This window comes from Ideonella sp., assembly GCF_041914305.1.
In the GTDB taxonomy this organism is placed as follows: Bacteria; Pseudomonadota; Gammaproteobacteria; order Burkholderiales; family Burkholderiaceae_C; genus Ideonella.
On sequence record NZ_JAYSDQ010000024.1, the window covers coordinates 55,648 to 110,287 of the forward strand.

Below are 54,640 nucleotides of genomic sequence, written 5' to 3' on the forward strand. Positions count from 1 at the left end.
CGCCGATGGCCAGCCGCTGGCGCCGGCCGACCTGCCCTCGCTGGTCACGCTGCGCACCGGCCAGCCGCAGGAAAACCAGCCGATCGGCGTGCGCACGCCCGAGGGGCAACGGCGCTGGCTGCGCGTCAACACCCAGACGCTGATGGGCCTGGACGGCACACCACAGGGCGTGGTCACCTGCTTCCTCGATGAAACCGAGGTGCGCGCCCAGCGCAACCTGCTGCAGACCACGATCGACGGCGCCGGTGTCGGCACCTGGGACTGGGACATGCAGACCGGCCACATCGACTACAACGAACGCTGGGCCCGGATGTTCGGCTTCAACCTCGACGAGGTGCCGCGCACGCTGGACGGCTGGCAGCACCTGGTCCACCCCGAAGACGCCGCGTTGGCCCGGGCCGCGTTGCGCGCCCACCTGGTCGACCCGGACGTGCCTTACCGCACCGAGTTCCGCATGCGCCACCAGTCGGGCGACTGGCGCTGGGTGCTGGCCGCGGGCGCGGTGATCGAGCGCGGGCCCGACGGCCGCGGGCGCCGCATGGCCGGCGTCAACGTCGACATCCACGCCCGCAAGCGGTTGGAGCAGGCGCTGAGCGACGCCGCGCTGACCGACACGCTGACCCAGCTGCCCAACCGCGCCGGCATCCAACAGGCGCTGGCGCGCTGCGTGCAGCGCGTGCATGCCGGCACCGGCGCGGCCTTCGCGGTGCTGTTCATGGACTTCGACCGCTTCAAGCTCGTCAACGACAGCCTGGGCCACGACGCCGGCGACGAGCTGCTGCGCCAGATCGCCGCGCGCGTGAAGCTGACCTTGCGCACCGGTGACGACGTGGCCCGCCTGGCCGAGCTGCCCGACGTGGCGGGCCGCCTGGGCGGCGACGAGTTCGTCGTGCTGCTCGACCGCATCCCCCAGGCCGGCGACGCCACCCGCGTGGCGCAGCGCCTGCTCGAAGCGTTGGCCGCGCCGTACCAACTGGCCGGGCGCGCGGTGCAGTCGAGCGTCAGCATCGGCATCGTCACCAGCGATGTCTCGTCGGCCAGCGTCGAATCGGTGCTGCGCGACGCCGACACCGCGATGTACGAGGCCAAACGCCGCGGCCGCGGCCGCTACGTGGTGTTCGACCCCGAGATGCACCGGCGCATCCGCCATGCGATGGACCTCGAAGCCGACCTGCGCCAGGCCTTGCAGCAGGACCAGCTCTACGTCGTCTACCAGCCGATCGTCGCGCTCGACGACCGGCGGCCGGTGGGGCTGGAGGCGCTGGCGCGCTGGCACCACCCGAAGCGCGGCCTGGTGTCGCCGGCCGAGTTCGTGCCGCTGGCCGAAGAGGCCGGGCTGATCGAACAACTCGGCGAAGGCGTGCTGCGCCGCGCCTGCACCGACCTGGCGGCCTGGCAGCGCCGACTGGGCGACGCGGCCCCACAAACCGTGGCGGTGAACCTCAGCCGCGCCCAGCTGCGCCCCGGCCACCTGGCCGCCGCGGTGCGCGCCGCGCTCGACGACAACGGCCTGCCACCCAGCGCGCTGCGGCTGGAGATCACCGAGACGCTGGCGATGCAGGGCGAATCGGCCCAGGCCGTGCTGGCCGAGCTGCGCGCGATGGGCGTCAGCCTGGCGCTCGACGATTTCGGCACCGGCTACTCGTCGCTCGCGTCACTCGACCAACTGCCGATCGACACGGTCAAGATCGACCGCGCGTTCGTCGCGAAGATGGTCCACAACCCGTACCAGACCGCGCTGGTCAAGTCGACCGTGCAGGTCGCCGACGCGCTGGCGCTGCGGGTGGTGGCCGAAGGCGTCGAGACCGAGGCCCAGGCCGACGCGCTGGCCGCGCTCGGCTGCCACGCGGCGCAGGGCTTTCTGTTCGGCCGGCCGATGGCGGCCGGGGACTTCGCCGACTGGTGGCAGGATTCCGAGCGGCATGCCGCTCAGAATCCTCGCCTTCGGTCGAACATGGGCTCCCCCGAGCCCCCTCCAAGCGGGGGCTCCAGCAAGCAGGACGCTCCCTCCCGACCACCCTCCGAGAGGGAGGCCCAGTCGGTTTGACGAGGGGCCTTAGCTCGGTTTGCGCAGCGTCCACAGCGTGTAGCTGCCGGTGCCGCTGACCTGGTTGATGCGCCAGCGGTACTTGCCGGCGCCGGCGTTGTAGGTGAGCTCTTCGGTCGAGCTGGGGCCGTCGCTGCCGGCCACGCGGTCCCACTGGCCGGTGCTGCTGTTGTAGCGGCCGAGGATCAGGTCGAAGTCGGTGCCGTCCGGCCCGCGCAACCAGGCCGACAAGGTGCCGCCACCGTACTGGAAACCATCGGCGCTCGGGTGCAGGTTGACGTCGTTGGAGCCGCTGAAGCTGCCGCTGTACTTGTCGCAGCCCGTGCCGCTGCAGGGCTCGTCGGGCGGCGGGGTCTTGCCGTGGCCGTAGTTGATCAGGCCCGACTGGCCGGCGTTGACACGCTTGCCGTTGCGCTCGGCGTAGCCGCTGTAGGCCTGGCTGCCTTCGTGCCAGACCCAGCCGCCGATCAGCTTGTTGTCCACCGCCTCGGCGGCACCGCTGTCGCGCCACAGCGTCCAGTGCACGTGGTCGCCGCTGGCGCTGCCGCCGCACGGCAGCTCGACGCCGCTGTTGCCGATGAAGGCGCCTTCGAGCAGCACCTGCCCGTTGCTGATGTTGGCTTGGTTGCGCGTGTGGTAGTAGCCGGTCGACCAGCCGTTCTTGTGCATCAGCTTGATGTAGGGCCAGCGCGAGTTGGTGCAGTACTTGTAGGCGGTGCCCTTGCGTGACGCCAGCACGCGCGCGTCGCCGCCCCAGAAGTCGATCGCGTTGTAGGGCCGGCTCGTGCCGCTGTCGCCGTGCACGCCGGCCGTGCCCCAGACCGAGCCTTCTTTCTTGAACGGCATCCCCAGGCCCACGTCGACCGCGAGCGTCGATTCGCCCGCGGCCTGGCGCGCGCGAATCGCAACCAGCCGCTCGGCGAACAGCCCACGCTCCGCGGCGCTCATCACGCTGGTGGGCGCGCGCTGGGCCAGCGCGTTGAAGCGCTCGCTGTCTTCCAGCGCCACCTCCCAACCGCCCGCGCCGTGGCGGGCGATGAACAGCACCGCCACCGGGCCGGCGTGCACGCCGTCGGGCACCGGGAAATAAACGCCGCCGAAGGCCCAGCGGAAGTCTGCCGACTCGCGCTGCGGCTCGACCACCGGCGTCGTCAGCTGGCCATAGCTGTCGCGGACCTGGGCCCCGTGCAGCGCCAGCACCGCCTCGCGCACGGCCTGGTCGAGCCCGCCATGGTGCGGCACGACCGCGGCCTCGGCATTGCCGCGCAGATCGGCCGGCGCCGGGGCCTCGCTGGACTTGGCGCTGCCTTCGTCGGCGCGCAGCGGGCCGGCGGCCAAGGCGGCCAGCGTCAGGATGGCCAGGGCGGGAATGCGGTGCTTCATCGGGAATCTCCTGTCGTTCGTCTGTCGGGCGGGCAGCCCTCTGCCTCGCGACGCGCACCTTACCGGCCCGCACCGGCGTGGTGCGGTGTCGGTCGGTTCGAATCCGTCTCGATCTGTACCGCCGGCGCTTTCGCCTGGTGACCGCGACCGCGCGGCCACGGTCACCCACAAGCAGATCGTTATGCCCACGTGGCCACCCGGGGCTTCACACCCGGCGCGGCGGCAACGGCACACACTTCGCGCCGCCATGGTGCTGCGGCCGTCGGCCGCCAGCGGCACCCCACACCGAAGGGAGAGCCCATGTTCGATTCACTGCGCACCGACCCCACCTTCCACCCCTCGCCCCGCCTGGCGATGCAGGCCGAACGCGAGCGCATCGCCTACACCGCGCTGCTGTCGCCCGACGGCTCGCGCCCCGACGCGCTGGCGGTGGTCGACCTCGACCCCGGCTCGGCCCGCTACGGCACGGTGCTGCACCGGCTGGACATGCCGTACCGCGGCGACGAGCTGCACCACTTCGGCTGGAACGCCTGCAGCTCGGCGCTGTCGCCGATGTCGGGCCATGCCTTCGTCAAGCGCCGCTACCTGGTCATCCCGGGCCTGCGCTCGTCGCGCCTGTACATCGTCGACACCCAGCCCGACCCGACGCGCCCGACGATCGCCCGCGTGATCGAGCCCGAAGAGGTGATGCGCAAGACCGGCTACTCGCGCCCGCACACCGTGCACTGCGGCCCCGAGGGCATCTACATCAGCACGCTCGGCGGCGGCGGTGCCGACGGCACGCAGGGCCGGCCCGGCGTATTCTTGATGGACTGCGAAAGCTTCGAGTTGCTGGGCCAGTGGGAGATCGACCCCGGCCCGCAGAAGCTGCACTACGACTTCTGGTGGAACCTGCCGCGCGACTACATGGTGTCCAGCGAATGGGGCCTGCCGCCGCAGTTCGAAAACGGCATCGTCGCCGAAGACCTGCTGGCCAACCGCTACGGCCACCGGCTGCATTTCTGGGAGCTGCGCGCGCGCCGCCACGTGCAGACGATCGACCTCGGCGCCAACCACCAGATGGCGCTCGAGATCCGCCCGGCGCACGACCCGACGAAGGAGTACGGCTTTCTCGGCGTGGTGGTCGACACCACCAACCTCGAAGGCTCGATCTGGACCTGGTACCGCGAGGGCGGCCAGTTCCACGCCAGGAAGACCGCGGTGATCCCGGCCGAGCCGGCCGATGCGTCGCAGTTGCCGGCGCTGCTGAAGGGCTTTGGCGCCGTGCCACCGCTGATCAGCGACATCGACCTGTCGCTCGACGACCGTTTTCTCTATGTCGCCTGCTGGGGCACCGGCGAGCTGCGGCAGTACGACGTCACCGACCCGATGAACCCGCGCCTGGCCGGCAGCGTGCGCGTCGGCGGCATCGCCAAGCACACGCCGCACTCGAACGGCTCGGCCTTCGGCGGCGGGCCGCAGATGGTCGAGATCAGCCGCGACGGCCGGCGCGTGTACTTCACCAACTCGCTGTACAGCCGCTGGGACCAGCAGTTCTACCCCGACGGCGTGCCGGGCCGCCAGGTCCTGTGCCACGCCGGCCAGGACGGCGGGCTGAGGCTGGACGACAACTTCGTCGTCGACTTCGGGCCCGACTACTGCGCACACCAGATCCGGCTGCAGGGCGGCGACTGCTCGACCGATTCGTTCTGCTACCCCTCGGCCTGAGCGCACCGCCGCCGTGTCCAACGCCACGCTGTGGGCCGGCGTCGTCGCCATCGGGCTGTACCACGGCCTGAACCCGGCCATGGGCTGGCCACTGGCGGTGGCCAACGGCCTGGGCGAGCGGCGCAGCGCGGCCGTGTTGGGCACCTGGCTGCCGCTGGGCACCGGCCACCTGCTGGCGATGGCGCTGGTGCTGGTGCCGTTCACGCTGCTCAGCTGGCTGCTGCAGTGGAGCCGCGAGATTCGCATCGGCGCCGGCGTGCTGGTCGTGCTGTTCGGCGTGGCACGGCTGCTGTGGCGTCGCCACCCGCGCTGGCTCGCCCGCATCCGGCCCTCGCAGCTCGCGCTGTGGTCGTTCCTGATGGCCACGGCGCATGGCGCCGCGCTGATGCTGCTGCCGATCGTGATGGGCCTGTGCGCACCCGCCGAGCCCGCCGCGCCCGACCACCAAGCCCTGCTGCAGCTGATGGTCAACGGCCCCGGCACCGCGCTCGCGGTGTCGCTGGTGCACACCACCGCCATGATCGGCTCGGGCCTGGGCATGGCATGGATCGTCTACCGCCACCTCGGCCTGCAAGCGCTCCAAGCCACCTGGCTCGACCTGGACCGCATCTGGGCGCTCGGCCTGATCGCCTCAGGCCTCGCCGCCATCACCCTCTCCCCCCACTGAACCGCCCGCCCGGCAGGGGCCGTGGGGGTCAACAGGTCACCCGCAAGAAGCGCCGCAAGTCAGCGCCGAGCCGGGCCAGGTTCAGCGGCTTGGTCCAGTACTCGACCGCGCCGGCCGCCAGCGCCGCGTCCACCGCCTCGGGCATCGCGCTGGCCGACAGCGCCACCACCGGCGTGCCGTTGAGCAGGTCGCCGGTGCGCAGTTGCTGCAGCAGCTCGGTGCCGTGCATGTCGGGCAGCTGCATGTCCAGCAGCACCAGGTCGAAGTGGCTGTCGCGCCCATGCACCTGCGCCAGCTGCGCGATGCCGGCCTCGCCGGTGGCGGCGCTGCTCAGCGCGACCCCCGGCCAGCGCAGCAGGAACTGCTCGACCAGCATCAGGTTTACAGGGTTGTCCTCGATGTAGAGGATCGAGCCCTCGAGCGAGCCCTCGGCCAGCGCCGGCGTGCCGTCGCCAGGGTCGGGCCCCAGGCGGCGCAGTGCGTCGGCCGGGCTCGAGCGCGGCAGCCGCACGCTCATGCGGGTGCCCCGCCCGGCGCTGCTTTGCGCGCTGATCGTGCCGCCCATCTTCAGCACCAGCTGGCGCGTCAGGTGCAGCCCGATGCCGGTGCCTTCGACGGCACCGCGCTCGCGCCCGAGGCGGTTGAAGGGCTCGAACAGGTGGGTCAGCTGGTCGCTGTTCATGCCGATGCCGTTGTCGACCACGTCGATGCGCAAGGCGTCGCCGTCGTCCACCACCTCGACCCACACCTCGCCGCCGGGGCGGTTGTACTTGCAGCCGTTGGACAGCAGGTTCAGCACCACCTGGCGCAGGCGCGTGGCATCGGCCAGCACGGCCAGCCGCGGGTCAGTGCCGGCCGGCCCCGGGCGCAGCCGCACGTTGTGCCGCGCCGCCAGCGTGGCGGCCACCGACAGGGCCGATTCGATCAGCGGCTGCAGCGCCACCGGCTCCAGCCGCATGTCGAGCTCACCGGCCTCGATGCGCGAAACGTCGAGCACGTCGTCGATCAGTGCCAGCAGGTGCCAGCCGGCTTCGCGCATCAGCTCGAGGTGGTGGTGCTGGCGCGTGCTCATCGGCTCGCGCGGGTCGTCGCTGAGCAGTTGCGCGAAGCCCAGCATCGCGTTCAGCGGCGTGCGCAGCTCATGGCTCATGCGCGACAGGAACTCGGTCTTGGCCTGGCTGGCCACCTCGGCCACGATGCGGGCCTCGCGCGCGGCCTCGGCGGCCAGCCGCTCGGTCAGGTCGTGGATCACCGCGGTCATCGTCGTCTGCGGGCCCTGCCCCTGGCGCGACACGGCGGCCTCGAAGGCAAAGCGCTCGCCATCGGCGCGCAGGCCGTAGAGCCGGCGTTCGCTGCCCAGCGTGACCTGCTCGCGGCCGCTGTCGATGAAGGCCTGCAGCCCGCGCCGGTGCCGCTCGGCCAGCTCGGTCGGGATGAAACCGTCCAGCGGCTGGCCCATCACCTGGTCGGCACTGACGCGGAACATCGTGCAGGCGGCGTGGTTGAACATCACCACGCGCTGCGAGGCATCGAGCGTGATGATCGCGTCCATCGCCGAGTCGACGATGCCCGCCAGCTGGCGCTCGCGTGCCTGCAGCGCCTGCTCGGCACGGCGGCGCGCGGTGATGTCGTGGCTGATCGTCAGCACCGCCGGTTCGCCGTCGTAGTCGATCAGCTCGCCGTTGAACAGGATGATGCGTTCGGTGCCGTCGACCCCGTGCACCTTGGCCTCGAAGTCGCGCACCCGGCCGTTGGCCTTCATCATCGCCATCATGCGCTCGTAGTCTTCGGGCGACATGCCCACGCCCAGCTCGCGCAGGTTGTAGCCCAGCAGCTGCTCGCGCGGCCGGCCCACGCGCTGCGCGAAGACCGGGTTCAGGTCGAGCAGGCGACCGTCTTCGAGCGTGCGCACCGCGATGCCGGTCGGCGACGCGTCGAAGATGCTCTTGAAGCGCCGGTGGTCGGTGGCGGCCTGGCGCTGCGCGGCCAGCCGCGCCTGCTCGCGCTGCAGGTTGTCCAGCGCGAAGGCCAGGTCGTCGGTCAGCTGGCGCAGCAGGTCGACCAGCGCATCGTCGAACCAGTCGGTCTCGTCCATGTGCAGCAGCAGCACGCCGACGATGTCGCCCGCGCAGCGCAGCGGGAACACCACCTGCGCGCGCACGCCGGCGGCGTCGGCCCGCCGCTGCCAGTCGCCGGCGCAGGCATCGAGCGCCATGTCGTTGCACACGCCCGGCAGGCCGGCGAACAACGCGCGGCCGGTCAGCGTGTCGGCAAAACCTTCGGCCTGCAGGTCGAGCCGCGTCGGCATCGCGCCAAACAGGCAGTCGGCCGGGCCGGCCCAGGCCACCGCCACCAGCTGGCCGTCGGTGGTCAGCCAGGCGCTCGCGATGCGCGCCTGGCCCGCGTCGACGCAGGCATCGCAGGCCTCGTGCAGCAGCTCGTCGCGCGGGGCGCGGTGGATGATCGCGCGCTGGGTGCGCGACAAGGCGGTGAGAAAACCCGACAGCCGCCGCACCTGCTGCTCGGCGCGGCGCTGGTCGGTCACGTCTTCGCCGATGCTGGCGCGGCCGACCACCAGGCCCCGCTCGTCGCGCAGCACGGTGCTGCTCCAGCGCACCAGGCGGTGCTCGCCGCTGCGGGTCAGCAGCACGGCCTCGTTGTGCGCCGGCAGGTGGCCCTCGCGCAGCGCGGCGTGCCAGGCCTCGTGCTCGCCATGGCTGCCGTGCGGCAGGCAACGCTCGCCGAAGTCGGCGCCGGCCAGCTCGTCCAGCTGCCAGCCGGTGCGCTGCAGGAAGAACTCGTTGCAGTAGGTGATGCGGCCCTCGCGGTCGGCGGCGATCGCGAACAGCTCGACCGTGTCCAGCATCTCGCGAAAGCGCCGCTCCGATTCGGCCAGCCGGGCCTGCGCGCGGTCGCGGCCGTCGAGCATGCGGTTGAACTCGCTGGCGACGGTGCGGAACTCGCCGGGCAGGCCTTCGTCGGCGCGGGCCTGCGGCTCGCCTTCGGCCACCGCGCGGGCGGTCGCGGCCAGGTGGGCCAAGGGCGCCACCAGCCGGTGCGACAGCCGCCAGGCCAGCCACAGCACCAGCGCCGACAGCAGCGCCAGCGCCAGCACCGCCTGGCGCGCCTGGCTGCGCGCCGGCGCGAGCACCGAATCCTCGGGCACGCCGGCCACCACCGTCAGGCCCCAACGGCCGACCGGCACAGCGGCATAGAAGCGGCGCACGCCGTCGACCCCCACCCCCAGGCCCTGCCCTTCTGGCGATGCGCGAAGAAAGGCCTCGAGCCGCGCCGACTCGTCGTGGCCGATCCACTTCTCGGGCTCCGGGTAGCGGCCGATCACGATGCCGGTGCGGTCCTGCAGCACCACCGTGCCGCCGTCGGGCTCGGCATGGCGGCGCCAGCCTTCGGACCAGGCCGTCAGGTCCAGCGTCAACACCAGCAAGCCGACCGGCCGGCCGTCCGGGCCCGGCACGCTGCGCATCAGCGGCAGCACCAGCTTGTCGGCCACCGGGCCCCAGCGCGGCCGGCCGACCACCAGCTCGCTGCTGTCGCGCGCCAGCCCGAACTCGGGCGAGTCGGCCGGGCTGGCCGGCATGCGCGCGCTGTCGACCGAGGCGCACAGCACCTGTCCGTCCAGCCCCACCAGGCCGGCGTTGGCCAGCAGCGGGTCGATGCGCAACAGGCCGGCGAGCAAGGTCTTGCAGCCGGCCACGTCGGCCTGGCGGATCTCGGGCCGGTCGCTCAGAAAATCGAGCAGCTGGCGGTTGCGCTGCAGCGTGCTGTCGACCTCTTCGGCCAACAGCTCCGAGCGCTTGTGGGCACTGTCCATGACCCGCGCCTCGGCCGCCTGCCGGTCCTGGAAGATGTCGAACACCAATGCCAGCAGCCAGGGCAGGGTGACCACCCCGACCAGCAACAACAGTCGGCCTAAGAAGGTGCGCGCGGGTTTCATCGGGCGCCACGGCGGGGGACACCGTAGCCAGCCGAGGGTAGTGCAGGCGGGCACGCGCGACAAGCGCGCGCACCAGACACGCGCATCCGACCCACGCAGCCCGCCCGTTGGGCGCGCGTGCAGGCCGCCCACCACCCACGGCGGGTGGCCGCGCGCCGAACGGCACCCCGCCGCACTGGGCATTCATCCAGTATGCTGGCAGGGTGTCTGCCGTCGTCGCCCCGCCCCGCCCTGCCGCCCCTGGCCGCGTCGACCCGCTGGCCTCGCTGAACGACGACCAGCGCGAAGCCGCCACCCACGGCCACGGCCCGTTGCTGGTGATTGCCGGCGCCGGTGCCGGCAAGACGACCACGCTGGCCGCGCGGGTGGCGCAGCTGGTGCTCGGCGGCGCCGACCCGAACCGCCTGCTGCTGCTGACCTTCTCGCGCCGCGCCGCGCAAGAGATGCAGCAGCGCGTGGCGGCCATGCTGCAGGCCGCGCTCGGCCTGTCGGCCGCCGCGGCGCCACAGCTGCCCTGGGCCGGCACCTTCCACGCGATCGGCGCGCGGCTGCTGCGCGAGCAGGCGGTGCGGCTGGGCCTGTCGGAAGACTTCAGCATCCTCGACCGCGGCGACGCCGAAGACCTGATGGGCTGGGTGCGCGAGGCGCAGGGGCTGGCCCGCGCGGCCGAAAGCGGCGCCATGCGCTTTCCGCTCAAGGGCACCTGCCTGGCGATCTACTCGCGCGTCGTCAACAGCCAGGCGCCGCTGGGCGACGTGTTGCGCGAGGCCTTTGCCTGGTGTGTGGACGCCGAGGCGGGCCTGCGCACGCTGTTTCGCGCCTACGAAGCGGCCAAGCGCGAGCAGCAGGCGCTCGACTACGACGACCTGCTGCTGTGGTGGGCCGAGATGATGCGCGAGCCCGACATCGCCGGCTGGCTGGGCGAGCGCTTCACCCACGTGCTGGTCGACGAATACCAGGACACCAACCGGCTGCAGGCCGCGATCCTGCTGGCGCTCAAGCCTCGGGGCGACGGGCTGACGGTGGTGGGCGACGATGCGCAATCGATCTACGCCTTCCGCGCCGCCGAGGTGCGCAACATCCTGGACTTCCCGGCCGCGTTCACGCCGCCGGCGCGCATCGTCACGCTGGCGCGCAACTACCGCGCGACGCAGCCGCTGCTCGACGCGGCCAACGCGGTGATCGCGCTGGCCCCCGAGCGCTTCACCAAGCAGCTGTGGACCGACCGCCCCGGCGCCGAGCGGCCGCAGCTGGTGGCGGTGGACGACGACTCGGCGCAGGCGCGCTGGGTCGTCGACGGCGTGCTGGCGCGGCGTGAGGGTGGGCTGAAGCTCAAGTCGCAGGCGGTGCTGTTCCGCACGTCGTCGCACAGTGCCGCGCTGGAGCTCGAGCTCGCGCGCCGCAACGTGCCCTACGTCAAGTACGGCGGCCTGAAATTTCTCGAAGCCGCGCATGTGAAAGACGTGCTGTCGCTGCTGCGCTGGGCCAGCAACCCGCGGCACCGGCTGGCGGGCTTTCGCGTCGCGCAGCTGGTGCCGGGCATCGGGCCGGCCACGGCGCGCCGCCTGCTCGATGCGATGGACGCCAGCGCCGACCCGCACGCCGTGCTGCAGGCCTTCGAGCCGCCCGCCACGGCCCGTGGCGAGTGGGCCCCGCTGGCCCGGCTGCTGCGGGGTTTGAGCGAGGCCCCCGATTGGCCGAACGAGCTGGCCGCGGTGGCCGACTGGTACCTGCCGCAGATGGAGCGGCTGCACGACCACCCGGCGCCGCGCCAGGCCGACATCGAGCAGCTGGCCCGGCTGGCCAGCGGCCACGCCAGCCGCGAGCGCTTCCTGACCGAGCTGACGCTGGACCCACCGCAAGCCACCAGCGACGAGGCCGGCGACCCGCACCAGGACGAGGACTACCTGATCCTGTCGACGATCCACGCCGCCAAGGGCCAGGAGTGGGCCTCGGTGACGGTGCTGAACGTGATCGACGGCTGCCTGCCGGGTGACCTGTCGACCGCCACCCGCGTGCAGCTCGAAGAAGAGCGGCGCCTGTTGTACGTGGCGATGACCCGCGCGCGAAATCACCTGGCCCTGATGGTGCCGCAGCGCTTTTACGTCACGCAGCAGCGCCGCTTCGGCGACCGCCACCTGTATGGCGGGCTGTCGCGCTTCATCCCGCCCGAGGTGGCGGCGCATTTCGACAGCACCGGCCCCAGCACCCCGACCTGGGCCAGCGGCCCGCTGACGCCACCGCCGGGCCCCGTGCTGGACCTGGCACGGCGGCTGCGCGAGCGCTGGTGAACAGGGCACCCGGCGCCGGCCGGCTCAGGTGCCCCGCGCCACCAGCCGGCTGTTGGCGATGCCGACCCGCACGGCGCCCCAGTGGCGGCCGTTCAGGTAGATCGGCATCGACAGGTCGTTGATGACCTCGCCGGTGTCGCGCAGGTAGCACTGGAACAGCGTCGGCTTGGTGTTGGCGGCCAGCTTGCGGCCCACCGGGTCGTCGAACAGGCGCTTGTGGCGGGTGTGCGCCAAGTCGTGGTCGTAATGGCCGTTGGGCGGCTCGGAGAAGACCTTGTTGTGCGCCGGCGCGTAGCCCTTGGTGTCGACCGCCAGCGCGTAGGCGCAACCTTCGAGCGTGCGCAGCGTCTCGTCGTACAAGGCCTGCAGATCGGCCTCCACCTGCGCGTCGTAGCCGGTGGTGTAGCGCGGCGGGTTCGAGCCCGCGACCTGCTGGTAGTGCTGGTCGAACACGTTCAGGCCCTTGGCGTGGTGGCGCGCCAGGCAGTTGGTGGTGCGCGCGTGCAGCTCAGCGGTGGCTTCGACCAGATCGTCGAATACGGTCCCGCCGGTGCGGAACGTGGCCAACGAGGCCTGGATCTCTTCGGTGCTGGTGCGCAACTGGTCGACCCGGCCGGCCGAGTCGGCCATCAGCGTGTGGACCTCGCCGGCGGTGGCGGAGACGGCGGCGATGCGGGTGTTCATCTCCCGGTTCACCGCGCCGAGCTCGTCGATCGCGCTGGCGATCTGGCCCACGTTGTGCGCCATCTCGCGAAAGTCGCGCATGAAGGCTTCGAACCGGCTCACCGTGCTGCTCATGCCGGCCACCGAGGTGCTGACGCCTTCGCTGATCTGCCGCGTCCCGGCGGTGGTGGATTCGACCAGGTGCAGCATCGCATCGCTGCGCTCGCTGATTTCCTTGGTCTCGGCGTTGACGCGCGCGGCCAGGCCCCGGACCTCGTTGGCCACCACCGCGAAGCCGCGCCCGGCTTCACCGGCGCGCGCCGCCTCGATCGCGGCGTTCAGGGCCAGCAGGTTGGTCTGCATCGCGATGCCCTGGATCACCGAGCCGATGTCGCCGATCGCCTTCGCGCCCTCGGCCAGCTGGGCCACGGTGCCGGCGAACTGCGCCACGGTCGTCTCCATCCGGGCGATGCGCTGGCGCACCTGCTCCAGCTCGTCCATCGAGGTCACCGCGGCGGCCAGCGAGCGGTCCGACATCTGCGTGATGACCTTGGCCGCCGCCTCGGCATTGGCCGACAGCTGGGTCACACGGGCCGCGTCGGCGGACAGGGCCTGGGCGTCCTTGCGCTGCAGCTCGGCCTTGCTGGCGGTGAGGTCGACCTGCTTTTTCAGGTGGGCCACGTCGAACGCGGTGCGAATGCCGCCGGCGCGCGCCGCGATGATGAGCTCGCGGAAGTCCTGCAAGAACTGGCGCAGCCCGCGCGACAGGCGCGTCCACCCGTTGACGCGGACATCGAGCGCCGCGCTGCCTTCATTGATGCGGGCGATCGCCGACTGGGCGGAGCCCGGGATGCGCAACAGGCCCGCCCAGGCCCGCGGGCGTTTGCCCGCAGCCGGCGGCGGGCCGCCCCCGGGCGCGTGGCCGTCGGCCACGTTCGAAGAGGCCCGGCCCGTGGCCATGCTTCCATTGGGCGACATGATGACGACTCCTGCATGCCGCAGCGCCCCGCCGGGCAGCCCGCGGGCCTGTTCCTGGACGTCGTCATGATCATCCGCGCCCCCGCCGGCCAGGTTGACTCGTGTCAATTCCGTGCGGGCGGCGCCGGCGCCGTGGCGCTATGCGTGCTTTGGTCACGCAAAAACGCCGGCGCAGGTGGCCCGGCGCCGGCGGCGAACATGGCCGCCCCACGCGGCCACGACGTCTCAACAGGAGGCGGCGCTCACCTCAAGGCGTCCACCAGTTGCCCGACACGGTGAGCAACACGTGCATGCGGATCGCGTCGCCAAAGTAATCGACCTTGGTGCCGTAGTTGCCGCCGGTGATCGAGGTCCACAGGCTGTTCAGCCAGCTTTGCGCGCCCGAGCCGCCCATCATCGCGTTGACCGCCATCGGCGCGGTGAACGACAGGTCGTCGTAGTTGACGTAGCTGCTGCCGTTGGTGCCGTTCTTCACGTAGTAGCCGGCGCGGATGCCGGTGGGCTTGCCACTGGTCTTGCCCTTGATCCACGAGGCCATCTTCTGCTGCGGCGCCAGCATGTCGGTCTTGCCGTTGTTCAGCCAGCTCATCGCCAGGCGCCACGGCGTGCGGCACGAGTTGTAGTTGAAGTCACCGTCGTGCTTGCTCTCGAGGTAGGTGCCCGACACCGGCACCCAGTTCGAACCCGAGCGGACCATGAAGTCGGGCATCAGGCCGGTCGAGCCGCTGCCGTGGCCGTACTGGTAGTTCACGGCCTGCGAGATCGTGTTGTAGACGTTGTTCCACTTGCTCGCATTCGCGCTGTCGTACTTGGCGAACGCCAGGATGTGGCCGGTCATGAAGTCCGACGGGCGGGTGTGGTTGGCATCGCCGCCCGACGCCCAGTCGCCCGGGGTCAGGTTCCAGTAGGTGGAGTTGACCTCGTATTTCAGGATGTCGTGCATCACCTCCAGCGCGCGGGCCTGGTAGTTGATGCTGCCCGACGAGCCCCATTGCACGTGGGCCAGCAGCAGCGAGTAGGCGATGTCCAGGTCACCGTCGGTGGCCGAGTCGTTGCCTTCGACGTTCTTCATCACGCCGCCCGAGTACGTCTGCTTCCACGACATCAGGTGCGGGCCGTTGCTGCTGTAGTGCTTGGTGAAGTAGCCGTACATCGAGTCGAAGTTGGTCTTGTCGCCCATGTAGGCGGCCAGCACCATGCCGTAGCCGTGCGCTTCGGAGACGGTCGAGTTGGTGTCGTCGTACTTGACCCAGGTGCCCTGGCCGCCGAGCGTGCGCAGGTAGTTGGTCTTCCAGGCGTTGTAGTGGGTGGTGACCTTGCCGTCCATCGCCGACTGGCTGACGTTGTTGGGCTTGATCGCGCCCGAGGTGTAGGTCACGTGGTACGGGAACGGCCGCGCCGTGGCGGTGACGCTCTCGGCTTGTGCGTCGATCGCGGCGGCCTGCTGGTCGGGGGCGGCGTCGGTCGCGTCGGCGACGTCGGCAGCGTCGGTGCTCTGGGCCTCTTGGGCGCCCGCGCCAGGGCTGCTCGGCCCGTGCTGCACGCGCAGCCCGATGCGCGGCGTGTTCTGCGCGGTTTCGGTCGGCCCGGTGTCGTCTTCGCCACCACCGCCACAGCCGCCCAGCAAGGCGGTCGTCAATGCCGCCAGCGTGAAGCCGGCCAATGCGATCGGTCGTACAGCAATCATCACGCGTCTCTCCTCGTCGTCAGGGGTTGGAATGTGAGCCGCATCTTCGGCCCGCAACCGTCCGACGGAAATCCGGCGGCTTGCTGCATCGACATGGGCGTTCTACCTAGGGGCAAATGCTTCTGGCGCAACAAGGCGTCACCGCCGGCGCAAGCGCCCCCGCGCGCGCCGGGCTGGCGCAGCGCCAATCAGCGATGGTGGAGTTGGTGGCGCGCGCCGAACCACATCATCGACGCACGCGGCAAGGCGCCGCGCGGGCGGTGGCAGCAGAAGGCGTCGATGCCCGTGAGCGGCCCGGGGCGGGCTCGCTCAGGGTGTCAGGCGACGTTCGGCCGTTCGTAGCCGAAGCGGTTGATGATGAACTTCTCGCGCCGCGCGACGATGTCGATGCTCTCGACGTCGTAGTAGTGCGCGAACGGGTGCGGGCGGGTCGACTTGTTGGTCGGCTTGGCCTCGTAGATCTTGGCCCGCTGCTGGTCGGTCAGCACGATCTGGCAGCTGTCCAGCGCGTGCACCAGGTCGTCGGCCAGCGTGTGCTGGCGCACGATGTGCTTGACCGCGACACGATCGGCCTCGAACGCGCGCAGCATCTTCTGCGTGTTGATCGTCGGCGGGATCTCGTCGGCGCCGGGCACGAACAGGCTGAAGTAGCGGAAGGTCATCAAGCCGCCCAGCTTGCCGATCGGCGACTTCGAGAAGCCGTCTTCGACCAGCCGCCGCGCCGCCGGCGAGCAGACCAGCCGCAGCCATTCGCGAAAGGCCTCGGCGTCGGACGGGTCCTTGTAGTAGAAGTTCTTGGCCCGATCGACCCCCAGGCGGTCGGGGATCAGGATCGGCTTCCACTTCTTTTCGCCCGGCTCCAGCGCGATGCCGCGCCCGGCGGCCAGGGCCTTGATCTTTTCCTTCTGCGCCTTGCGGACCTCGGCCAGCTTGGGCTGCACGCGCTCCCAGCGCTTGGCGTTGGTCAGGCGCTGGTAGAGCTTGCCTTGCTGCTGGCAGCCATACGACCACAGCGACAGGTACCAGCCCCAGGGGTCACGCACCGAGCCGAGGAACTCGCGGCCGCTGGCCAGCAGCTCTGCCGACGGCACGTTGTGTTTGCCGTCGTTCTTGCCGCCAACGGTTTCCTTCAGCAGGTTTTTGATGTGGGTCGAGCCGGTCTTCTGCAGCTCGACGAAAACGACTTTGTCGGAGATCAACACGGCAGGCCTCGACAGGTACGGGAAATGAGCGCGGCAAGTGTCTCTTGCCATTGGCGAGAAATGTAACTGCCGTTCTTGGGGGGCAATGTCCCGCACCGGGTTTGCCCCAGGCATTCTTCGCAACGTGATGAAACTATGATTCGAGCATCGTGTAAACGTTTCCATGTTGAAAACGCCGCTCTTCACCTCTTAACTCGATATGGCATCGATCGAATTTCCGCCTGACTTCGTGTGGGGCGCTGCGACAGCTGCTTACCAAGTCGAGGGATCTCCGCTGGCCGACGGGGCCGGCACCAGCAGTTGGCACCGCTTCGTGCGGACCCCCGGCCGGGTGCGCGACGGCGACACCGGCGACGTCGCCTGCGACCACTACCGCCGCTGGCCCGAAGACCTGCAGCTGATGCGCCAGCTCGGGTTGACGAGCTACCGCTTCAGCATTTCGTGGTCGCGCATCCTGCCCGAAGGCCGGGGCCGCGTGAACCCGGCCGGCCTGGCCCACTACGAGCGCAAGGTCGACGCGCTGCTGGCCGCCGGCATCGCCCCCAACATCACGCTCTACCACTGGGACCTGCCGGCCGAGCTGGACGACCGCGGCGGCTGGCTCCACCCCGACAGCGTCGACTGGTTCGGCGACTACGCCGAGGTGCTGTTCAAGGCCCTGGGCGACCGGGTGCCGATGTGGGCCACCTTGAACGAGCCCTGGGTCATCACCGACGGCGGCTACCTGCACGGCACGCTCGCGCCCGGCCACCGCAGCGCCTACGAGGCCGCCATCGCGGCACGCCGGCTGATGTGCGCCCACGGCCGCGCGGTGCAGGCCTTCCGGGCCCAGGTGCCGGCGCGGCCCGACCGGCAGATCGGCCTGGTCGTCAACATCGAGCCCAAGTACCCGGCCAGCCAGAGCACGGCCGACCGCGCCGCCGCCGCGCGCGCCGACGCCTACATGAACCGCCAGTTCCTCGACCCCGCGCTGCGCGGCCAGACGCCGCCCGAGCTGCCCGAGGTCTTCGGCGAAGCCTGGGTCGACTGGACGGCCGACGAGCTGGCGCTGGCCCGGCAGCCGCTGGACTTCGTCGGCATCAACTACTACACCCGCGCCGTCGTGCGCGACGACCCCAGTGTGTGGCTGCTGCGCGCCGCGCCGGTGCGCCAGGCTCATGCCACCCACACCGAGACGGCCTGGGAGGTCTACCCGCCCGGCTTGACTGACACGCTGGTCTGGTTCAAGCAGCACTACGGCGACCTGCCGCTGTACGTGACCGAGAACGGCTCGGCGTTCTACGACCCGCCGACCGTCGACGGCCCGCAGCTCGACGACCCGCTGCGCACCGACTACCTGCGCCGCCACCTGCGCGCGCTGCACGCCGCCCGCGAGGCGGGCGTGAACCTGAAGGGCTACTACGCCTGGTCGCTGCTGGACAACCTCGAATGGGCGCATGGCTATTCCAAGCGCTTCGGCCTGATCCATGTCGACTACGCGACCCAGAAGCGAACACCCAAAGCGACTGCCGCGCTGTATACGAAAGTCATTGCCAGCCAGGGGCGTTGCCTGAACGACACGGCCGCCCCACCCTCCACCGGGCCCGGCCCGGCCCCACGGTAAAAACGCTTGCACCGGGGCTGAGGTGATGGCGTCTAATGCGGCCAACGTTCTTCTCCGAGGCCCCGTGGTCGCCTCGCGGGCCATGGCGTGGCAGGTGGCACGGCCGCCTGTCAACGAGCCGGCGCGTGCGCTGCGGCCTCGCCAACCCCCACGCTCCCCCATGGCCACCACCATCAAAGATGTCGCCCGCGAAGCCGGTGTATCGGTTGCCACCGTGTCGCGCGTGATGAACGGCCACGCCGCCGTCACGCCCGAAACGCGCGAACGCATCCAGCGCATCGCCAAAGAGCTGCGCTTCACGCCGTCCAGCGCGGCGCGCAGCCTGATCACCCGCCGCACCCACACCGTCGGCGCCTTGCTGCCCGATTTGCACGGCGAGTTCTTCTCCGAGCTGATCCGCGGCATCGACGTGGCGGCCCGCGCGCGCGGGCTGCACCTGCTGGTGTCGAGCTCGCACGGCAGCACCGCCGAGGCCTCGGCCGCGCTGCGCGCGATGCATGGCCGCGTCGACGGGCTGCTGCTGATGTCGCCCCACATGGACCCGGCCGTGATCAGCGGCAGCCTGCCGCCCGGCATGCCGGCGGTGATCATGAACTCGGGCGTCGACAACACGCTGCACACCACCTTCCGCGTCGACAACTTCGGCGGCGCCCAGGCCATGGTGCACCACCTGGCCTCGGTCGGCCACCGCAGCATCGCGTTCATCGCCGGCCCCGAAGACAACCACGAAGCACAAGAGCGCCTGCGCGGCTACCGCAGCGCGCTGGCCCAGGCGTTGCCCGGCACGCCCGAGCTGGTGCTGCCCGGCGACTTCACCGACGCCAGCGGCGAACGCGCCGGCCACGAGCTGCTCGCGTTGTCGCAGCGCCCGAGCGCGGTCTTCGCCGGCAACGACATGATGGCGCTCGGCTGCCTGGCGGTGATGACGCAACGCGGCCTGTCGGTGCCGCAGGACATCGCGCTGGCCGGCTTCGATGACATCCCGATCTGCCGTTATGTGCACCCACCGCTGACCACCGTGCGGGTGCCGATCGTCGAACTGGGCGCCCTCGCGCTGGCCGAGCTCGCCTCGACCATCGAGGTGCCCGATCGCCCACCGTCCGGCACGCGCCTGCTGCGCGCCGAGCTGGTGGTGCGCCAGTCCAGCCTACGACCGGGCTGACCGCCCTGAGCCCTGGCGAGGCCGACAGTTTCTTTCGCCGCCCGAAGCAAGACCAGAACGAACGGAGACCCCTCGATGACCATCTCGCGTAAACGTTTACATCGCCATGCACTGTCCGCTGCCGCGGCGCTGCTTCTGACCACCGGCAGCGGCCTCGCGCTGGCCCAGCTGAGCACCGCCACGCTGCGCGGCGTGATCAGTGCGGGCCCCGCCGCGCCCCAGGCCGGCACGCCGGTGCTGGCGGTCAACAAGGGCAACGGCAACACCTACCGCACCACCACCGCCGCCGACGGCAGCTATGTGCTGGTGGGCCTGGCGCCGGGGCGCTACGAGGTGCGCGTGGGCGGCGCCGCGACCGAAGTGGTGACGCTGCAGGTCGGCGAGACCGCGACGCTGGACCTGACGCTCGGCGGCACACAGCAGGTCACGATCGTCGGCTCGCTGAATCGCAAGGACGTGAAGGACTCGCAGCTCGGCACCCACGTGACACGGCGCCAGATCGAGAGCCTGCCGCAAAGCACGCGCAACTTCCTCAGCTCGGTCGACCTGGCGCCCGGCGTGGCCTACACCGAGTCGCCCAACACCGGCCAGGTCAACCTGCAAAGCGGCGGGCAGGACCGCAACAACATCAACGTCTACATCGACGGTGTCGGCCAGAAGAACAACATCCTGCGCAACGGCGCCTCGGGCATGGATGCCACCCGCGGCAACCCCTTCCCGCAGTCGGCGATCGCCGAGTACAAGGTGCTGACGCAGAACTACAAGGCCGAGTTCGACCAGGTCAGCGGCGCGGCCATCACCGCGATCACCAAGTCCGGCAGCAACGAGTTCCATGGCGAGGTCTATGTCGACCGCACCGGCACCAACTGGACCGAGAAGACCCCGTTCCAGGAAGAGGCCGAGCGCGCCGGGGTGCCCCGCCCGCCCTCCACCCAGATCCAGGCCGGCGGCGCCATCGGCGGCCCGATCGTGAAGGACCAGATCCATTTCTTCGCCGCCTACGACGGCAAGCAGATCGACAGCTCGCGCCAGGTGATCGCGCAGAACATCAACCTGCTGCCGGCCGACAAGGGCATCGTGCCGGCGCTGCTGGCCGAGGCCGGCGCCACCGTCGACAAGTTCCACGAGGATCTCTTCCTCGGCAAGATCGACGCGCAGCTCAACGATGACCAGCGCCTGACCTTCAGCGCCAAGATCCGCACCGAAACCGACCGCGTGCCGGAGGACACCCGGCTCAGCGTGCCCGGCAACGACAAGGCGCGAAAGAACGACGAGACCCGCATCGACCTGAAGCACGAGTGGACGCTCGGCAGCCTGCTCAGCGAAGCCCGCATCGGCTGGGAGGAATACACCTACAACCCGAAGTCGGCTGCCACCACGCCTTTCATCAAGTACAAGGGCTCGACCTCGGGCACCAAAGACGGCTGGCAGGACGTGCTGTTCGACGGCGGCTCGCCCGACGCGCAGTTCCGCCGGCAGCAGGGCACCTTCATTTCGGAAGAGCTGACCTGGACAGGCGCCAAGGGCCATGTCGTCAAGGGAGGCATCAAGGTCAAGGACATCCAGTACCGCCTCTCGGGCACCTCGCGCAGCGTCGACATCGTGCAGGCGCTCATCGACCCGACCGCCGGCTTCCTCTACTACGACGGCAGCAACTGCACCGGCACCAACATCTCCACCGCCGGCGACAGCTCTGACCAATGCCAGATCGACCGCGCGCTCGCGCCGGCCTCGGTCCACTACGGCAACCAGCAGTACGGCCTGTACCTGCAGGACGACTGGAGCGTGACCCAGCAACTCGAACTCAACCTCGGCGTGCGTTGGGACTACGAGACCAACATGCTGGACAACGACTACGTGACGCCAGAGGATCGGGTGACCGCGCTCTACGCGGAAGACGGCCGCACCATCGCCGGCATCACCGCGCCGGCGGGCCAGACCTACGCCGAATCGCTGGCGCTGGGCGGCATCCACATCGGCGACTACATCGCCGACGGCCACTCGCGCAAAGCCTACAAGCAGGCCTTCGCCCCGCGGGTCGGTGCGTCGTACGACCTGTTCGGCGACCGGGCGTCGATCGTCTTCGGTGGCTGGGGTCGTTCATACGACCGCACGATGGCCAATCACGCGCTGGACGAGAAGCAGAAGAACGCCACGGCCGGCAGCGGCGAGATCTGGCTGATCAACAACGACTTCAAGATGCCGTACGCCGACCAGTACACGATCGGGCTGCGGCAGGCCCTGGGCACCTGGAACGCCGAGATCGCGTACAGCCATGTGCATGCGCAAAACCAGTTCGTCTGGTTCGGCGGCAACCGCGATCCACGGGGCGGTTTCGGCGCGCAAAGCCCGATCGACCCGTTGTGGGGCGGCCCCAATGGCTACGGCACGCTGGTGCTCGGCGACTTCGTCGGCGAGAACAAGACCTCGTCGGTCTTCGTCAAAGCCGACAAGCCCTACACCAGCGAGTCCGGTTGGGGGCTGACCGTCGCCTACACCTACACCGACGCCAAGACCAATGCCCGCAACTGGGACGACGACATCTTCAATTGGACCTACGGCCGCGACACCGCCGGCTTCAACACCTCGCGCCTGGTCGACAAGCACCGCGTGGTGGCCGCGTTGGTCACCGACGGCCTGCTGCCCTGGGGCATCCAGGTGTCGGCCAAGGCCGTCTGGGCCAGCGGCAAGCCGCGCCAGATCACCGACTGCCGTGCCGGCTGGGACCAGTGCGTCTACGTGAAAGGCGAGAGCCGCGACTTCAACCAGGTCGACCTGGGGCTGGCCAAGGACTGGAGCACCGGCTTCGGCAAGCTCAACACCCGGCTCGACGTGCTGAACCTGTTCGACACCAAGAACTACGGCGGCTACAACGACTGGGCCGGCGGCCAGGGCGAACCTCTCAATCCGGACCTCGGCAAGCCCAACTCGATGCGCGGCCCGATGCGCACGATCCGCCTGGTGCTCGGCTACAAGTTCTGATCTTCAGGTCTTTCCCGCTTGTTGACCCGCCCCGCCACGGCCACGCAGGCCGTGGCAGGCTGCGGCCTTGAGCGCACCATCGTTCGCCGATGACCGTCTTCGCCCACCGCCCTGACCGGCGGCGCCTGCTGCTGGCAGGCGCCGCCGCCGCCCTGGTCCACGGCCTGCCCGGCTGCGGCAGCGCCCCTTCGCCACGGCCGATGGCCTTTGGCGAAGGCCACACGCCCGCGCGCCTGGGCGACGCCGCGCTGCTGGACGACATCGAGGCGCGCACCTTCCGCTTCTTCTGGGACACCGCCCACCCGGTCACCGGCCTGGTGCCGGACCGCTGGCCCGCCGCGCCGACGATGGCCAGCGTGGCAGCGGTCGGCTTCGGCCTGACGGCCTACCTGGTCGGTGCCGAGCGCGGCCTGGTGACACGCGCCGAAGCGGCCGAGCGGGTGCACCGCACGCTCGCCTTCTTGGCCCACGCGCCGCAGGGCGAAGCGCCGCGCGGCATGAGCGGCCATCGCGGCTTTTTCTATCACTTTCTCGACATGGCCAGCGGCGCACGCTTCAACGAGCATGTCGAGCTGTCGACCATCGACACCGCGCTGCTGATGGCCGGCGTGCTGGCCACGCAGTCGTACTTCAACGGCAATGACCCGACCGAGTCGCGCATCCGCAGCCTGGCCGAGGCCCTGTACACCCGCGTCGAGTGGCGCTGGGCGCAGGTGCGCGGCGGCCACCTCGTGATGGGCTGGGTGCCCGGCGCCGGCTTCGCGCCGTTCGTCGACTACCACGGCTACGACGAGGCGATGCTGCTGTATCTGCTGGCGCTCGGCTCGCCCACCCACCCGGCGCGCGACGACAGCTGGGCCGCGTTCTGCTCGACCTACCCCCGCACCTGGGGCAGCTTCATGGGCCAGTTGCACCTGGGCGGCGCGCCGCTGTTCTGGCACCAGTATTCGCACGTCTGGGTCGACTTTCGCGGCATCCAGGACACCTACATGCGCGAGCGCGGGCTCGACTACTTCGAGAACAGCCGCCGCGCGGCGCTGGCCCAGCGCGCCTACGCGATCAGCAACCCCGGCGGGTGGAAGGACTACGGCGAAAACGTCTGGGGCCTGACCGCCTGCGATGGCCCGGGCTCGGTGCGCACCGCCGACCACACCGGCCGCCTGCGCGAATTCCACGACTACCGCGCCCGGGGCGCCGGCATGGTCGACCTGCTGGACGACGGCACGCTGGCCCCCACCGCCGCCGCTGCGTCGCTGCCTTTCGCGCCGGCCGAGGTGACCGCCGCGCTGCAGGCCATGCACCAGCGCTTCGGCGCCCACGTCTATGGCCGCTACGGCTTTCTCGACGCCTTCAACACCAGCTTTGTCGACGCCTCGGCGACGTTGTCCAATGGCCGTGTCGCGCCCGGCTTCGGCTGGGTCGACACCGATTACCTCGGCATCGACCAGGGGCCCATCGTCGCGATGATCGCCAACCACCGACATGACCTGATCTGGCGCACGATGCGCGGCAACGCGCATTTGCGGCGTGGTCTTGCACGCGCTGGCTTCAGTGGCGGTTGGCTGAACGCTTCGGCCCGCTCCGTTTCGCCCCATGACCGGCCGATCGCCCAGCCCGCCTGAGCGCCGCCGCTGGCTGCAACGCGCGGTCGTCGCGGCCGCCGCGCTGCCACTGGCCGGCTGCAGCCGCAACGCCAGCGGCCGCACGACGCTGCGCTTCTGGGCCATGGGCCGCGAGGGCGAGGTCGCGCACGAGCTGCTGGCCGGCTTTCGCGCCGAGCAGCCGCAGGTCGACCTGCGCATCGAGCAACTGCCGTGGACGGCCGCGCACGAAAAACTGCTGACCGCCTTCGCCGGCGACGCAACGCCCGACGTGGCGCAGATCGGCAACACCTGGCTGCCCGAGATGGTGGCGCTGGGTGCCGTCGAGCCGCTGGACCCGTGGTTGCGCAGCACCCCGGCGATCACGCCGGACGACTACTTCACCGGCATCTGGCGCACCAACCTGGTCGACGGCCAGCTGCAAGGCCTGCCCTGGTATGTGGACACCCGGCTGCTCTATGTGCGCAGCGACCTGCTGGCGCAAGCCGGCTTCGACCGCATGCCCGACACCTGGGCCGGCTGGCAGCAGGCGATGCTGGGCCTGCAGCGCCTGGGCATCGCCCACCCGCAGCTGATGCCGCTGAACGAGTTCGAGCCGCTGCTGGCGCTGGCACTGCAGCAAGACGACGAGTTGCTGCGCGACGGCGGCCGCCACGGCAACTTCTCGAGCCCCGGCTTCGAGCGCGCGCTCGGCTTCTACCTGCAGATGTTCGAACGCGGCTTCGCCCCCAGCCTGACCAACAACCAGGTGTCGAATCTCTGGCAGGAATTCGGCCGCGGCCAGTTCGCGCTCTACATCTCGGGGCCCTGGAACCTGGGCGAATTTCGCCGCCGGCTCGGGCCCGGGCAGCAGGGCCTGTGGACCACCGCACCGCTGCCCGGCCCCCACGGCCCCGGCGCGTCGATCGCCGGCGGGTCGAGCCTGGTGATGTTTCGCCGCTCACGTGCCCGGCGCGAGGCCTGGGCCCTGATCGAGTACCTGTCGCGGCCCGAGGTGCAACAGCACTTCTACCGCCTGACCGGCAACCTGCCGCCGCGCCGCGCCAGCTGGTCGGCCGACGGCCTGGGCCGCGACCCGCAAGCCTTGGCCTTCGCGCAGCAGCTCGAACGCGTGCGGCCCGCACCGGCCGTGCCGGAGTGGGAGCGCATCGCGCAGGAGATGCAGCTCTTTGCGGCGCGTGCGGTGAACGACCAATCCACCCCAGCATCGGTCGCGCGCGCGCTCGACACGCGGGTCGACGAGTTCTTGGCCAAGCGGCGCTGGATGCTGGACCGGGCGTCGGGGAGCAAGGGTTGAACGCCACGTGGTCAAGGTCTGGTGCCCGACCGGGGCTCCGTCCCCGACGAGGCTCAGTTCGTCCGCGCCCCGCCTGCGGCGGGGTGCCCTGCGATGCTCAATCGTTCGGCCCCGCGCAGAACTCGCTTCGTTCACTTCGCTCACTGCGCTCAGACAGCTGCGCGAGTCGGTTCACGAAGCGCGCTGACGCGCGCGGCCGAACGCTCTGCGCTTCTCGGCGCTGCCACATCGCCTCGCCGGGCACGAACCCCCGGTCCAACCAGCGTGTTCACGAGATGACGCACAAAACCTGGGTTTGGGCGACGCACCAACCTCGCATCAGGCTGGGGGGCGGTGCGCGGCAGGGCGATTTCGGGCGCGCCGAGAAGCGCAGGCGTCGTGGCGGCGAGCGCAGCGAGCTTCGTGAACTGACTCGCTGGCGACTGTTTGAACGCAGCGAACGCAGTGAGCGAAGTGAGTTCGACAGCGGCCACGATGCCGAGCATCGCAGGGGACCCTCGGCGCAGCCGAGGGCGCGAACGCATGAGCCCTGGCGCGCAACGCGCCCCGGCCGCCACGCCAACCGCGCCCATGAAGGAAGCCGCCCATGAAGCGCAACCCCGCCGCCTGGGCCTTCGTGCTGCCCGCGCTCACCGTCATCGGCCTGTTCTTCGTCGTGCCGGTGCTGGCCGGCCTGGCCCTGAGCCTGACCGACTTCGATCTCTACGCGCTGGCCTCGCTGGGCAACCTGCGCTTCGTCGGGCTGGACAACTACGCCCAGGTGCTGGCCCGCCCCTTGTTCTGGCAGGCGCTGGGCAACACCGCCTACTTCGTCGTGCTCGGCGTGCCCTTGTCGATCGGGCTGTCGCTGGGCTGTGCGGTGCTGCTGCAGTCGAAGCTCGCGCGTTTCAAGCCGCTGTTTCGAACCGCGCTGTTCGCGCCGGTGGTCACCACGCTGGTCGCAGTGGCCGTCGTCTGGCGCTACCTCTTCCATGTGCGCTACGGCTGGATCAACCAGATGCTCGGCCACGTCGGCATCGCGCCGATCGACTGGCTGGGCGACCCGCAGTGGGCGATGCCGGCGATCATCGTCTTCGCTGCGTGGAAGAACTTCGGCGGCAACATGATCATCTTCATCGCCGCGCTGCAGGCCGTGCCCGAAGACCTGTACGAAGCCGCGCGGCTGGACGGCGCCAACGCCTGGCGCCAGTTCTGGCATGTGACCTTGCCGATGCTCGGGCCCACGCTGCTGATGGTCAGCATCCTCACCATCGCCGGCTACTTCCAGCTCTTTGCCGAACCGTATGTGATGACGCAAGGCGGCCCGCTGCAAAGCACGGTCAGCGTGCTGTACCTGATGTACGAAGAAGGCTTTCGCTGGTGGAACCTGGGCGCCGCGTCGGCGGTGGCCTTCGTGCTGTTCGCGATCATCGTGGCCGTCACGCGTGGCCTGATGCTGTTCGCGCAGCGCAAGGGGGCCGCATGAAGGGCCGCACCGTGCGGGCGATCGCCGTCAACGGCACGCTCGCGGTCGCCGCGCTGCTGACCGTGGCGCCGCTGCTGTGGATGGTGGCCGCCTCGCTGATGCGCCCGGGCGAAGCGAGCAGCTTTCCACCACCGCTGCTGCCGAGCGAGCCGACGCTGGAGCACTACCGCGCGCTGATCGTCCAGGGCGGCATCGCGCGCCAGTTCGCCAACAGCCTCGGGCTGGCGATCGCGGCGACGCTACTGTCGACCAGCTTCAACACGCTGGCCGGCTACGCGTTTGCCAAGCTGCATTTCAGCGGCCGCGACAAACTCTTCAGCCTGCTGATCGGCGCACTGGTGATCCCGGGCCAGGTGGCGATGTTGCCGCTGTTCCTGATGCTCAAGAGCATGGGCCTGGTCAACAGCTACGCCGGCGTGCTGGTGCCCTCGCTGGCCGGCATCTTCGGCATCTTCCTGGTGCGGCAATATGCGCGCGGCATCCCCGATGAACTGATCGAAGCCGCGCGCATGGACGGTGCCGGCGAGTTCAGGATCTTCTTCTCGGTCGTGCTGCCGCTGCTGACCCCCGTGCTGGCCACGCTCGCGGTGTTCGCCTTCCTCGGCAGCTGGAACGATTTCATGTGGCCGCTGATCGTGCTGACCGACGGCGAGCTGCACACGCTGCCGGTCGCGCTGGCGAGCCTGAGCCGCGAGCATGTGCAAGACAGCGAGCTGATGATGGCCGGCGCGGTGGTCACCGTGCTGCCGGTGCTGGCGCTGTTCCTGGTGCTGCAGCGCTACTACCTGCAGGGCCTGACGATGGGGGGCGTGAAGCAATGAAGCACCACGTCGGCTGGGGCCTGCTGCTGTGCGCGGTGTCGGCGGTTGCCGCGCCGGGCGACATCACGCTGGTCGACAACTTCCGCAGCGGCGAAGGCTGGCAGGTCAGCGCATCGGACCAGGTCGAGGCCCGCTGGCGCGCCGAGGCCAACGCCCGCTGCCTCGACTACGACTTCCACGGTGTCTCGGGCTATGCGGTCGCGCGGCGCGCGCTGCCACCGGTCGATCTGCCGCCCGACTATGAATACCGGCTGCGCGTGCGTGGCCAGGGCCCGGCCAACCACTTCCAGTTCAAGCTCACCGACGCCGGCGGCGACAACGTCTGGTGGGTGAACCACCCCGACATGCGTTTCGAGTCACGGCCGCAAGCGCTGCGCTTCAAGCGGCGCCAGATCCAGTTCGCCTGGGGCCCGGCGGCCGACAAGACGCTGCGCCGCCCCGAAGCGCTGGAGCTGGTGGTGGCCACCGGCAGCGGCGGTGGGCGCGGCTCGGTCTGCTTCGAGCGGCTCGAGCTCGTCGAACGCACGCCGGCACCCGCTTCATGGCCCGCGCCACGCCTGTCGGTGCGTGGCCTGTCGGCGGCGGTCGATTTCGGCCTGACGCGTGAGTTCAGCGGCCTGCAGCTGCACTGGCCGCCGACCGGTCAACGCCCCCACGGCTACACGATCGATGCGCAAGACGAAGCCGGCCGCTGGCACCGGCTGGCCCAGGTGCGCCGCGGCGCCGGCCCGCTCGACGCGCTGTTCCTGCCCGAGCGCGAAGCGCGCCGGCTGCGCATCACCGCGTCGCCCGGCGAAGGCACGCGCCCCGGCCTGGCCGCCTTGCGCGTCGAGCCGGTCGAGCCCGGCGCGTGGCGCTCGCCAGACGACGCCACCGCCGCGCGCGCCAGGCGCCTGCCGCCGGGCCTGTACCCCCGCACCTACCTCGGCGAGCAGAACTACTGGACGCTGTTCGGCGTCGACGGCGGTGGCGCTCACTCGGCACTGTTGTCGGAAGACGGCGCGGTCGAGCCCGGCCCCGGCAGCCCCAGCATCGAGCCGTTCGTGCTGCTCGAAGGCGAGCGCGGCAACCCACCGACGTTGGTGAATTGGGCCGACGTGAAGATCAGCCACACGCTGCCCGAGGGCTACCTGCCGCAGCCGCGCGTGCACTGGGCCCACCCGGCGTTCACGCTGGACATCGACGCCGGCGCGTCGGGCGATGGCACGCGCCCGACCGGCCATGCCCGCTACACGCTGCGCGCCACTGGCGCGCGCCCGCTGGCGGCCACGCTGCTGCTGGTCGCGCGGCCGTGGCAGGTCAACCCGCCGCAGCAGTTCTTGAACCGGCCGGGTGGTGCCAGCCCCTTGTCGCGCGTGGCCTGGCAAGACGGCCTCTGGCGGCTGAACGACACGCTGGTGTTGCGCCCCACGCCAGCGCCAGCGCACGCCTGGGCCGGCGGCGGGGCCGACTGGCCGGTCGCCTTGGCCTTGGCCAACGACGAACCCGTTCAGGCATTGACAGAGGCCACGCCGTGGCGCGACGCCGAGGGCCGCGCCGAATCGGCACTGGCCTACCCGCTGCAGGTGCCGGCCGGCGGCGAAACCCAGATCGCGCTGAGCTGGCGCATGACCGGCGTACAGGCCCTGCCGCGCCGCATCGACGAGGTCAACGCCGCCCTAGCCGCCAGCGCTGCCGCCTGGCGCACGCGGCTGAACCGCGTCGGCCTGCAGCTGCCCGCGGCCGGCCAGCGCGTGCACGACACGCTGCGCAGCGCACTCGCGCAGATCCTGCTGTCACGCCGCGGTGCCGCGCTGCAGCCGGGCACCCGCTCGTACGCGCGCAGCTGGGTGCGCGACGGCGCGATGATGGTCGCCGGCCTGCTGCGGCTGGGCGAGACCGACGCGGCGCGCGAGTTCGTCGACTGGTATGCGACGCAGCTGTTCGCCAACGGCAAGGTGCCCTGCTGTGTCGACGCGCGCGGCGCCGACCCGGTGCCCGAGAACGACAGCCACGGCCAGTTCGTCTACGCCGTCGCCGAACTCTGGCGCTTCACGCACGACCGCGAACGCCTGCAGCGCCACTGGCCGGCGGTGCAACGCGCGGTGCGCTACATGGATCAGCTGCGGCAAAGCGAGCGCACGCCGGCCAACCGCCAGCCGGGCCGTGAAGCCTTCTACGGCCTGATGCCGGCCTCGATCAGCCACGAGGGCTATTCCGACAAGGCGATGCACTCGTACTGGGACGACTTCTGGGCCTTGCGCGGCTACAAGGACGCGGTGCTGCTGGCCCAGGCCATGGGCGACGAGGCGGCGGCGCGCGAATTCACCGGCTGGCGCGACGAGTTCGCCGGCGACCTGGCGGCCTCGGTGCGCGCTGCCACGGCGCAGCACCACCTCGGCGTCATGCCCGGCGCGGCCGAGCTGGGCGATTTCGACCCCACCTCGACCACCGTGGCGCTGAACCCGGCGCAGGCGCAAGACCTGCTGCCGCCCGGCCTGCTGGACGCCACCTTCGAGCGCTATTGGCGCGAGTCGCAACAACGCCGCGACGGCACACGCGCCTGGGTCGACTACACGCCCTACGAGCTGCGCAGCGTCGGCGCGCTGGTGCGCCTGCGGCAGCCCGAGCGGGCGCTGGCGATGCTCGACTTCTTCTTCGCCGACCAGCGCCCGGCCGGCTGGGCCCAGTGGGCCGAGGTCGTGATGCGCGACCCGCGCGAGAAGCACTTTCTCGGCGACATGCCACACGCCTGGGTCGCGTCCGACGCGATCCGCTCGCTGCTCGACCTGTTCGTGCATGACAACGACGGTGGCGACGGCGACCACCTGGTGCTGGCCGCCGGCCTGCCCGCGGACTGGCTGGGCCAGGGCGTCGCGGTGCACGGCCTGCCCACCCCGCACGGCCTGCTCAGCTACCGCACGCGGCGGGTGGCCGAGGGCCTGCAGTTCGACATCGACGCCGGCCTGACCCCGCCGCCGGGCGGCCTGCGCGTGCGCTGGCACGGCCACGAACAGCGCATCGACCACCTGCCGGCATCGCTGGTGCTGCCGGACGCGACCACCTCCACCCCTAGCGAAACCCCATGACGAACCCGCCCGACATCGACCGCCGCTCTCTGCTGGGCCTGCCGCTGGCCTTGGCCGCTGCGGCCGGCCACGCCGCCACCGCCCCGGCCGACGGCCACCAGGCCGAATGGGCCACGCCCGCCAGCCTGACGCTGCAGGCCACGCTGCGCCACTGGCTGTACCTGCCGGCCGGCTACCACGAGCGGCCCGACAAGGCCTGGCCGTTGATCGTCTTCCTGCACGGCTCGGGTGAGCGTGGGGCGCAGCTCGACCGCGTCAAGGCCCACGGCCTGCCCAAGCTGCTGGCGGCAGGCCAGGCGATCCCGGCCATCGTCGTCTCGCCGCAGTGCGACGACGACCTCGACTGGGACCCGCACCTGCTGCATGCGCTGCTGCTGGCGTTGCGCGGCACCTGGCGCATCGACCCGCGCCGCGTCAGCGCCACCGGCCTCAGCATGGGCGGCGGGGGCTGCTGGGACTGGGCCATGGCCTACCCCGACGACCTCGCCGGCATCGCCCCGGTCTGCGGCTACGGCAGCCACCTGCGCCTCGCGCGCATGCGCGGCGTGCCGGTGCGGGCCTACCACGGTGCCGACGACAGCGTGGTGCCGCTCAGCGCGCAGCAAACGCTGGTGACCGAGCTGCGCGGTCTGGGCGGCCAGGCCGAGCTGACCATCTACCCCGGCGTCGGCCACGACGCCTGGAACCCCGCCTATGCCGACCCCGCGCTGCTGGCCTGGCTGCTGGCGCGGGTGAAGGCCGGCGCCTGATGCCGATGGCCACGCCCTCGCTGCACCGCATCGCCAGCCCGTCGGGCCTGGCGGCCAGCTTCAATGCCAACGGCAGCCTGCGCGAGCTGCGCTGGGGCGACGAGCTGTGCGTGCACATGTTTCCCGGCAACGCACTCGAAGCCGGGCAGACCCAGCTGGTGCTGCGCCGCTGGGCCGGCACCGGGGGCATTCAACTGTTGCCGCTGCTGGGCCCGCACAGCCCGGCGCGCTGGCATGCCGAGGGCGACCGCTTCATCGCCCGCGGCGAGTGGCTGGGCCTGGCCTTCGAGCTGACGCTGCTGCTGGCCCACAACGAGCCCGCGTGGTTCTGGCACCTGGCCTTGCACCATGCGCGCGGCGACCAGCCCTGCAGCGTCGACCTGATCTACCAGCAGGACGTGTCGCTCGCGCCGCACGCCGCGCTGCGGCTGAACGAGTACTACGTCAGCCACTACCTCGACTTCACGCCGCTCGACCATGCGCGGCAGGGCCGCCTGCTGGCGGTGCGGCAGAACCAGCCGGTGGGCGGGCGCCACCCATGGGCGCTGATCGGCTCGCTGCGCCACGCGCGGGCCCATGCGACCGATGCGCTGCAGGTGCTCGGCCTGGGTCACCGCTTTGGAGAGACACCGCCGGGTTGGCAGGCCGGCCTGCCCGACACGCGGCTGCAGCAAGAGCAGGCGATGGCCGCGCTACAGGACGCACCGTTGAGCCTGGCCCCGGGCGAGCGCGCGGTGCTCGGCTTCTTCGGTGGCCTGCAGGCCGACCACCCGGCCGCCAGCGGCCCTGCCGACGCGGCGTGGGCCGACCGGCTGCTCGCCCTGCCCGAGGCCACGCCGCCGGCCGCGCTGCCGCCCGCCGCACTGCAGGCGACCTGGCAGCCGCCGCGGCCCAGCCTGTTCAGCCACGCACCGAGGCTGCAGGCCCAGCCGCTCACCGACGCCGACTGCCACGCCCTCTTCGGCCCGACCCGCGCGCATGACGAACACGGCCCCGATGGCGCGCTGTGGTCCTTCTTCACCGCCGACGGCGAACACGTCGTGCTGCCGGCCAAAGAGCGCGCGGTGCTGCGCCCACATGGCCACCTGCTGCGCAGCGGCGCGCACCTGGTGCCCGACGAAGCCGCGATGACCTCGACCTGCTGGATGGGCGGCACCTTCCACTCAATGGTCACGCAGGGCCACGTCAGCATCAACCGCCTGCTGTCGACGGTGCATGGCTCGCTGGGCCAGAGCCGCTCGCAGGGGCTGCGTGTGTTCGTGCGCCGCGCCGGCGAGTGGCGGCTGCTCGACCAGCCGTCGGCGTTTGCAATGGGCGAGCGCCGTGCACGCTGGTGGTACCGCGACGACCAGGGGCTGATCGAGGTCGTGGCCGCCGCGGCCGCCGAGTCGCCTGAACTCACGCTGCATTGGCGCTTTCTCGACGGGCCGCCCACCGATGGCCTGGTGACCCACCACCTGGCGCTGAACGGCGACGACGGCGAGGTGCCGGGCCGCGTGGCCGTGCACCACCGCGCCGACGGCGGCCTGTGGCTCGCGCCGCCGGCCGGCAGCGCACTGCACACACGATTCCCGTCAGGCGGTTTCGTTATCGCGCCCGACGGGGCCGACAGCCGCTTGCTCGAAGTGGCCGGTGCCGAGGCGCTGTTTCACGACGGCGAAGACCACGACGTGCCGATGCTGTGCCTGCACTTCGCGCCGGCGCCCGAGATCGGCCTGCGCATCCGCGGCGAGCTGGTCGAGGCGACGCCCCCGGCCGAGCCCAAGCTGCCCACCTTGCAGGCGCCCCGTTTGCGCGCGGCCCAGGGCCAGGCCGACGCGCTGTCGAGCAGCCTGCCCTGGTTCCAGCACAACGCACTGGTGCACTACCTGGCCCCGCGGGGGCTCGAGCAGTACTCGGGCGGCGGCTGGGGCACGCGCGATGTCTGCCAGGGCCCTGTCGAGCTGCTGCTGGCGCAGGGGGCCCACGCGCCGGTGCGCGACCTGCTGACCCGCGTCTTCAGCGCGCAGAACCCCGACGGCGACTGGCCGCAGTGGTTCATGTTCTTCGAGCGCGAACGCACCATCCGCGCCGGCGATTCGCACGGCGACATCGTCTTCTGGCCGCTGCTGGCGCTGGGCCAGTACCTGCTCGCCAGCGGCGACGCGGGCCTGCTCGACGCGCAGCTGCCCTTCTACACCGAGCCCGCCGACAACGCCGACCACGCGCCGCTGTGGCAACACGCCGAGCGCGCGCTGGCGCTGATCGCCCGGCGCCGCATCGCCGGCACGGCCTTGGCCGCCTACGGCCATGGCGACTGGAACGACTCGCTGCAACCGGCCGACCCGCGCCTGCGCGAACACCTGTGCAGCAGCTGGACCGTGACGCTGCACGCGCAGATGCTGGGCACCCTGGCCCAGGCCTTCGAGATGCTGGGCCAGACGCTGCGCGCCGAGGCGATGCACGCCGAGCGCCAGCGTGTGCAGGCGGACCTGCGGCGCTGGCTGATGCCCCCCGCCTCGCCGGCGCCCAACGCGCCAGCGGTACTGACCGGCTACGCACTGTTCGACCCACCCGGCCAGCCGCCGCAGCCGCTGCTGCACCCGAGCGACACGCGCACCGGCGTGCGCCACAGCCTGCTGCCGATGGTCCATGCGGTGCTGGCCGACCTGCTGAGCCCCGACGAGGCCGACGAACACTTCGCACTGATCGAGCAGCACCTGCTGGGCCCGGACGGTGCGCGCCTGTTCGACGCGCCGTTCGCCTACCGCGGCGGGCCGCAGCAGTTGTTCCAGCGGGCCGAAAGCAGCAGCTACTTCGGCCGCGAGATCGGGCTGATGTACACCCACGCCCATCTGCGTTATGCCGAGGCGCTGGCCCACCTGGGCCGGGCCGAGGCGTTCTGGCAGGCGTTGAACCTGACCCACGCGGTCGACCTGCGCCAGCGTGTGCCCAGCGCCGCACCGCGCCAGGCCAACTGCTACTTCTCCAGCTCCGACGCGGCCTTCGCCGACCGCCACCAGGCCAGCGCCGGGTACGAACGCGCGCTGCGTGGCGAGGTGCCGCTCGAAGGCGGCTGGCGCGTCTACTCCAGCGGCGCCGGCATCGCGCTCGGCCTGGTGCAGCGCTGCCTGCTCGGCCTGCGCCCCCGCGCCGACGCCTGCGTGATCGACCCGGTGATCGCACCGTCGCTCGGCACGCTGCAGGCCGAGACCACGCTGGCGGGTCACCGGGTCACGATCGATTGCCAGGTTGGTGCCCGTGGGTACGGCGTGCTGACGGCCGAGTTGAACGGCACGGTGTTGCCCCTCACACTCGAACCGAACGCCTACCGTGAAGGCGGCGCGCGCGTCGACTGGGCAGATATGGCGCCGTGGTGGCAGCCCGGCGTGAACAGGCTGCGCCTGCTCGTCGCCTGAGCTAGTGCCGCCACATTTTGAAGTTAGGGGTAGCCGGGCCACCCACCGCCCCCTAGATTGCGTCGCTCTACATTTGTGGGAGCGACGATGAGACACCGCAACTCTGGCCGGCAGATGCTTCTGGCCGCCTGCCTCGGCACCCTCGGCGTGGCCGCTCAGGCTGAACCGGCCCGCTATGAGTGCCGCTACCTCGTCGACCGCAGCGGCGCGGACGGCGCGGTACCGCTGTCGATCAACCAGCGCGGTGAGGTGGTGGGCTTTGCCGGCATCACAACCCCGTGGGGGTTCCAGGCCGTGATCTGGAAGCCCAACGGCCACCAGCACGCGTTGCCGGGGCTGGTCGCCGACAGTGGGCTGACCGTCGCCTCCGACGTGAACGACAAAGGCCAGGCCGTCGGCCACGGCGACGGCAAGGCGGGGAACATCCGCGCCATCGGCTGGAAGAAGGACGAACCCGCTCGGATCCTGCCGCCACTGAACGGCGGCGCCTTGCGCGGCGCGGCCACGGCGATCAACAACGCCGGCGACATCGTCGGCTTCAGCGACGCGGCCGAGGCCACAGAGATCGACCACGCCACGCTCTGGCGCGACGGGCTGGCGGTCGACCTGGGCACGCTCGGCAGCCGGGCGGGCCAATTGCAGCGCGCCAGCCGCGCCACCGACATCAACGAGGCCGGCGTCATCGTCGGCGAAAGCGAGCTGCCCGGTGTCGACGGCGTGCACGCGGTGCGCTGGGACACGCCGAAACGCATCGTCGACCTCGGCACGCTGCCCGGCGACGGCACCTCCAGTGCGCAGGCGGTCAACTTGTCCGGCACCGCGGTGGGTTACAGCGAGACGGCATTCGTCTCGCGCCTGCCGGTCGCCTGGCCCGCCAGCGGCATCCGGGCACTCGGCCTACCACCCGGCCACCTGAATGGCGAGGCCTGGGGCGTGAACGACCACGACGTGGTGGTGGGCGACAGCGCAATGACTGGTATCGCCCCGCATGCGGTCGTCTGGTTCGGCCTCGATGCGGAACCGGCCCTGTTGGACGACCTCGTCGACGGCGGCTGCATCGACGCCGCGGGCCGTTCGCACCAGCTCACGCGCGCCTATGCCATCAACAACAGCGGCACCATCGCCGCGATGAGCCGCGCCTACCAGAACGGGCAGTTCGTGACCACCACCTTCAAACTGACGCCGCACTGAGCCTCGGGGCATCGGGCGGGCGAGGCGCTTCGGCCGGTGACCAGGCCCTCGCCCGACCCGCCACGATGCCGCGCTCAGCGCCCATACCAGTTCGCGGCCGGCCGCGCCAATTGCAACCGATTGATTTCCTCGTAACTGCGCATCGCAACCACCCCGCGATTCATCGACTGGTCTTACTGGTCCTATAGTGGTTTTCTCTCGTGACGGGTCCGGCCCTCGGCCGGATCATCACGGCCGAGGGGCACGCAGCGCGTGCCCTGGGTCCGTTCAAGAGATCAAACCCAAGGAGTTGGAACCATGTCCGACCAGATTCCGTCGCGGCGCGCGCGGCTCGACTGGCTGATGGCCTTGTCGGCCGCGGTCGCGGTCGCCGCGGGCACCGCCCCGGTGGCTGCCGAAGCGGCCACCGTGCAGGCCGCTGCACCCGCCTGCCAGCCGTGGGCCGCCGAGATCGCCTACTCGCAGGGCGACACCGTCACCCGCAACAGCCTGACCTACCGCGCCAACTGGTGGACACAGGGTGAAGACCCGGCCACCCACAACGGCGGCAGCGGCAGCGGCCAACCGTGGACGCAGGTGAGCAGCTGCGGCACACCGCCGCCTCCCCCGCCACCGCCCCCTCCCCCCCCGCCCCCACCACCGCCACCTCCTCCCCCCCCGCCGCCGCCCCCGCCGGGTGACTGCGAGGCGTGGAAGCCCAGCGTGCGCTACCTGAAGGGCGCGCTGGTGACCGAGAACAAGGTCGGCTACAAGGCGGTGCTGAAGAGCACCAACCAGGAGCCGGCCACCAACAACGGCCCCAAGGGCAGCGGCGAGCCGTGGCGCAAGACCACCGCTTGCGACACCCCACCGCCGCCTCCGCCCCCGCCGCCGCCACCCGGTGGCCACCACCTGATCGGTTACTGGCACAACTTCACCAACCCGTCGGGCAACACCTTCCCGATCGCCCAGGTCAGCAACGACTGGGACGTGATCGTCGTGGCCTTCGCCGACAACGCCGGCAACGGCAACGTCAGCTTCACGGTCGACCCGAGCGCGGGCAGCGAGGCGCAGTTCATCGCCGACATCAAGGCCAAGCGCGCCGCGGGCAAGAAGGTGGTGCTGTCGTTCGGTGGCCAGAACGGCTCGGTCTCGCTGAACAACGACACCGAGGTCGCCAACTTCGTCAACAGCACCTACGCGCTGCTGGTGAAGTACGGCTTCGACGGTATCGACCTCGACATCGAGACCGGCGTGTCACAGGGCGCCCCGATCCAGGCCAACCTGGTCAAGGCGGTCAAGCAGATCAAGGCCAAGTACGGCCCGGGCTTCTACCTGTCGATGGCACCCGAGCACCCGTATGTGCAGGGCGGCCTGATCACGCTGGGCAGCATCTGGGGCGCCTACCTGCCGATCATCGACGGGCTGCGCGAAGAGCTGAGCGTCATCCACGTCCAGTACTACAACAACAACAGCTTCACCTACAACGACCCGCCGAAGTACACCGTCGTGCAAGAGGGCACGGTGGACGCGCTGGTCGGTGGCAGCCTGATGCTGATCGAAGGCTTCACGACCGACTACAACACCGGCTGGAAGTTCAACGGCATCCGGCCCGACCAGGTGGCCTTCGGCGTGCCGTCGGGCCCCAGCTCGGCCAACACCGGCTTCGTCAGTGCCGCCACGGTGTCGGCCGCGCTGAACTGCCTGACCAAGCTGACCAACTGCGGCACGATCAAGCCCAAGGTGGCCTACCCGACCTACCGCGGCGCGATGACCTGGTCGATCAACTGGGACAAGCACGACGGCTACAACTTCTCGAAGCCGACCCGCGCCGCGCTCGACAGCCTGCCCTGAGTTCTCCGGGGGTGTGACCGCCCCCTTTGACGCACCGGGCCGGCGGGCCCGTGCATCACGCCCCGGTTCGCGAAAGCGAACGCGGGGCGTTTTTTCGCTTAGAAGGTGCGAAGGAGCCCGGCGTGGCCGAGCAGGCCGGCCAAACGGCGAGCATTTGCAACGACGAGTGGGGCGGTTTGGGCGGGATGAGCGGCGTTGCCGCCCCCTTCACACCGTCTCAGACCTGCGGCAACAGAAAGCGCCGTTCCCAGGCGCTGACCTCGCGGTCGTAGTGGTCGAACTCGACCTCCTTGACCGCCAGCAGCCCGGTGACGAAGTCGTCGCCCAGCAGGCGGCGCGCATGCGCGCTGTCGGCCAGGCGTTGCCAGGCTTCGCGTGGGCTGCGCGGCAGCGCGTGGCCGTGCGCGTAGCCGTCACCGCTGATCGGCTCGGTCGCCGCCAGGCCTTCTTCGATGCCGGCCAGGCCCGCGGCCAGCGTGGCCGCGATTGCCAGGTAGGGGTTGGCATCGGCGCCCGCCACGCGCTGCTCGACGCGCCGCGCGGCCGGGCTGCTTTGCGGCACGCGCAGGCCGGCGGTGCGGTTGTCGTAACCCCACTGCAGGTGGATCGGCGCCTGGCTGCCCTTGACGAAGCGGCGGTACGAGTTGACGTGCGGCGCCAGCAGCAGCATCAGATCGGGCAGGTAGGTCTGCAGCCCGGCGATGAACTGGCGGAACAGCGGCTGCTCGTCGCCATTGGCGGCGCTGAAGACGTTGCGGCCCGCGCGGTCGACGACGCTGACGTGCAGGTGCATCGAGCTGCCGGCCTCGTCGGGCAGGGGCTTGGCCAGGAACACCGCATTGAGGCCATGCTGGATCGCGACCTCGCGCGCCGCGTGCTTGAACAGGAACGCCTGGTCGGCCACCTCCACCGCGTCGCCATGCCACAGGTTGATCTCGTACTGCGAGCAGCCGACCTCGTGGATCCAGGTGTCGGCGCGGATGCCCAGTGTCTCGATCGCCTGCTGGAACGCGCCCCAGAACGGCGCCAGCTCGTTGAGCATGTTCAGGCTGAAGGCCGACTGGCCGACCTCGGCGCGGCCGAGCCGCCCGGGCGGCGGGCGCAGCGCCTCGTTCGGGTCGACGCAGGGCGCGCTGAGGTAGAACTCGATCTCGGGGGCCACCACCGGCGCCCAGCCGCGCTCGGCGTAACGCGCGAGCACCGACTTCAGCAACGAGCGCGGTGCGAAGGCGCAGGGCCGGCCGTCCAGCTCGATGCAGTCGTGGATCGCCATCGCCCGCGGCTGGTCTGCCGGCGCCCAGGGCGCCAGGCGCACGGTGGCCAGGTCGGGCACCAGGCGCACATCGGGGTCGTCGTCGGGGAAGATCGGGTCGTACGAATACTCGCCGGTCACCGCCTGCATCGGGATGGCCTGCGCGATGCGCAGCTCTTGCCCGGCCAGGAAGGCAGCCGCGGGCATCAGCTTGCCGCGTGGGTAACCCGTCACGTCGGGGAACAGGCATTCGACCTGGCGCACGCCGGCGTGCTGCAGCAGGTGGGCGATGTCGACGGGCAGCTCAGCACTCATGAAACGAAGGACGGCAGTGGCGAATGTGCGATCTTCGCCGAAGCCGCTCGCGCCACGCGGGCATCGGCCGGCTCGGGCCAAAACACAGTGTTCAGCCGATCAAACAGTGGTCGACGGCTCGGCCAGCAGGCGGCGCAGCAGCGCGGGCAGTTGCTCCAGCGTGAATTCCTTTTGCATCACGCTTCGCACGCCCACCCGCGCGGCGGCGTCCAGCAGCGCTTCGGTCACATAGCCCGAGCTGATGACCACCGGCAGGCCGGGCCGCAGCGAGGCCAGCTCGCCGGCCACCTCGAGCCCCGACAGGCCGGGCATGTTGAAGTCGGTCACCACCAGGTCGACCTCGGCCGGCCGCGCGCGCAGCCGGGCCATCGCCTCGCGCGGGTCTTCGAAGGTGGTGACGCGGTAGCCGGCGTGGCGCAGCAGCCCTTCGACCATCACCACCATCACCGGGTCGTCGTCGAGGTACATCACGTGGCGATGCGCCGCGGGCGCCGGCGGCGTGCTGGCGGCGGCGGCCGGCGGCGGCTCGGGCAGGTCGGGCTGCAGCGGGAAGTACAGGTCGAAGCAGCTGCCGCGGCCCGGCGCGCTGGTGACGCCGATCGCGCCCTGGTGCGCCGAGACGATGCCATGCACCACCGCCAGGCCCAGCCCGGTGCCCTGGCCCAGCGGCTTGGTGGTGAAGAAGGGCTCGAACAGGCGCTGGCGGGTGGCGCCGTCCATGCCACAGCCGGTGTCGCTGACCGCCAGGTGGGCGTGCGGCCCGGGCGACAGGCCCAGGCGCAGCGCGCCATCGTCGTCCAGCAACTGGCGTTCGAGCCGGATCTCGATCCGCCCGGCGCTGCCGTGCATCGCATGCCAAGCGTTGGTGCACAGGTTCATCAACACCTGGTGCAGCTGCGTCGCGTCGGCCTGCACGGTCATCGGTGCGTCGGGCAGCGCCAGATCGAGCTCGACGATGGCCGGCAGCAGCGGGCGCAGCAGGCGCACCGACTCTTCGATCACCGGGGCCAGCGGCTGGCGCTTCAGGCTGTGCGGCTGGCGCCGACTGAACGCGAGAATCTGCTGCACCAGGCTGCGCGCCCGCTCAGCCGACTGGGTGACCTGCGCCAGGCGCTCGTGCGCCTCGCCCGGGTGCTGCTGGGCGAGCGCGACATTGCCCAGGATCGCCGCGAGGATGTTGTTGAAATCGTGCGCGATGCCACCGGCCAGCGTGCCGATGGCCTCCATCTTCTGCGACGCGCGCAGCTGCGCCTCGAGCTCGGCGCGGGCGATCTCGGCTTGCTTTTGCGGCGTGATGTCGGTCACCATCGCGAGCGAGCCATCGAAGCGGCCGGCGGCGTCGACGATCGGGGTGGTGGCGATCAGCGCCCACAGCCGGCTGCCGTCGGCCCGGCGCAGGCGCCGCTCGCGCACACCGTCGCTGTCGGCAGGTGGCGAGGCGCCCACCGTCTGGCCGTTGACCAGGCCCATCGCCTTGGCGACCACCGCGCCGGCCATGTTGTCGGGTTCGATGAACTCGGCCATCGGGCGGCCGAGCAGCGCCTGGCCATCCACGCCCAGCATCTGGGCCATCTTCGGGTTCGCAAAGGTCGTGCGGCCATCGGCGTCGGTGACCCAGATGCCCTCGTCGGCGGTCTCGACGATGCGGCGGTAGCGCTCTTCGCTGGCCCGCAGCGCCACCGTCATGCGCAAGGCCGCCTCGTGGGCGCGCTGGCGGCCGGTGGCGAGCTGGCGCGTCAGCAGCGCCAGCACCAGGCTCAGGCCGATGCCCGACCAGGCCATCAGCGTGGCCGCCGTGCCCGCCTGGCGGCGCGCGAAATCGGGCAGCGCCTGCACGTCGATCGTCCACGAATGGCCGGCGAAGGCGATGTACTCGCGCGCCTCGAACAGCGGCGGCGCGTCCGCCAGCGCCGGGCCCGAGGCATACATCAGCGTGCCCTCGGCCACCTCGACGCCGTCGTGGATGCGGGTCAGCACGCCGCGCGGCGCCTCGCCGTACAGGCTGGACATCAGGTCGTCCATTCGCACGGCCGCCAGCACCCAGCCGGTGATCGCGTCTCGCCGCGCCGCCACCGTGTCCACCGGCCGCCCGCGGGCATAGACGGGCAGCGCCATCACGAACCCCGGCTCGCGGGCACCGCCGGCATCGGCCGGCAGCAGCAGGCGCGGCGTGATCGCCAGGCCGCTGGAATCGCGCGCCATCTGCAGCGCCACGCGCCGCGTGTCGTCGGCGAACGGGTCTTCGCCGAGCGTGCGCAGGTTCAGCCCGGCGGCCGGCGCCACCTCGGCGATGCGCGCCACACCGTCGCGCCCGGCCTCGGGCCGCCAGGGTGCATAGGCAAACCACTGCACGCCGGAGTAGTCGGCGCCGGCCAGCAGCGTGTCGACATAGGCCGCGAAATCGTGCCGGCCGCCCGGCTCGACCGCCTGGTACAGGCCCTGCACGCCGCGCAGCATCTGCTCGTAGCTGGCCATGCGCTGCCCGACACGGCTGGCGGTCTGCCGCACGCCGGCGTCGAAATCAGCCCGCAACGCCTGCTGCGCATTGCGCTGCTCATGCCGCCACAGGCCCGCCGTGATGGCCAGCGACACCGCGCCAACGGCCAACGGCAGCAGGATCGGCAAGGTGCGTCGAAACCCCATGCGATGCTCAGAACTGCGTCATGGCCCGGGCCAGTTCGCGGTTGAAGTATTTTTCGAAGATGCGCTGCAGCGTGCCGTCGGCGCGCATCGCGTCGATCAGCGCGCGCCAGGCCTGCTGCTGCGACGCGCTCAGCGCCTTCTTCGACATGATCAGCCCATGCGGCACCGCGGGGTCGTCGAACTCCAGGATCGTCGTCTGCTCGCGCACCTTGCCGCTCTCGATTGCCGGGTAGTCGAAGGGCTCGATGATCATCGCCTGGACCTGGTTGCCGAGCAGGATCTGGTACAGCGGGTCGAGCCCCGTCGAGTAGCTGACGCGGTGCTCGGCTTCGAGGGTGTCGACCAGCTTGTTGGCATTGGCGCTGTAGCGAAAACTGCGGATCACGCCCAGCTTCAGCGCGGGGTTGCGCTCGAAGTCGGCCAGGCGCTGCACGCCAGCGTCCTTGCGCACCAGCAGGTAGTACTTGTTCGACACATACCAGCCGAACGCCGCGAAACGCTCACGCGCCTCGTTGGTGATGCCGGACAGGCTGAAATCGAGCGCACCCGACTCGATCAGCTGCCAGATGCGGGCCCGCGGCATCACCGTGACGGCCACCTTGCAGCCGCTGCGGCGGATCAGCTCGTCGGCAACGTCCTTGTCGATGCCTTCGCCCGTCTGGGCCGAATAGAGCAGGCCATGCTCGTGCAGCGCCAGGCTGAAGGGCCGGTCGCAGTCGGGCCGGTCGGCCGCCCGCGCAGCGGCAGGGCCCAGCAAGCCCAAAGCGATGACCAACGACATGGCGGCGCGCATGCTTCCCCCTCTGGACGAGCGCCGCAAGAGCTTATCCCAGCCAGGCCCGCCGTGCCTGTGCTGGAGTGCGCCGGGGGGCTTTTCCCCCACCGGCGCGCACGCGCCGACGCGGTGCGCGCGGGGCCCGGCGTAAAGTCAGGCCACCGATGCTGCGCTTCGCCGCCAACCTGACGCTGCTGTACCCGGACCTCGGCTTTGCCGAGCGCATCGGCGCGGCCGCGCGCGATGGGTTCGACGGCCTGGAATGCCAATTCCCTTACGACTGGCCCGCGGCCGAGCTGGCAGCCCGCGCCACCGAGGCCGGCCTGCCCTGGGTGCTGATCAACACCCCGGCTGGCGACTGGGCCCGCGGCGAACGGGGCCTGGCCGCCCTGCCCGGCCGCGAGGCCGAATTTCGCCGCGGTGTCGACACGGCGCTGGCCTACGCCGATGCCCTGGGCTGCCGCCGCTTGCACACGCTGGCCGGCGTTGCGCCCAACGGTGTGGAGCGTGAGCGCTGCCACGCCACCTACGCCGAGAACCTGGCCTGGGCCGCGCGGCAGGCGGCCGATGCCGGTTGCGAAATCCTGATCGAGCCGCTGAACCCGCGTGACGTGCCCGGCTACCTGCTCGGCAGCCAGGCCGCCGCGCACCGCTGGGTGCAGGTGATCGGCGCACCGAACCTGAAGGTGCAGATGGACCTGTACCACTGCCAGGTCAGCGAGGGCGACCTGGCGACCAAGCTGCGCCTGCACCTGCCCACCGGCCGTGTCGGCCATCTGCAGATCGCGGGCGTGCCGGGCCGCCACGAGCCCGACGACGGTGAATTGAACGCGCCGTACCTGTTCGCGCTGATCGACCAGCTGACGCGCGACGCCGGCCACGGCCCCTGCTGGATCGGCGCCGAATACCACCCCCGGCGCGGCAACACCCCCGGCGCGACGACCGCCGGCCTGGGCTGGCTCGCCGCCGCCCGCGCGCCACGCGCGGTGGCGTAGCGCCGGCCCCGACTCACCCTTGCACACCCAAACGCCCATGCCCATCGAACTGAGCAAAGAGGCCCGCCAAGAAGCGGTGGCCTCGATCGAGCGCTACTTCCGAGAGAACATGGACGAGAAGATCGGCAACATCGCGGCCAGCGGCCTGCTGGGCTTCTTTCTCGAAGAGATCGGCCCGAGCATCTACAACCAGGCCGTGGCCGACGCGCAAGAGCGCCTGCAGATGCGAGTCAGCGAGCTGGACATCGAGGTCCACCAGGACGAATTCCAGTACTGGCGCAAGTTCGACCGCCAGGCCAAGGGGCGCAAGTAGCCGCCGCACCGCCCCCACATCGCGCCATCCACGAGATCAGCCGACCCGCCATGACCACTGCCTCGCCCGCGCCCTTGTCGCTCGAAGGTTCCTGCCACTGCGGTGCCGTTCGCCTCACCTTGCCGTCGGCGCCGGAGAAGGCCACCGCCTGCAACTGCTCGCTCTGCCGCCGCCTCGGCGGGCTGTGGGTCTACTACGAGTTCGGCACGGTCCGGATCGAAGGCCACCCGGAGCACACCGACGGGTACGTCTGGGGCGACCGGACGCTGCGCACCGTGCGCTGCCGGACCTGCGGCTGCGCCACGCATTGGGAGCCGCTGGACCTGAAAGAAGGCGCCCGGCACGGCGTGAACCTGAGCAATTTCGAGCCGGCCCTGGTGGCCTCGGTCCAGGTGCGGCACTTCGACGGCGCCGATACCTGGACCTTCCTCGACTGACGCCGCGGCGCAGGCCGCCGCCCCGTCACACCGACCAGACGATGTCTTCGGCGCTGGTGGTCGCCGCGCCGCTCAGGCGGCCCACCACGCTCAACTCGGCGGCGCTGACCGATGCGTCCGCGCCCGAGGAGGTGAAGTACAGCGCCCATGAGTCGGTGCCGTTGTCGACCATGAACAGCACGGTCTGCCCGGCCTCGTAAGACTGGTTGGCGCTGCCGATGGCGGCGGCTGCCTTGTCGAGCGACAGGTCGCCGAAGATGTCGGCCGCCACGATGACCAGCTCGGCACCGGCGTCGAAACCGCCCGGGCCGGTCACCGTGACCGCGCCGTCGACCTGCTGGTCGCCGTTGCCGACCGCCAGGTGCGACTGGCTCACGGCGAGGGTGTCGTCGCCGCCCAGGAAGTCGGCGACGAAGACCATGTTCTGCCATTCGCTCTCACGCCCCTGCAGCACGAAGGTGTCGTCGCCATCGCCGCCGGTCAAGGTGGCGACGCCGCCGCCTGCCGTCAGGGTGTCGTTGCCCGCACCGCCGTCGGCGTGCACGTCGGTCGCACTGCGGCCGACGACGGTGAGCCGGTCGTTGCCGCCGTCGCCGTAGACCTCGCCGCCATAACCCGAGGCCGTGACGACATCGCTGCCGCCCCCGCCGGAGACGGTGAACCGCTGGCCTGACCCCGAGCTCGCACTGACCGTGTCGTTGCCGGTACCGGCGTCGATGTCCACCCGGGTCACCGAATCGCCGACGATGCTGTCATTGCCGGTGCCGCCAGCGATGGTCAGGTGGTTGACCGACCAGACGCTCACCTGGTCGTCGCCGTCGCCAGCATCGAGGTCGTAGTCGGTGTAGCCGCCACCACCCGAGCCGGTGATGGTGTCGTTGCCCGCGCCGCCGTAGGCCCCGTAGGCGTAGGCGGAGTCGATCAGGTCGTCGCCGTCGCCGCCGTCCATGAAGCCGCCGCCTTGCAGCGTGTCTTGCCCGGCGCCGCCCGAGAGCGAGTTGCTCACGGCATGGTGGCCGTAGCCGGTCCCGCCGATCAGCAGGTCGTCACCGTCGTCGCCGTGCAGGCTGCCGCCGGCGCCGCTGAGGGTGTCGTTGCCGGCGCCGCCGTACATCTGGTCTTCGTGGTAGCCGCCGCCGGTGTGGATCGAGTCGTTGCCGTCACCGCCCATCAGCGTGTCGGCGCTCGACGGCGAGAGGCTGTAGCCACCTTCGATCGTGTCGTCGCCGTCACCCCCGTCGATGAAATCGTCGCCCAGGCCGCCGCTCATGGCGTTGTCGAGCGCGTTGCCGATGCCGGTCAGGCCCGGCGCGGGCGGCCACCCGGTCATCACCAGGTTCTCGACGTTGGCGGCCAGCGTCCAGTCGACGCTGGTGTAGACCGTGTCGACGCCGGCATCGGCACGCTCGAAGGTCACGTCCGCCAGGTCGTCGACCACGTAGCTGTCGTTGCCCGCCCCGCCCCGCAGGGTGTCGGCGCCGGAGCCGCCGTCGAGCAGGTCGTCGCCGACACCGCCCTGCAGCAGGTCGTTGCCGGCACCGCCGAGCAGCTCGTCGTTGCCGCGGTGGCCCAGCAGGGTGTCGTCGCCGTCGGCGCCGTCGAGGGTGTCGTCGCCCTGGTTGCCGTCGATGCGGTTGGCCTGCTCGTTGCCGGTTCCGTGCAAGGACAGGCCACCCACCATGACCAAGTTCTCGACGTTGGCGGCCAGGGTGTGGTCGACCCGCGATTTCACGGTGTCCGTGCCCTCGCCGGCCAGCTCGATCACCTGGTCCCCCAGGTTGTCGACCAGGTACAGGTCGTTGCCACCGGCCCCCGTCATCGTGTCGGCGCCCTGGCGGCCATTGAGGGTGTCGTCGCCCGAGGTGCCCACCAGGCTGTCGTCGTTCGGGGTGCCGTTGATCACGTCGGCCGGCTGGGCCAGGACACCGGCGGCAAGGGACTTGTCAGCGGCGATGTCGCTGTCGTTCGACCAGACCCAGCCAAAGAGCCGGGCGGCATCGCCGTTCGACAACCACCGCGACTGCCAAGCCGCCCACCACCCCTGATTGACCGATGCCATGTCCGACCTCCATTGGTTTGTTGCGGCCCCTGCGCCCCTGCGCCGGACCGAGCCAGAACACTACTCCGCCCGCCGGCCAGCCACCCCGGGGCTGTCCCTAGGCTTGGCGCCGGCGCCCCGGCGAGCGCTTACGATCCGGTACAACCCGTTGCCACCGCGCTACCGCCTGCCATGCATTTGCCGACCCTTGCCGCCGCCTTCCTCGCCGTGCTCCACCTGGCCGCTGCGGCCCAGCAGGTCAGCCCCGGCCCCACGGTGAGCACGAGGGAAGCGTACCGAGCCTGCCTCGACGACGAGGAGGCGCTGCGGGCGCAGCGCGCCGCCCTGCTGAAGGCCACCACCACGCACAACGCCGAGCTGAAGCGGCTGCAAGGCGAGATCGATGCGCTGGTGGCGACGCAGGACCAGGTGCTGGCCGAGGGCGGCGAGGCCATCCAGGCGTTCAACACCAAGCTCGCGACGCTCAATGCCCGCGCCGAGGCCATCAACCGGCGCGGCGACGACTACGACCGCGAGCAGGCCGATCACAACGCCCGCGCCAAGGCCTTGAATGCACGCTGCGCGGGCCTGTCCATCAGCTTCACGGACCGGCAGGCGGTGTTCGCCGAACGCGCCGCGACACGCGCGAAGGCCAGGCAGGCGCCGCGCGCGATCGACCTGAACCAGGCCAAGCCTGACTGAAACGCGCCGGCGCCGCTGGTCGGATCGGCCTGCGCCATACTGCGCAGGTCGAGGGTTAGTGAAGTCCTGAATGCAAGCTCTGCTGCTCGCACTGATTCGCTTCTACAAACGGTTCATTTCCCCGCACAAGGGCTACGGCTGCGCCTACCGGGTCTACACCGGCCACGCCAGCTGCTCGACGCTCGGTTACCGCGCCGTCCGCCGCCACGGTGCCTGGGCAGGCCTGGGGCTGTTGAAGCGGCGCTGCCGGCTTTGCGGGGTCGCGCAGCGGCGCTATGCGCCGGTCCACCGCCCACTGGCCGCGCAGCGTGGCGACTGCGACCCGGGCTGCGACGGTGACGGCTGCGACCTGCCCGGCTGCGACCTGCCCAACTGTGGTAGGCCCAGCCTCAAAAGCGTGGACTGCTGTGACTTCGCCGACTTCTTGGAGTGCTGCGACGCGCCCGAACACAAGAAGCGCGAGCGCAAGCAGCGCGACAAGAAGGCCCGCATCCCGCCTAGGCGCCAGCCGCCCCCTGCCGACCTGCCGAACGACGCGCCCCGCTGACCGCCGCGCCAAAACCCTGCGCCGGTGGGCCCGTCGACGATCGTGCCAAATGAGGGGGTGGGTGCACGCCCCCATTGAAAGCCGGCGCAGCGCACCCAGTTGGTGAGTTCCGCCCCGGGAGGGCGTTGCCAAAGGACCGGCGTGCCGTTCTCGCTCGATGCCCTGTCGCTGCTGCTGGGCGGCCTCGCGTTTGCCGCGCTGCTGCTGGCCGGCCTGTGGGGCCCGCGCGCCTGGCGGGCCTGGCGCCGCCGCCGCGTCTGGCAACAGCCGTTTCCGGCCGCCTGGCGCAGCATCCTGCGCCGCCGCATGCCGATGCTGCGCCGGCTGCCGGTCGACCTGCAGCTGCAGCTGAAGCGCCACATGCAGGTCTTTCTGGCCGAAAAGCCGTTCATCGGCTGCAACGGGCTCGAGGTGACCGAAGAGATGCGGGTGCTGGTCGCGGCCCAGGCCTGCCTGCTGATCCTGAACCGGCAGAGCGAGTATTTCCCGAACCTGAGCCAGGTGCTGCTGTACCCGTCGGCCTATTGGGTCGACAAGCGCGAGGCCGATGGCAGCGGCGTGCAGCACGAGCGGCGCGAGGCCCGCAGCGGCGAATCGTGGGTCCAGGGCCAGGTGATCCTGTCTTGGCCCGACGTGCTGGCCGGCGCGGCCGACCCGACCGACGGCCAGAACCTGGTGATCCATGAATTCGCGCACCAGCTGGACCAGGAGCGCGGCCGGGCCACCGGCGCGCCGTTCCTGGGCCACCGCAGCCGCTATGCGCGCTGGGCCGCGGTGATGAATGGCGAGTTCCAGCGCCTGCGCCAGCAACTGGCGCGCGGCGAAGAAACGCTGTTGTCACCCTACGCCGCGACCGAGCCGGCCGAGTTCTTCGCCGTCGCGTCCGAGGTCTTCTTCGAACAACCGCGCGAGATGGCCGAGCGCCACGCGGCGCTGTACGGCGAGCTGGCGCGCTACTACGCGGTCGACCCGCTGGCCTGGGCATAGGGCGACGAACTGCATGCCTTCGCGAGCTGGGTTACGCTGACACCCGGCCGCGGGGACGACCCTGCTGACGCCTACCTTCAACCCGGGGACGACCCCGACCTCTTTGGAGAGTCAGGCATGTCCCGCGCCCTGCGCCTGTGGCCGCTGCTCACCGGCACCCACCGCTACGAAAAGCTGGTCTCGACCCGCAACCGAGGCCACGGCCTCTACATCCGCGCGCCGATCCTCGCTTACCTGATCGAGACGCCGAACGGCCGCATCCTCTACGACGTCGGCTGCAACTACGCGAAGATCGCGACGCCGGAACTGCGCGCGAAGTACTTCGACCCGATGCGGCCGTTGTTCGACCCGCCCGAGATGTCGGACGAGCAACGGATCCCGCGCTACCTGGCCCGGCTGGGGTTGACGCACCGCGACATCGACCTGGTCTTTCTCGGCCACTTGCATTTCGACCATGCCGGCGGCCTGTGTGACCTGCCGGGCTGCGAGGTGCATGTGCAGCGCGACGAGCTCGCCGCGGCGCAATCGCGCGAGGACGACGGTGTGCTCGATGACGAGATCGCCCTGTCCGCCAGCTGGCAGGTCCGGCAGGGTGAATACCAGGTCGCAACCGGCGTGCACGCGATCGCGACGCCCGGCCACACCGCCGGCCACATGTCGATGCTGATCGAGCTGCCGCACGGCCGGCCGGTGATCCTGTGCGGCGACGCCGCCGACCTGCAGGAGAACCTGTCGGACGAAGTGGCGCCGGGCTATTGCTGGCAAGACAACGAGGCGCTCGCGCTGGCCAGCATCCGCAAGCTGAACAAGCTGGCGCGGGCCGAGAACGCCGAGCTGTGGCCCAACCACGACTTCGCGTTCTTCAACCGCCAGCCGCCGTTTCCGGCCTGGCGCGACTAGGCACTCGCCGCGCGGGCCGCCGAGGCATTGGTGGCCTGAGGAAACAGCGTCGGCACCTGGCGGTCGCGCCAGCGCATCACCGGCTTCTCGACCAGGCGGTACAGCACCCAGCCGGCGAACACGCAGGCCACGGTGACGAGCGCGATCAGCGGCGGCTGCGGCAGGGCGTAGGCGGCGAGCGCCTTGGCCAGGATCACCGCCAGCGCCTTGTGCGTCAGGTAGATCGAGTACGACCACGCGGCCAGCGCGGCAGCGCCTGGCACGCGCCAGCGGCGCAGTGGTGAGCCGTCGCACAGCGCCGCCACCACCAGCGCCGCGTAGGCCCAGGCGATGAGCGAGTAGCCGGCGATCGTCATGAACGCGCCGTAGCCGTAGCCGTCGATGTAGTAGTGGTGGGCCACGCCGTACCAGGCCAGGGCCGTCGCGCCCAGCGCGGCGAAGAACCAGGCCCGGCCATGGGCGGTGAAGCGCGCCCAGCTGGCGGGGTGGGCATGGCGCCACAGCGCCACCGCCAGGCCGGGCAGGAACTCGTCGATGCGGGCCAGCGAGCCGTAGTAGACGACCGGGTAGTAGCCCTGGGTGCCCACGCCGCCGGCTTCGATCTCACGGCCGAACTGCTCCCACAAGGATGCGCGCCAGGCCATCGCCGCCAGCGTCAGCCCGAGCATCAGGCCCCACAGCGTGCGCACCTCCAGGCCCCAGGCGGTGGCCGCGCGCACGGCCGCCCAGACCAGCAGCGGCAGCAGCAGGTAGAACTGCTCTTCGATGCACAAGGACCAGGCGTGCGAGAACGCCGTGCCGGGCTGCAGGTTCCAGTTCTGCGTGAAGCTCAGAAAGCGCCACAGCGGCGGCGGCGTCTTGCCGCCCATCACCGTGGGGAACAGGAAGTACAGAGCCAGCACCACCCAGAACGCCGGCAGCGTGCGCAGCAGCCGGCGCGCATAGAACGCCGGCAGCGACAGCACCTGCCCCCGCGCCAGGCCGGCGAAGACCTGGTGCCCGATCAGGTAGCCGCTGAGCACGAAGAACAGGTCGACCCCGGTCCAGCCGACGTTGCCGAGCCAGCCGAAGGTCGGCGCGTGGCTGACGAAGACCTGGTAGTGGTACAGAAAGACCAGCGTGATCGCGAGGGCGCGCAGCGTGTCCAGGCCGGGTTGGCGGTGCGCCGGCATCGCCGCCGGCGCCTGCATCTGGGTGGTTAGGGTGGGGCTCATCGGCACGCATCTTCCCATTCCGCCAGCGGCCCGCCGATCGGCAGCGCACTGACAGACCTGCGGGTTAGTATCTAGATACCGGGTTTGGGGCGGAGGGTGCATGCACCATGACGTGGTGGTGATCGGCGGTGGCGCGGGTGGGCTCGAACTGGCCGCACGGTTGGGGCGCAGCCTGGGGGCTCGCCAGGGGCCGCGCCGGGTGCTGCTGGTCGACCGGTCGGTGTTCCACATCTGGAAGCCGACGCTGCACGAGGTGGCCGCCGGCACGCTCGATTCGCACCAAGAGGGCCTGAGCTACACGATCCTGGCCCGGCGCAACCACTTCGGCTTCACGCTCGGTGAACTGCGTGGGCTGGACACCGCCAACCGCACGCTGAAGCTCGGCGCGATCCACGACGAGCACGGCAAGCAGCTGGTGCCCGAGCGCTCCCTGAGCTACCGCTGGCTGGTGCTGGCGATCGGCAGCGGCTCGAACTTCTTCGGCACGCCCGGCGCCGAGCACGCCTACGTGCTGGAGCAGGCGGCCGACGCCGAGCGCTTTCGCCGCCACCTGCAGGCCGCGTTCACGCGCAGCGCGTTTGCCGCCGACAAGCGGCTGGGCATCGTCATCGTCGGCGGCGGCGCCACCGGCGTCGAGCTGTCGGCCGAGCTGATCGAGGCGCACCAGGAAACCCTGGCCAGCCTGGACGCCGAAAACGCCTTCCGGCTCGACCTGACCATCGTCGAGGCGGCGCCGCGCATCCTGGCCGGCCTGCCCGAGCGCATCTCGGCCCAGGCCAAGACCGCGCTCGAACGCAAGCAGGTGCGGGTGCTGGTCGACACCAAGGTGCAGGCCCTGCAGCCGGACCGGCTGGTCACCAGCCAGGGCGAGATCCCGGGCGACCTGATCGTCTGGGCGGCGGGCATCAAGGCGGCCGAGGCCAACGCCGGCTTTGGGCTGGCGACCAACAAGGCCAACCAGTTCATCGTCAACGAGAAGCTCGAGACCTCGGTCTACGGCGTCTATGCGCTGGGCGACTGCGCCGCCTGCCCGTGGGGCGGCCACGGCAACGAGGGCAAGTGGGTGCCGTCGCGGGCGCAGGCAGCGCACCAGCAGGCGAGCTTTCTGTTCGCAACCCTGAAAAGCCTGTTGCACGAGCGCGAGCCCGGCGGCCAGTTCCGCTACAAGGACTTCGGCTCGCTGGTCTCGCTGGGCGAGAACAAGGGCGTCGGCAACCTGATGGGCGGCCTGGGCGGGCGCAACTTCTTCGTCGAAGGGCTGCTGGCGAAGTGGATGTACATGTCGCTGCACCTGATGCACCACCGCGCGATCCTCGGCACCAGCGGCACCTTCGTGCTGGCGCTGGCGCGGCTGCTGCAGCGGCGGGTCTCGGGCCGGCTGAAGCTGCACTGACCGCCCCGGGGCGCGCACGGGGGCCGGCCCTAGAATCCAGGCCCTTGCCACGGCCCGCGTGGCGCCCCCTTTCACGACGTGCCCCAAGACCTCTCCACCCGCCTCGGCCGGCTCCGGGCCTGGCTCAGCATGCATTTGGTGGACCATGGCTTCATCCGCGCGGTCTACAACAACTTCCACGACCTGGGCGGCGGCATGTACCGCCTGTCGCAGCCGAGCCCGGCGCAGATCCGCACGTATAAAGAGCGCTTCGGCATCAAGACCATCGTCAACCTGCGCGGCAACCATGGCTACGGCTCGTATGCGATGGAGGCCGAGGCCTGCCGCGAGCTCGGCATCACGCTGGTCGACCACAAGCTGTACTCGCGCCAGGCGCCCAACCTGGAGTCGCTCGAGGCCACGAAGGCCTTGTTCGACACGATCGAGTACCCGGCGCTGATCCACTGCAAATCGGGCGCCGACCGCGCCGGCCTGGGCAGCGTGCTGTACAAGCATTTCCGCCTGGGGGTGCCGATCGCCCAGGCCAGGCACGAGCTGAGCTGGCGCTTCGGCCATTTCCGCATCGGCAAGACGGCGATCCTCGACTACTTCTTCGAGCGTTACCTGGCCGACAACGCGAAAGAGCCGATCGACTTCATGGACTGGGCGCGCCACCGCTACGTCAAGAAGACGCTGCACCGGGATTTCCATCAACTGCGCAAGGAAAACGGCATCGGCGACTGGATCTTCGACAAGGTGCTGCGCCGTGAATGACAGCCTGATGCTGTACCGCCGGCTGCTGGGCTACATCAAGCCCTACCGCCACGTGGTGGCGATCTCGCTGCTGGCGATGATGGTCGCGGCGCTGCTCGAGCCGGTGCTGCCGGCGCTGCTGAAGCCGCTGATCAACCACGGCTTCTCGGGCCAGGGCGGCGGGCCGGCGTGGCAGTTGCCGGCGATGCTGATGGGCGCCTTCATGGCCAAGGGCGTGGCCGAGTACTGCGCCAACCTGGCCAGCCAATGGGTCGCGCAGCGCGCGATCACCGACCTGCGGCAACGGGTCTTCCACCACCAGACCGGGCTGCCGTTGGCCGCGCACCAGGCGCAGACCCACGGCCGCATGCTGTCGCGCGTGCTGTACGACATCCCGCAGGTCGGCCAGGCGCTGTCGAACGCCTGGATCATCGTCGTGCGCGACTCGATGATCATCGTCGGCCTGACCGCGTTCCTGCTCTACACCGCGTGGCAGCTGACGCTGCTGATCGTCGTCGTCGCGCCGCTGGTGGCGGTGATCATCCGCACCGCCAGCCGCAAGCTGCGCGGCTCGAACCTGCAGGTGCAGCAGCTGGTCGGCCAGGTGGCCGGGCTGGTCGAGTCGGCGCTGAACGGCGTCAAGGAGATCAAGATCTTCGGCGCGCGCGACTACGAGGCGGGCCGCTTCAACGCGCTGTCAGAGCGCCTGCGCAAGGCGACGATGAAGACCATCCGCGTGCAGGCCGCCAACGTGCCGCTGGTGCAGGTGCTGGCCGCGGCCGCGGTGTCGGGCGTGATCTTCATGGCCACCACCGTGACCTCGACCAACCCGCTGACACCGGGCGACTTCGGCGCCTTCGTCGCGGCGATGGCGATGCTGTTCGAGCCGATCCGCCGGCTGTCCAACGTCAACTCGACGATCCAGAACGGCCTGGCCGCCGCACAAGGCATCTTCGCGCTGCTGGACACACCGGTCGAGCCCGAGCGAGACGGCCAGGCCGCACCGGTGGGTGTCGATGGGCAGGCCCGGCCGCTGGTGTTCCGCCACGTCGGCTTCACCTACCCAGGCCAGGCCAAGCCGGCGCTGGCCGATTTCAACCTGGTGCTGACGCCGGGTCAGACGGTGGCGCTGGTCGGCGCCTCGGGCAGCGGCAAATCCACTGTCACCAACCTGCTGGCGCGCTTCTACCTGCCCGAGGCCGGGCAGATCCTCTACGGCGACACGCCGATCGAGGCGCTGCCACTGTCGGCCTGGCGCTCGCAGCTGGCGCTGGTGGGCCAGCAGGTGGTGTTGTTCGACGACACGCTGGCCGCCAACATCGCCTACGGCCGGCCCGACGTGCCGCGCGAGGCAATCGAGCGCGCCGCGCGCGCAGCCCACGCGTGGGAGTTCATCGAGAAGGCGCCGCAAGGGCTGGACACGCCCTGCGGCGAGAACGGGCTGAACCTCTCGGGCGGCCAGCGCCAGCGCATCGCGATCGCCCGCGCGTTCTTGAAGAACGCGCCGGTGCTGATTCTCGACGAAGCGACCTCGGCGCTGGACAACGAAAGCGAACGCCAGGTGCAGCAGGCCTTGCCCGGGCTGATGGCCGGCCGCACCACGCTGATCATCGCCCACCGCATGTCGACGATCGAGCACGCCGACCT

General features: G+C 70.7%; 36 protein-coding genes (1 of these 36 cut by a window edge). 26 read left to right on the top strand and 10 right to left on the bottom strand.

Annotated features, from left to right (window positions below; translation table 11 throughout):
* Nucleotides 1–2,047, top strand: partial view of an EAL domain-containing protein gene (locus ACE3SG_RS25330; protein WP_374569021.1) — the 3' portion only. 1,259 nt of this gene lie to the left of the window's left edge; only the last 2,047 of its 3,306 coding nucleotides appear in the window; the start codon falls outside the window, past its left edge; its stop codon occupies nt 2,045–2,047.
* A gap of 9 nt (nt 2,048–2,056) precedes the next feature.
* Here the strand turns inward: ACE3SG_RS25330 and ACE3SG_RS25335 are convergent, their stop codons facing one another.
* Complete coding sequence (locus ACE3SG_RS25335) at nt 2,057–3,430, bottom strand: M23 family metallopeptidase (protein ID WP_374569022.1); 1,374 nt, start codon at nt 3,428–3,430, stop codon at nt 2,057–2,059.
* A gap of 300 nt (nt 3,431–3,730) precedes the next feature.
* Between ACE3SG_RS25335 and ACE3SG_RS25340 the strand changes: the two genes are divergently transcribed.
* Nucleotides 3,731–5,137, top strand: coding sequence for a selenium-binding protein SBP56-related protein (locus ACE3SG_RS25340; RefSeq protein ID WP_374569023.1), 1,407 nt, complete (start codon nt 3,731–3,733; stop codon nt 5,135–5,137).
* Between the two features lie 13 nt (nt 5,138–5,150).
* Nucleotides 5,151–5,804 carry a hypothetical protein gene (locus tag ACE3SG_RS25345; protein ID WP_374569024.1) on the top strand — a complete coding sequence of 218 codons (654 nt, stop codon included), beginning with the start codon at nt 5,151–5,153 and terminating at the stop codon, nt 5,802–5,804.
* A 28-nt stretch (nt 5,805–5,832) separates the two neighbouring features.
* Here ACE3SG_RS25345 and ACE3SG_RS25350 read toward each other — a convergent pair whose 3' ends face one another.
* Nucleotides 5,833–9,759, bottom strand: a complete 3,927-nt coding sequence (locus tag ACE3SG_RS25350; RefSeq protein WP_374569025.1) for a PAS domain S-box protein — start codon at nt 9,757–9,759, stop codon at nt 5,833–5,835.
* Between the two features lie 203 nt (nt 9,760–9,962).
* Between ACE3SG_RS25350 and ACE3SG_RS25355 the strand changes: the two genes are divergently transcribed.
* Nucleotides 9,963–12,050 carry an ATP-dependent helicase gene (locus ACE3SG_RS25355; protein ID WP_374569026.1) on the top strand — a complete coding sequence of 696 codons (2,088 nt, stop codon included), beginning with the start codon at nt 9,963–9,965 and terminating at the stop codon, nt 12,048–12,050.
* A gap of 24 nt (nt 12,051–12,074) precedes the next feature.
* Here ACE3SG_RS25355 and ACE3SG_RS25360 read toward each other — a convergent pair whose 3' ends face one another.
* From ACE3SG_RS25360 to ACE3SG_RS25370, 3 genes are all read right to left on the bottom strand, one after another.
* Complete coding sequence (locus ACE3SG_RS25360) at nt 12,075–13,691, bottom strand: methyl-accepting chemotaxis protein (RefSeq protein WP_374569027.1); 1,617 nt, start codon at nt 13,689–13,691, stop codon at nt 12,075–12,077.
* A 247-nt stretch (nt 13,692–13,938) separates the two neighbouring features.
* A complete protein-coding gene (locus tag ACE3SG_RS25365) occupies nt 13,939–15,378 on the bottom strand; it encodes a glycosyl hydrolase family 8 (protein ID WP_374569028.1) in 1,440 nt (479 codons plus the stop codon).
* A gap of 317 nt (nt 15,379–15,695) precedes the next feature.
* On the bottom strand, nt 15,696–16,580 hold the full coding sequence (locus ACE3SG_RS25370; protein WP_374569029.1) for a hypothetical protein: 885 nt from the start codon (nt 16,578–16,580) through the stop codon (nt 15,696–15,698).
* A 199-nt stretch (nt 16,581–16,779) separates the two neighbouring features.
* On the opposite strand from ACE3SG_RS25370, the gene ACE3SG_RS25375 reads away from it, so the two are divergent.
* The 12 genes from ACE3SG_RS25375 (at nt 16,780) to ACE3SG_RS25430 (ending at nt 37,750) form a co-directional block, all read left to right on the top strand.
* Nucleotides 16,780–18,183, top strand: a complete 1,404-nt coding sequence (locus ACE3SG_RS25375) for a GH1 family beta-glucosidase (protein ID WP_374569030.1) — start codon at nt 16,780–16,782, stop codon at nt 18,181–18,183.
* A gap of 160 nt (nt 18,184–18,343) precedes the next feature.
* Complete coding sequence (locus tag ACE3SG_RS25380; RefSeq protein ID WP_374569031.1) at nt 18,344–19,345, top strand: LacI family DNA-binding transcriptional regulator; 1,002 nt, start codon at nt 18,344–18,346, stop codon at nt 19,343–19,345.
* Nucleotides 19,346–19,420: 75 nt separating this feature from the next.
* Nucleotides 19,421–22,327: a TonB-dependent receptor domain-containing protein gene (locus ACE3SG_RS25385; protein ID WP_374569032.1), complete on the top strand. Its 2,907-nt coding sequence runs from the start codon at nt 19,421–19,423 to the stop codon at nt 22,325–22,327.
* 89 nt (nt 22,328–22,416) lie between these two features.
* Entirely contained in the window at nt 22,417–23,949 is a 1,533-nt protein-coding gene (locus ACE3SG_RS25390; protein WP_374569033.1) for a glucoamylase family protein, read from the top strand.
* Nucleotides 23,921–25,225, top strand: coding sequence for a sugar ABC transporter substrate-binding protein (locus ACE3SG_RS25395; RefSeq protein ID WP_374569034.1), 1,305 nt, complete (start codon nt 23,921–23,923; stop codon nt 25,223–25,225). The genes ACE3SG_RS25390 and ACE3SG_RS25395 overlap by 29 nt, the downstream gene beginning before the upstream one ends.
* A 586-nt stretch (nt 25,226–25,811) precedes the next feature.
* A complete protein-coding gene (locus ACE3SG_RS25400) occupies nt 25,812–26,690 on the top strand; it encodes a carbohydrate ABC transporter permease (RefSeq protein WP_374569035.1) in 879 nt (292 codons plus the stop codon).
* Entirely contained in the window at nt 26,687–27,511 is an 825-nt protein-coding gene (locus ACE3SG_RS25405) for a carbohydrate ABC transporter permease (RefSeq protein WP_374569036.1), read from the top strand. The genes ACE3SG_RS25400 and ACE3SG_RS25405 overlap by 4 nt, the downstream gene beginning before the upstream one ends.
* Nucleotides 27,508–30,579, top strand: coding sequence for a hypothetical protein (locus tag ACE3SG_RS25410; RefSeq protein ID WP_374569037.1), 3,072 nt, complete (start codon nt 27,508–27,510; stop codon nt 30,577–30,579). Before ACE3SG_RS25405 ends, ACE3SG_RS25410 begins: the two co-directional genes overlap by 4 nt.
* Nucleotides 30,576–31,328, top strand: coding sequence for a dienelactone hydrolase family protein (locus tag ACE3SG_RS25415; RefSeq protein ID WP_374569038.1), 753 nt, complete (start codon nt 30,576–30,578; stop codon nt 31,326–31,328). The genes ACE3SG_RS25410 and ACE3SG_RS25415 overlap by 4 nt, the downstream gene beginning before the upstream one ends.
* The gene (locus tag ACE3SG_RS25420; protein WP_374569039.1) at nt 31,328–34,726 is read left to right on the top strand and encodes a hypothetical protein; all 3,399 of its coding nucleotides are present in this window, start codon (nt 31,328–31,330) and stop codon (nt 34,724–34,726) included. Before ACE3SG_RS25415 ends, ACE3SG_RS25420 begins: the two co-directional genes overlap by 1 nt.
* Nucleotides 34,727–34,813: 87 nt before the next feature.
* Nucleotides 34,814–35,917 carry a hypothetical protein gene (locus ACE3SG_RS25425; protein ID WP_374569040.1) on the top strand — a complete coding sequence of 368 codons (1,104 nt, stop codon included), beginning with the start codon at nt 34,814–34,816 and terminating at the stop codon, nt 35,915–35,917.
* Between the two features lie 297 nt (nt 35,918–36,214).
* Complete coding sequence (locus ACE3SG_RS25430) at nt 36,215–37,750, top strand: chitinase (RefSeq protein ID WP_374569041.1); 1,536 nt, start codon at nt 36,215–36,217, stop codon at nt 37,748–37,750.
* Between the two features lie 217 nt (nt 37,751–37,967).
* On the opposite strand, the gene ACE3SG_RS25435 is transcribed toward ACE3SG_RS25430, so the two are convergent.
* From ACE3SG_RS25435 to ACE3SG_RS25445, 3 genes are all read right to left on the bottom strand, one after another.
* On the bottom strand, nt 37,968–39,317 hold the full coding sequence (locus ACE3SG_RS25435) for a glutamine synthetase family protein (protein ID WP_374569042.1): 1,350 nt from the start codon (nt 39,315–39,317) through the stop codon (nt 37,968–37,970).
* A 99-nt stretch (nt 39,318–39,416) separates the two neighbouring features.
* Complete coding sequence (locus ACE3SG_RS25440) at nt 39,417–41,960, bottom strand: CHASE domain-containing protein (protein ID WP_374569043.1); 2,544 nt, start codon at nt 41,958–41,960, stop codon at nt 39,417–39,419.
* Nucleotides 41,961–41,967: 7 nt separating this feature from the next.
* Nucleotides 41,968–42,741 (bottom strand): substrate-binding periplasmic protein, encoded by a 774-nt coding sequence (locus ACE3SG_RS25445; protein ID WP_374569044.1) that lies wholly within the window; start codon nt 42,739–42,741, stop codon nt 41,968–41,970.
* A 158-nt stretch (nt 42,742–42,899) separates the two neighbouring features.
* On the opposite strand from ACE3SG_RS25445, the gene ACE3SG_RS25450 reads away from it, so the two are divergent.
* From ACE3SG_RS25450 to ACE3SG_RS25460, 3 genes are read left to right on the top strand one after another with little or no spacing between them, the layout of a single operon-like run.
* Nucleotides 42,900–43,730 (top strand): hydroxypyruvate isomerase family protein, encoded by an 831-nt coding sequence (locus ACE3SG_RS25450; protein WP_374569045.1) that lies wholly within the window; start codon nt 42,900–42,902, stop codon nt 43,728–43,730.
* A gap of 37 nt (nt 43,731–43,767) precedes the next feature.
* Nucleotides 43,768–44,043 (top strand): DUF2164 domain-containing protein, encoded by a 276-nt coding sequence (locus tag ACE3SG_RS25455; RefSeq protein ID WP_374569046.1) that lies wholly within the window; start codon nt 43,768–43,770, stop codon nt 44,041–44,043.
* A gap of 50 nt (nt 44,044–44,093) precedes the next feature.
* Nucleotides 44,094–44,480, top strand: coding sequence for a GFA family protein (locus tag ACE3SG_RS25460; RefSeq protein ID WP_374569047.1), 387 nt, complete (start codon nt 44,094–44,096; stop codon nt 44,478–44,480).
* A 25-nt stretch (nt 44,481–44,505) separates the two neighbouring features.
* Here the strand turns inward: ACE3SG_RS25460 and ACE3SG_RS25465 are convergent, their stop codons facing one another.
* A complete protein-coding gene (locus ACE3SG_RS25465; RefSeq protein ID WP_374569048.1) occupies nt 44,506–46,539 on the bottom strand; it encodes a calcium-binding protein in 2,034 nt (677 codons plus the stop codon).
* Between the two features lie 171 nt (nt 46,540–46,710).
* Here ACE3SG_RS25465 and ACE3SG_RS25470 point away from each other — a divergent pair, with 171 nt between their 5' ends.
* The 4 genes from ACE3SG_RS25470 (at nt 46,711) to ACE3SG_RS25485 (ending at nt 49,654) form a co-directional block, all read left to right on the top strand.
* Complete coding sequence (locus tag ACE3SG_RS25470) at nt 46,711–47,220, top strand: hypothetical protein (protein WP_374569049.1); 510 nt, start codon at nt 46,711–46,713, stop codon at nt 47,218–47,220.
* Nucleotides 47,221–47,290: 70 nt separating this feature from the next.
* Nucleotides 47,291–47,767, top strand: a complete 477-nt coding sequence (yidD, locus tag ACE3SG_RS25475) for a membrane protein insertion efficiency factor YidD (RefSeq protein ID WP_374569050.1) — start codon at nt 47,291–47,293, stop codon at nt 47,765–47,767.
* 141 nt (nt 47,768–47,908) lie between these two features.
* Complete coding sequence (locus ACE3SG_RS25480; protein ID WP_374569051.1) at nt 47,909–48,754, top strand: zinc-dependent peptidase; 846 nt, start codon at nt 47,909–47,911, stop codon at nt 48,752–48,754.
* Nucleotides 48,755–48,871: 117 nt separating this feature from the next.
* Complete coding sequence (locus tag ACE3SG_RS25485) at nt 48,872–49,654, top strand: N-acyl homoserine lactonase family protein (protein WP_374569052.1); 783 nt, start codon at nt 48,872–48,874, stop codon at nt 49,652–49,654.
* On the opposite strand, the gene ACE3SG_RS25490 is transcribed toward ACE3SG_RS25485, so the two are convergent.
* Nucleotides 49,651–50,868: an acyltransferase family protein gene (locus ACE3SG_RS25490; protein ID WP_374569053.1), complete on the bottom strand. Its 1,218-nt coding sequence runs from the start codon at nt 50,866–50,868 to the stop codon at nt 49,651–49,653. The genes ACE3SG_RS25485 and ACE3SG_RS25490 overlap by 4 nt on opposite strands.
* 100 nt (nt 50,869–50,968) lie before the next feature.
* On the opposite strand from ACE3SG_RS25490, the gene ACE3SG_RS25495 reads away from it, so the two are divergent.
* From ACE3SG_RS25495 to msbA, 3 genes are all read left to right on the top strand, one after another.
* Nucleotides 50,969–52,261, top strand: a complete 1,293-nt coding sequence (locus ACE3SG_RS25495) for an NAD(P)/FAD-dependent oxidoreductase (protein WP_374569054.1) — start codon at nt 50,969–50,971, stop codon at nt 52,259–52,261.
* Nucleotides 52,262–52,390: 129 nt separating this feature from the next.
* Nucleotides 52,391–53,014: a tyrosine-protein phosphatase gene (locus tag ACE3SG_RS25500; RefSeq protein WP_374569055.1), complete on the top strand. Its 624-nt coding sequence runs from the start codon at nt 52,391–52,393 to the stop codon at nt 53,012–53,014.
* Nucleotides 53,007–54,640 (top strand): lipid A export permease/ATP-binding protein MsbA (gene msbA, locus ACE3SG_RS25505; RefSeq protein ID WP_374569056.1); only part of this gene is annotated, 1,634 nt, incomplete at its 3' end. The genes ACE3SG_RS25500 and msbA, both read left to right, overlap by 8 nt.

Coding starts and splice junctions, on each gene's coding strand:
- ACE3SG_RS25335 (WP_374569022.1), bottom strand. CDS start 3,430: ATGAAGCACCGCATTCCCGCCCTGGCCATCCTGACGCTGGCCGCCTTG.
- ACE3SG_RS25340 (WP_374569023.1), top strand. CDS start 3,731: ATGTTCGATTCACTGCGCACCGACCCCACCTTCCACCCCTCGCCCCGC.
- ACE3SG_RS25350 (WP_374569025.1), bottom strand. CDS start 9,759: ATGAAACCCGCGCGCACCTTCTTAGGCCGACTGTTGTTGCTGGTCGGG.
- ACE3SG_RS25360 (WP_374569027.1), bottom strand. CDS start 13,691: ATGTCGCCCAATGGAAGCATGGCCACGGGCCGGGCCTCTTCGAACGTG.
- ACE3SG_RS25365 (WP_374569028.1), bottom strand. CDS start 15,378: ATGATTGCTGTACGACCGATCGCATTGGCCGGCTTCACGCTGGCGGCA.
- ACE3SG_RS25375 (WP_374569030.1), top strand. CDS start 16,780: ATGGCATCGATCGAATTTCCGCCTGACTTCGTGTGGGGCGCTGCGACA.
- ACE3SG_RS25380 (WP_374569031.1), top strand. CDS start 18,344: ATGGCCACCACCATCAAAGATGTCGCCCGCGAAGCCGGTGTATCGGTT.
- ACE3SG_RS25385 (WP_374569032.1), top strand. CDS start 19,421: ATGACCATCTCGCGTAAACGTTTACATCGCCATGCACTGTCCGCTGCC.
- ACE3SG_RS25390 (WP_374569033.1), top strand. CDS start 22,417: ATGACCGTCTTCGCCCACCGCCCTGACCGGCGGCGCCTGCTGCTGGCA.
- ACE3SG_RS25395 (WP_374569034.1), top strand. CDS start 23,921: ATGACCGGCCGATCGCCCAGCCCGCCTGAGCGCCGCCGCTGGCTGCAA.
- ACE3SG_RS25400 (WP_374569035.1), top strand. CDS start 25,812: ATGAAGCGCAACCCCGCCGCCTGGGCCTTCGTGCTGCCCGCGCTCACC.
- ACE3SG_RS25405 (WP_374569036.1), top strand. CDS start 26,687: ATGAAGGGCCGCACCGTGCGGGCGATCGCCGTCAACGGCACGCTCGCG.
- ACE3SG_RS25410 (WP_374569037.1), top strand. CDS start 27,508: ATGAAGCACCACGTCGGCTGGGGCCTGCTGCTGTGCGCGGTGTCGGCG.
- ACE3SG_RS25415 (WP_374569038.1), top strand. CDS start 30,576: ATGACGAACCCGCCCGACATCGACCGCCGCTCTCTGCTGGGCCTGCCG.
- ACE3SG_RS25420 (WP_374569039.1), top strand. CDS start 31,328: ATGCCGATGGCCACGCCCTCGCTGCACCGCATCGCCAGCCCGTCGGGC.
- ACE3SG_RS25425 (WP_374569040.1), top strand. CDS start 34,814: ATGAGACACCGCAACTCTGGCCGGCAGATGCTTCTGGCCGCCTGCCTC.
- ACE3SG_RS25430 (WP_374569041.1), top strand. CDS start 36,215: ATGTCCGACCAGATTCCGTCGCGGCGCGCGCGGCTCGACTGGCTGATG.
- ACE3SG_RS25435 (WP_374569042.1), bottom strand. CDS start 39,317: ATGAGTGCTGAGCTGCCCGTCGACATCGCCCACCTGCTGCAGCACGCC.
- ACE3SG_RS25440 (WP_374569043.1), bottom strand. CDS start 41,960: ATGGGGTTTCGACGCACCTTGCCGATCCTGCTGCCGTTGGCCGTTGGC.
- ACE3SG_RS25445 (WP_374569044.1), bottom strand. CDS start 42,741: ATGTCGTTGGTCATCGCTTTGGGCTTGCTGGGCCCTGCCGCTGCGCGG.
- ACE3SG_RS25450 (WP_374569045.1), top strand. CDS start 42,900: ATGCTGCGCTTCGCCGCCAACCTGACGCTGCTGTACCCGGACCTCGGC.
- ACE3SG_RS25455 (WP_374569046.1), top strand. CDS start 43,768: ATGCCCATCGAACTGAGCAAAGAGGCCCGCCAAGAAGCGGTGGCCTCG.
- ACE3SG_RS25460 (WP_374569047.1), top strand. CDS start 44,094: ATGACCACTGCCTCGCCCGCGCCCTTGTCGCTCGAAGGTTCCTGCCAC.
- ACE3SG_RS25465 (WP_374569048.1), bottom strand. CDS start 46,539: ATGGCATCGGTCAATCAGGGGTGGTGGGCGGCTTGGCAGTCGCGGTGG.
- ACE3SG_RS25470 (WP_374569049.1), top strand. CDS start 46,711: ATGCATTTGCCGACCCTTGCCGCCGCCTTCCTCGCCGTGCTCCACCTG.
- yidD (WP_374569050.1), top strand. CDS start 47,291: ATGCAAGCTCTGCTGCTCGCACTGATTCGCTTCTACAAACGGTTCATT.
- ACE3SG_RS25485 (WP_374569052.1), top strand. CDS start 48,872: ATGTCCCGCGCCCTGCGCCTGTGGCCGCTGCTCACCGGCACCCACCGC.
- ACE3SG_RS25490 (WP_374569053.1), bottom strand. CDS start 50,868: ATGAGCCCCACCCTAACCACCCAGATGCAGGCGCCGGCGGCGATGCCG.
- ACE3SG_RS25495 (WP_374569054.1), top strand. CDS start 50,969: ATGCACCATGACGTGGTGGTGATCGGCGGTGGCGCGGGTGGGCTCGAA.
- ACE3SG_RS25500 (WP_374569055.1), top strand. CDS start 52,391: ATGCATTTGGTGGACCATGGCTTCATCCGCGCGGTCTACAACAACTTC.